The sequence below is a fragment of the Telluria sp. B2 genome (assembly GCF_051789535.1).
Classification (GTDB): domain Bacteria; phylum Pseudomonadota; class Gammaproteobacteria; order Burkholderiales; family Burkholderiaceae_D; genus Telluria.
Window position 1 is genome coordinate 4821247 of record NZ_CP196525.1, and the last position, 55676, is coordinate 4876922.

Here is a 55676-nt window from a genome sequence, read left to right on the forward strand (position 1 = left end):
CCTGTTCAGACAAGACCGCCGCCAGCACGGCGGCGGTCCAGCCCCGATGCGCCCAGGGATTCACTCAGGCCTTCCGGCTGCCCCGTCCCGGCGTTTTCTTCAGGGTGCGCTTCGCCCCTTCCTCGTCCCCGATCGCGTTCTGGACATAGGCGAGACAGGACAGCACCTCCCCTTGCGACACCGGATCGAGCACCTGGGCGTCGGTCGCCCGCGAGAGCAGCGATATGCTCTCTTCGGTCTTCGGCGGACGCACGGTAACGAGCTTGCCCGCGCCGGCATTCACGGTCTTGAAGGTCCTGCCGGCATTCACGCCTTTCACCATGCGGGCATAGGTCGCCAGCGGATGGGCATCGAAGCGGTCGAGCACCTCGTCGAAGGCCTCGTTGCCCGAGCGCAGGGTCTCATTGTCCGAACCCTGCAGGTAAAGCAGCGCGCCCTGGTCCTCGCCCAGGAACAGTTCGGCCAGTTTATCGTCGTCTTCGCTGACCGGATAGCGCACGCGGATCGTCAGGATGTCCGACAGCACCTGCGACCCGTCGAGCGCGGCATAGGCGGCCCTGACCCGGTATTGCCCCGGCTGGTCGAAGTAGAAGCCGCCCTTGCCGTAGCCGATGTAGGCGCTGTCCTTGATCTCGTCGCCCACGCCGACGACCGTCTGGCGGTCGCCGACCAGGTGGTCGATCAGGGGTTCGTAGGCGCACACCTGCCCGCCCGGCCTGCTGATGACGACCCTGACGAGACCGTAGTTCGGGTGCAGCCAGGTGTGGGCGCGGCGTCCGCGCGTGTCGGTGGTCCTCAGCTTCAGTTCGAGCACGACCGGCTCGCCCAGCGCGAAGCTCTTCTGGTGGGTCGAGATCGACAGCACCAGGCCCGACTCGTCGGAGATCGGGTCGGCCATCACCTCGCGTCCCAGCGAAGCTCCCACGGTGAAATCGTTCCCGCCCATGATGACGTCGTTGCGGAAACCATGGCGCAGGTGGATCAGTTCCTCGTCGTCGAAACGGAAATCGAAACTGCTCCAGTATCCCGCCGCGCCGCCCTTCGGGTAGTACCACGGGTAGTTCATCCAGGACAGCGACTCCGGACGGTTCGGCTTCGACGGCGAGGCATATTCCTTCTGCCAGGAGTGCATCAGGTTGAAGCAGTGCCCGAGTTCATGCACATAGGTGTAGAGCTGGAGCCGCAGCTGTTCGGCCGTGGTCCCGCCTATCCCTGCATGGAACACCGCGCAGCCCTGGCGCTGCTTGCCCTCCTGGTCGAACATGATGCCGTACAGGGTCGGGCCGAGGTCGTGCTGTTGCGCGACCAGTTGCCAGACGCACCATTGCTGCAGGTCGCTCCACAGCGAGAAATGCTTCTGCATCGACGCATGCAGCTCGGCATTGCTCCAGGTGGCATTCGCGCCCGCGGCACTGATGTCGATCACGTTGTTCCCGGCGGTCGGCGCCATGCCGATGCCGGCTTCGGCATACGCGCCCACCACGCTCAGTATGCGCGCGGCGCCGCCGGACGGCAGCGAGCCCGTGTTGTAGCTGGCGAACTGCGGCGTGGTCAGGTCCGACACGCAGTCGGTTTCGATACGCACGTTGCGGAAGTGGTGGGACGCGAACGTGCAATGGTAGGACGCGCCCGGCACATTGGTGATACTGAAGAACTGCAGGGTCGCCGCGGCCTGGGGCTGGAACAGGCTGACCCGCGGTATCGTGACCTGCACCACGGGCGAGCCTGCGGCAAAGGTGAAGCGGCCCAGGCCCTTCACGACGATCTTGTTCGGGCTCACCGTGATGGCCGGGCTGTCCACCACGAAGGAACCGTAGTACGACACGGTCTTGCCGACCGTCTGGAAGAAGTCGCCGCTCACGCGCTTCATGGGCCGGGTGCGGTCGACGTCAACCCGCAGTTCGACCTGGAAGGCGCCCAGCGCGCCCGCGTAGCAGCCGCTCACGGCTTTCTTGATGACGGGGAGCGGCGGAAGCGGAGTCCGCGGGACCGGCGTCGGGATCGGCAGCGGCGGCTGCGGGATGGGCAAGGCTTCCGGCGCGGCCCCGGTCGGCGCCGTGTCGTGCGGCTCACCCATGCCCAGTTCGCCGTTGGTCAGGCTGGATGCCTCTTCGTAGCTCATCTGCCCGTTGTTTTCCACCAAAGTGTCTTCGCTGGCGTTCTCGACGCCAGTCGGATCAAGTTGTGACATGTTCTCCTCCTCGACGCAGCCATCGTTGCGTGCGCGGGGACGCCAGCCAGGCCAGTCCGCCGGTGCGCACGCCTGTGTTTCCTGTTACGCAACAGACTTGCCTCCTTCTCTCGAGACGCATGTCTTGCTTGGACCACCCGGGAGGACTGCCCGATTCGTCGAGGCTGTTGCTTTTAGGCCTGTTCGGAGACGCGCTTGGAGCTAAATCAAAGAAATGGACGGGAAGATGGGGATTGTTGAGGCTGGCCGCCGTGTGGCGAGGCCGCGCCGGGGCGGGTTTCAGCGATGCTGCCGGGATATGCGGGCGATTCAAGGTGCCCTATAATGATTTCTTTCGCAAATCAAAACGCCATCAAATCATGGAATTAGCCAAGTCTTTCGAGCCAGCCGACATTGAACAGTACTGGCGCGCCGAGTGGGAAGGGCGCGGGTATTTCGCCGCCACTCTCGACGCCGACAAACCATCGTTCAGCATCCAGCTGCCGCCGCCGAACGTGACGGGCACGCTGCACATGGGCCACGCGTTCAACCAGACCGTGATGGATGGCCTGACGCGCTACTACCGCATGCGCGGCTACAACACTGCCTGGGTGCCGGGCACCGACCACGCCGGCATCGCTACCCAGATCGTCGTCGAGCGCCAGCTCGACGCCCAGAAGATCTCGCGCCACGACCTCGGCCGCGACGAATTCATCAAGAAGGTCTGGGAGTGGAAGGAAAAGTCGGGCAACACCATCACCGGCCAGATGCGCCGCCTGGGCGCCTCGGCCGACTGGAAGCGCGAATACTTCACCATGGACGAGGCCCGTTCGCAGGTCGTCGCCGAAGTCTTCGTGCGCCTGTACGAACAGGGCCTGATCTACCGCGGCAAGCGCCTGGTCAACTGGGACCCGAAACTGGGCACCGCCGTGTCCGACCTCGAAGTGGTGTCGGAAGAGGAAGACGGCTCGATGTGGTACATCAAGTACCCGCTGGCCGACGGCTCGGGCGAGCTGACCGTCGCCACCACCCGTCCCGAGACCATGCTGGGCGACGTCGCCGTGGCGGTGGACCCGACCGACGAGCGCTACCAGCACCTGCACGGCAAGCTCCTGAAACTGCCGCTGACCGGCCGCGAAGTGCCGATCATCGCCGACAGCTACGTCGACAAGGAATTCGGCACCGGCTGCGTGAAGATCACGCCGGCGCACGACTTCAACGACTACGCCGTCGGCCAGCGCGCAGGCCTGGAGCCGATCAACATCTTCACGCTCGACGCCAGGATCAACGAGAACGCGCCCGAACAGTACCAGGGCCTGGACCGCTTCGCCGCGCGCAAGCAGATCGTCGCCGACCTGGAAGCGCAAGGCTTCCTCGAACAGGTCAAGCCGCACAAGCTGATGGTGCCGCGCGGCGATCGCACCGGCGTCGTCATCGAGCCGATGCTGACCGACCAGTGGTTCGTCGCCATGACCAAGCCGGCGCCGGAAGGCACCTTCAATCCGGGCAAGTCGATCACCGAAGTGGCGCTGGAAAAGGTCGCGAACGGCGAGATCAAGTTCGTGCCCGAGAACTGGACCACCACCTACAACCAGTGGCTGGGCAATATCCAGGACTGGTGCATCTCGCGCCAGCTCTGGTGGGGCCACCGCATCCCGGCCTGGTACGGCGAGAACGGCGAGATCGTCGTCGCCCGCACCGAGGAAGAAGCGCAGGCCAAGGCCGCCGCGCAGGGCGTGACGGGCGCGCTGCGCCGCGACGACGACGTGCTCGACACCTGGTTCTCGTCGGCCCTGGTGCCCTTCTCGACCATGGGCTGGCCGGAAGAAACGCCGGACATGAAGATGTTCCTGCCGTCGTCCGTGCTGGTGACCGGCTTCGACATCATCTTCTTCTGGGTCGCGCGCATGGTCATGATGACCGCGCACTTCACCGGCAAGGTGCCGTTCGAGACCGTCTACGTGCACGGCCTGGTGCGCGATTCGCAGGGCCAGAAGATGTCCAAGTCCAAGGGCAACACCCTGGACCCGATCGACCTGATCGACGGCATCGACGTCGAGACCCTGGTTGCCAAGCGCACCACCGGCCTGATGAACCCGCGCGACGCCGAGAAGATCGCCAAGGCCACCCGCAAGGAATTCCCGAACGGGATCCCGGCCTTCGGCACCGACGCCGTGCGCTTCACGATGGCGAGCTACGCCTCCTTGGGCCGCAACATCAACTTCGACCTCGGCCGCGCCGAAGGCTACCGCAACTTCTGCAACAAGCTGTGGAATGCGACGCGCTTCGTGATGATGAACACCGAAGGCAAGGATTGCGCCGCGCCAAACGAGGCCGACCTGTCGCAGGCCGACCGCTGGATCATCTCGCTGATGAACCGCGCCGAGCTCGAAGTGGCGAAGGGCTTTGCCGACTACCGCTTCGACAACATCGCGTCCGCCATCTACAAGTTCGTCTGGGACGAGTACTGCGACTGGTACCTGGAAGTGGCCAAGGTCACGGTCCAGCAGGGCACGGAAGCGCAGCAGCGCGCCACCCGCCACACCTTGCTGCGCGTGCTGGAAGTGATCCTGCGCCTGGCGCATCCGGTCATCCCGTTCGTGACCGAAGCGCTGTGGCAGGCGATCGCGCCGCTGGCCGGCAAGACGGGTGACAGCATCATGCTGCAGCCTTACCCGGTCGCCAACGAAGCCCTGATCGACGAGGGCGCCGAGGCCTGGATGGCCCAGCTGAAGGACCTGACCAACGCCACCCGCAACCTGCGCGGCGAAATGAAGCTGTCGCCGTCGGTGCGCGTGCCGCTGATCGTCGAGCCGGGTAATGACCAGGACCGTGCCAGCATGGCCGGCTTTGCGCCCTTCATCGCTTCGCTGGGCAAGCTGGCCGAGGTGCAGATCGTCGACGTCCTGCCGGAATCGCCGGCCGCCGTGTCGATCGTCGGCACCACCAAGCTGATGCTGAAGGTCGAGATCGACGTCAAGGCCGAGCGCGAGCGCCTCTCGAAGGAGATTGCACGCGTCGAGGGCGAGATCGCCAAGGCCAGCGGCAAGCTGTCGAGCGAGAGCTTCGTCGCCCGCGCCCCGGCCGCCGTGGTGGCGCAGGAGAAGGAACGCCTGGCGAACTTCACCGCGACGCTCGACAAGATGCGCGAACAGCTGGCGAAGCTGCCAGCGGCCTGAGCGGCAGTCAAGCCTTGAGGACAGCCGGCCGCCGGGCGCAAGCCCGCCGGCCGGCTTTTTTACACGACCGGGCAGCAGCATGTGGCATGCGCAACAAGGAGTTTCCAATTCTCAGGAGTGGTTTGCTACACTCTGCCCTACTGATAACAAACCGGAGACTAACCATGCCCAACCTGACCAAAGCCAGCCTGATTGCCGCGATGCTGTTCACTTCCGCCGCCGCATGGGCGCAGAACGCCTCGCCGGTCGGGCTGTGGAAGACCGTCGACGACGAAACCGGCAAGCCGAAGGCCCTGGTGCGCATCACCGAGGAAAACGGCGCGCTGCAGGGCAAGATCGAGAAGCTGTTCCGCGAGCCGAACGAAGAGCAGAACCCGAAATGCGTGGCCTGCAGCGACTCGCGCAAGAACCAGCCGATCATCGGCATGACCATCGTGTCGGGCCTGAAGAAGGACGGCAACGAATACACCGGCGGCGAGATCCTCGATCCGGCCAAGGGCAAGGTCTACAAGAGCAAGGCCACGCTGCGCGATGGCGGCCAGAAGCTCGAGGTGCGCGGCTACATCGGCGCGCCGATGTTCGGCCGCTCGCAGATCTGGCACCGCGAGCAGTAAGCACCTAGCCTTCCATCCGGAGCGGCCCGCGGGCCGCTTTTTTATTCCCTGGATTTTCCATGACCCTGACCCAGAGCTACCTCTTCCTCGCCCTTGCCATCGTCGTCGAGGTGATCGGCACCACGGCGCTGAAAGCCACCGACAACTTCACCCGCTTGTGGCCGAGCCTGCTCACCATCGCCTGCTACGCCGCCTCCTTCTACCTGCTGACCTTCAGCCTGAAGGTGCTGCCGACGGGGATCGCGTATGCGATCTGGTCGGGGGTGGGGATCGTCCTGATCTCGATCGTCAGCTGGGTCGTCTACAAGCAGAGCCTGGACCTGCCGGCCCTGCTCGGCCTGGGGCTGATCATCGCGGGGGTGCTGGTGATTAACCTGTTCTCGAAGAGCGTCAGCCACTGAATGCCGCCTGCTGGCGGCGCAAGGCAGCCGCATCCCTCAAGGCCTTGATACCGCTGGCGAAGAGCACCAGCGCCAGGCCGTTAAAAAAATAATCGCTGAAGTCCAGGTCTTCCAGGTAAACGAGGGAACGCCCGGGATCGGCCGGATCGTAGCGGACCCTGAGTGCCGCCCCAGGCTGCAAGCGTTCGCGCCGCGCATCGATCACGCTTTTGTCCTGATCGCAACCGGCGTTGCTCATGAAGGACGAGGCCAGCTTGCGCGACGAAAATGCCTCGCCATCGATGACGTAACGGTAACGCAACCGGATGCACCAGTCGCCGGACCGGCTCCGCTTGTACATATCGGCATCCAGAACCTGGGCCTGCGTGACTGGCTACGACCTCGACACGCACTTGTCGACCGACCTCTTGAAGGCGAAGAACCCGAGCGGGATGGCAAGCAGCAGGAAGAACCACCCGATCAGCTTTGTCATGTGAGGATCCGGCGGCGGGGAACGGACTGGCATCTCTTCTCTTTCGGCGTGTTGACCTTGCACGGTTTGCCAGGAGGCCCGGTTCCGGCCATGGCAGACCTGTGTCGACGTCCAATATACAGAAAGTTAACGTTCTAACAACCATCGAATCTGTCAGGTATCCAGGAAGGCCGTCTCCTTGTGCATGGCGCCAAGCCGTGGCAGGATCGAAATCGACAAGCCGAAACTCAACAAAGGTCGAATAAACCATGTCGCAAAGCGCCAGATTCCTGATGGCTGCCTCGCTGCTGCCGCTTGCGTGTGCGCCGCAAGCGCAGGCGCAGGCGGCGCCGGTCGTGATCGCCGTCGAATACCGTGTGGCGAGCCAGTCGCCGGAACATATCGAGGAGAGCCTGGTGACGCCGCTGGAACGCCGGCTGCTGCGCCTTCCGGGCATGGCTTCCCTGGAGTCGGGCGTCACGCACGGCCGCGCGCGGCTGGAGGTCGCTTTTGATGGCAACGACGGCGAACAGGCGCTCGCCGCGGTCAAGGCCGAGGTCGACCGCTTCGATGCGGCCAGCGGACTGGAACCGGCGGCCGTGGTCGAAGTCGGCCGTGCGCAGCTCGCGTCCGGCTTCCTGATGCCCGGCACTCCCGGCTCGCCTCCTCCAGCCAGGGTTGGCGAGGGCTGACGGATACCTAGCGCGAGGTACGGCGCCGGTCCGTCTTGCGATGCTGTCCGGGAGAGCGCAGCAGGCGCATCGCCACCGTCTTCGGGACACCGACGAGTTGCATGAATTCGAAGGCCGGGTAGACCCCGTCCGTACGCCAGAGCCGTAATGCCTCGTCGACATGGGCCGCCATGGTCGAGTTGGCTCGTGGATCTGCGTTTTTGCTTCCTGACATCGATTCGCCTCTACACCGCGTTTTGCAAGGCGAACCATCCTACCAAACGAGGCCATTGGCAGCGCCCGTTTGCCTGAGAACATCAACGCCGGGCTTGCCCGAGGACCTCAGCCCTTCTGGGCGCGCAGGATCGACAGGACCACCAGACCGAACAGTGCACTGAGCACGGCGGTGGCTTCCCGCCCCATGCCGGCCGCGATGCCGACGGCCGAGGTCAGCCAGACGCTGGCGGCCGTGGTCAGGCCCTTGATGTCGTTCTTGTCGGTCTGCTTTAGGATGGCGCCGGCGCCGAGGAAGCCGATGCCGGCGGTAACGCCCTGCAGGACGCGCGACAGGTCTTCGATCTTCATGCCCGCCTGCAGCGGAATCAGCACGAACAATGCCGAGCCGAGCGAGACCAGCATGTGGGTGCGCAGCCCGGCGGAGGCGCCGACCGACTCGCGCTCGTACCCGAGCACGGCGCCGAGGGCCAGGGCCACCAGCAGGCGCACGACAATGCGCGTGATGTCGTCCGGATTGCCCAGATCGGAAAATTCCTGTTGTATCGTCAGCCAGCTCTGTTCCCACCACGCCATCTCGTCCTCCAGAATCACTCCTCCGAATAATGCCATCTAAGCAAGATGCACGGCGCATCGCTCAGCGGTTCGCAGGAAAGGAGGGACGCGTCCTGGAGCGCCTGACAAAGCCCCTGGGGCAAGGGATGCGGCCACCCGGCGCATTGTCGAAGACAGTACAAGCGTACGGCGAGACAATGCAACGCCGCCATGGGGGCTTTGTCAGGCGCTCCTACAGCCAGCCGGCGTCGCGGGCCAGGCGATAGGCCTCGACCCGGTTGCCGGCGCCCAGCTTGCTGATCGCTTCGGACAGGTAGTTGCGCACCGTGCCTTCCGACAGGTGGATGCGGCGCGCGATGTCGGCGCTGCTGGCGCCCTCGCCCGCCAGGCGCAGCACCTGCCGCTCGCGCTCGGTCAGCGGGTCCTCCAAGCCGCCCCAGCTTGCCAGGGCCAGCTCCGGCGCGATCGCGCGCCCGCCGCCGTGCACCGTGCGGATCGCCGCCGCCAGCGCCTCGGCCGGCGCATCCTTCAATAGGAAGCCGCGCACCCCGGCGGCCAGGGCGCGCCGCAGGTAACCGCTGCGTCCGAAGGTGGTGACGATCATCACCCTGCCTGGTGCGCCGCGCGCGGCCAGTTGCGCCGCCAGTTCCAGCCCGGTCATGCGCGGCATCTCGATATCGGTGAGCACGATGTCGGGCGCATGCTGTTCGCACAGGGCCAGCGCCTCGACGCCGTCGGCGGCGGTAGCGACCACCTCGATGTCCGGCTCCAGCCCCAGCAGCGCCGCCAGTGCGCCGCGCACCAGGCCCTGGTCTTCGGCCAGCAGGATGCGGATCATGCCCCCGCTCCCGCCGGCACGCGCAGTTCCAGCGCCAGCCCGGCGCCGACCTGCAGGGCCAGCCTGCCGCCCAGCGCCGCGGCCCTTTCACGCATGCCGGCGAGGCCGTTCCCCTGGCGCAGGTCGCTGTCGCCGCGCAGGCGCGTGCCGTCGTCCGCCACGCGCAGCACCGCGTTGTTCCCTTCCAGCGCCAGCGACAGCGTGCAGCGGCGCGCACCCGCGTGCCGCACCACATTCGTGACGGCCTCGCGCAGGGCCAGGGCCACCACGTGTTCGGCGGCCGGCGCCAGGGCGATCCGTTCGACCTGCTCGCACAGTTCGACCTCGGCTGCGGCCAGGCTGGCGCGGGCGCTGGCCAGGGCATGCGCCAGGCCGCTTTCGCGGTAGCCGCTGACGGCGGTGCGCACTTCGGCCAGCGCCTGGCGCGCCGCCGCTTCGATGTCGGCGATCTCGCGCCGGCAGGCGGCCCTGCAGCTGTCCGTATCGCGATCGGCGAGCTTGCCGGCCAGTTCGGCCTTCAGCGCAATCAGCGACAGGGAGTGGCCGAGCAGGTCGTGCAGGTCGCGCGAGATGCGTTCGCGTTCGGCGATGGTGGCCATGTGCTCGACTTCTTCCTGCTTGCGCATCAGTTCCTGGCGCGAGCGGCGCAGGCGCGCATCCATGATCGCGCCCAGGCCCACCGGCAGGCAGATGGTGAGAATCGGCATCAGGAACAGGAAGCGCATCCGGGTCCCTTCGACCAGCAGGGAGGCCAGTACGCCGAGCAGGATCACAATGATCATCGCCGGCATGGCACGCCGCAGGTTCGTGAAGCGGGCGGCCATGGCGCAGGCGAAGACGAAGAAGGTGGCGGCGCCGATGTTCCAGCGCGCCCACGCGGCGCCGAGCAGGCAACCCGCCAGCATGCAGGCGCCTACCCACCAGCCGCGCGCCCAGAAGCTGGCGCAGTACAGCGGGATGAAGGCCACGATGGTCAGCGCCAGCAGCGCCGCCTCGACGGCGCTCGGGGGCACGTAGGCGTACTTCCAGAACAGGTAGCCCAGGCTGAGCAGCCAGAAATAAGGCATCCTGCCCTGCTCCGGCGGGAGCCACGGTCCCGCCCACAGTCTCGTCATCCCTTGCCTGATCATGTTCATCGCTCTTGGGTCGATAGTGGTTATTGTGTCAGCAGGCGCACGTCGACGATCTCGAAGCGATAGTCGCCCGGCTGCGGACCGGCGTTGAATCCTAACATGGTCACCGCCGCCGGATCGATGCCCTTCAGCTCGCTGAAGGGGACCGTCACCTCGCGCCATTCCGGCCCCGCAGTGAACGGTTTCGCTCCCGGTATCTGCACGCCCTGCGACATCGCGATCATCTGATAAGTCCGGCCATCGCCGCGCACCTTGAAGCGCACGGCTTTGACGGCGCTCAAATCCACCGACTGCATGGGCTGGGCGCCCGGCATGAAGGCCACGCCGGCCCAGGCGAAGGGCAAGCCTGGCGCCACTCTGGCGTCGACCGCGAGCGGTATTTGACCGTCCGCCAGCGCCGCGCCCGTCGCCAGGCTGACGGTTGATTTGCCGCCGACGAAACTGTCGGTCGACGGCCCCCATCCCATGCCGAAGGGACTGGCCAGGTGCTTGTCGCTGAACCGGCTGATGCGGCCATCCGGCGGCAGCGCCAGCGCCAGCGCCAGCGCCTTCCCGCCTTCCTGCGCCGCTTTCGCTACCCGCTGGCGCTGGCCCTCGCGCAGGCCATTCGCGCTCTCGCCATCCTTCCAGACCTCGACGATGCGGCGTGTAGCCAGGATGTCCGCCGCCGGATTGCCTTCCACCAGCAGCAGGTCGGCCTTGTAGCCCTGCTCGATGCGGCCGCGCCGGCCCAGCCTGAAGGCGCGTGCCGGCTCGCTGGTGGCTGCCGCCAGCGCCTGCACCGGGGTCAGGCCCGCTTCGACCAGGGCCTTCAGCTCGCGGTGCATGCTCGCGCCATGTTGCGTGCCGGGGTTGCCGGCGTCGGTTCCCGCCAGCACCGGCACCCCGGCCTTGACCATCGCCGCGGTCACAAGCTTCGGCGCCGCCAGCATCGCCGCGCGCTCCTTGTTGCCGTAGCGCGCCTTGAGCGGGGCCTGGGCATCCTTGTCGAGCAGGCCGGCCAGGCCCGGATCGGCGAGCAGGTCGTCGCCGCGCCAGCCCGCCATGCTCTCCAGTACCGTGAAGGTCGGGATCACGAAGGCGCCCTTGGCACGGGCCAGGCGCGCCAGCCCCACGGCGTCGGCCGACTCTCCCGGGAACAGGTGCACCAGGCCGTCGGCGCCCGCTTCCAGCACGGCGCGCGCATCCTTCTCGTTGCCGATGTGGACCACGGCCAGCTTGCCACGCCGGTGCGCCGCCTCGATCACGGCCCTGGCGGTGGCCAGGTCGAGCGAGGGAAAGCCGTAGCCGCTTTCCATGACGATCTTGATGAAGTCCGAGCCTTCGGCGATGCGCGCGTCAACAAAAGCCTGGGCCTGTTCCGGCCCCGTGATGGTGGGAATGGCGAGGCCGAACTGGGTGCCGTGGCCATGCGGCGCGGTGACCAGGGTGCCGGCAGAAAACAGGTCGGCATGCTGGTGATTCTGCCCCTTGGCCATCTCCTGCTTGGCCTTCTTCATCAGGCCAATATCGGTGAACATGTCCACCTGGGTCGTCACGCCGAACAGCACCGGCAGTTCGGCATGGCGGAAGGCGTGGGTGTGGGCATCGATCAGGCCGGGCAGCAGGGTACGTCCGCTGCCGCTCACCACGCGCGTCCCCGCAGGCGGCGCACCGCGGAAATCGGCGTCGGCGATGACGCCCTTGTCGAACAGCACCGAACGGCGCTCGTGCACGGCCTTGCCGTCGAAGACGCGCACGTCCTGCACCAGGGTGGCGGCGGCCAGCGCAGCGGGGCTGGCGCCGATGGCTGCGCACAGCAGGAGGAGTTTCAGGGTGGTTGGTTTCATCGGTCTCTCCCAGTGGTTGGATGAGCCGAGTATGCGATTGCAGCGCCAGCCGAGGTAGAAGCGGCTGCCACCACTTTGGGGTGACAAATGTCAGGTACGCTCAGTTGCGCGAACGCTGGCGTGCCAGATGCCTGTCCAACGCGTTGGCGAAGTTCTGGCGGTCGGCCTGGCTGAAGGCGGACGGGCCGCCGGTGTCGACGCCGCTGCTGCGCAGCTCTTCCATGAAGGCGCGCATGGTGAGTTGCTGGGCAATGGTGTCCCTGGTGTAGAAATCGCCGCGGGGGTTCAGCGCATAGCCGCCCTTTTCCAGCACCTGGGCCGCGAGCGGAATGTCGGCGGTGACGACCAGGTCGCCGGGCTGCACGCGTTCGACGATCTCGGCGTCGGCCACGTCGAAGCCGCCCGGCACCTGCAGGGCGCGGATGAATTTCGAACCCGGAACGCGCAGCAGCTGGTTGGCCACCAGCGTCACCTGGATCTGGGTGCGCTCGGCAACCCGGTACAGGATCTCCTTGACGACGCCGGGACAGGCGTCGGCATCGACCCAGATCTGCATCGCGGCAGGCTTGCTTGCGTCCGTCACCGCAGGTTGTCCCACAAATCGCCGGTCGGGCTGATGCGCGGGGCGGCAACGCCGAAGTGCTGGTAGGCGGCGGGCGTGGCGATGCGTCCGCGCGGGGTGCGCTGCAAATACCCCTGCTGGATCAGGTAGGGTTCGAGCACGTCCTCGATGGTATCGGCCGCCTCGCCGATCGCTGCGGCAAGGTTGCCGATGCCGACCGGGCCGCCATTGAACTTGAACAGCACCGCTTCCAGCAGCTTGCGGTCCATGACGTCGAAGCCGACCGAGTCGACGTCGAGCATCTTCAGGGCGCGGTCGGCCATGTCCTTAGTGATCTCGCCTGTTCCCTTCACTTCCGCGTAGTCGCGCACGCGGCGCAGCAGGCGGTTGGCGATACGCGGCGTGCCGCGCGCACGCATGGCCACCTCGCGCGCGCCTTCGTCATTGATCGGCGCTTCCAGCAGGTGGGCGCTGCGGGTGACGATCTTGGTCAGTTCGTCGACGTTGTAGAACTCCAGGCGCGCGACGATGCCGAAGCGGTCGCGCAGGGGATTGGTCAGCATGCCGGCGCGCGTGGTCGCGCCGACCAGGGTGAAGGGCTGCAAATCGAGCTTCACGGAACGCGCGGCCGGGCCCTCGCCGATCACGATGTCGATCTGGTAGTCCTCCAGCGCCGGGTACAGGATCTCCTCGACCACCGGCGACAGGCGGTGGATCTCGTCGATGAACAGGACGTCGTTCGGCTCGAGGTTGGTGAGGATGGCCGCCAGGTCACCGGGACGCTCCAGTACCGGGCCCGAGGTCTGGCGCAGGTTCACGCCCATCTCGCGCGCGATGATGTGGGCCAGCGTGGTTTTACCCAGGCCCGGCGGGCCGAACAGCAGCGTGTGGTCGAGCGCCTCGCGGCGCTTGCGCGCGGCGGAAATGAAGATTTCGAGCTGGTCGCGGATCTTGGCCTGGCCGACGTATTCGTCCAGCTGTTTCGGGCGCAAGGCGCGTTCGATCGCCTCCTCGTTGGGCGAGGCCGGCGCCGCGTCGATGACCCGCTGCTCGGTGAAGTTGTCGGTCTGGATGCTCATGACTTATCTCGAAAAACTAGGCTTTGGACAGCGCCTTCAGGGCGAACTTGATGCCGTCCGATACGCTGGCGCCTTCCGGCAGATTCTTGGTAGCGAGCAGCGCTTCCTTGTCAGAATACCCCAAGGCGAGCAGCGCGTTCATCACGTCCGCTTGCGTGTCGTCGCGCGGCGCGCCGCCGCCGACCACGCCAATGTCGGCGCCGAGCTTGCCCTTCAGTTCCAGCAGCAGGCGTTCGGCGGTCTTCTTGCCGATGCCGGGAATCTTGACCAGGCGGCCGGCTTCCTGCAGGGTCACGGCCTGGGCCAGGTCGTTCACCGACATGCCCGACAGGATGCCCAGCGCGGTGCGCGCGCCGACGCCCGTGATCTTGATCAGTTGGCGGAACAGCGCGCGCTCGCTCGCCGTGCCGAAGCCGAACAGCAAATGGGCGTCCTCGCGGATCGCCTGGTGGGTGAACAGCACGACGCGTTCACCCGTGTGCGGCAGGTTGTAATACGTGCTCATCGGCACGTCGACTTCGTAGCCGACGCCGTTGCAGTCCACCAGCAGTTGCGGCGGAGTCTTTTCCAGCAGGATTCCGGAGATGCGACCAATCATGGTTGACCTTTTTGTTCTTGGTTAGATGAGGCGGCCGCGCTTCATGCGCAGCCCGGCCAGTTGCGGGCCGAGCGAGCCGATCAGCGCCAGCGTATCGTGGCTGTTTGCGTGGCAGATGGCAACCCCGAGCGCGTCGGCGGCGTCGCTGCCGGGCAGGCCGGGGAGCGTGAGCAGGCGCGAGACCATGTCCTGCACCTGGGGCTTGGCGGCCTTGCCGGTGCCGACCACGGCCTGCTTGATCTGGGTCGGTGAGTATTCCGCCACCTCGAGGTCGGCTCCGACCAGGGCGCTGATCGCCGCGCCCCGGGCCTGGCCCAGCAGCAGCGTCGATTGCGGGTTGACGTTGACGAAGACTTTTTCGATCGCCGCGCAGCTCGGCTGGTACGTGGCGACGATCTCGCGCACGCCGTCGAGGATGATCTTCAGGCGCGGCGGCAATGCCCCTTCAAGACCGGTCTTGATGGTGCCCGAGGCGATGTAGCGCAATTTGCTGCCCTGCTTTTCGATGACGCCGAAGCCGGTCGTGCGCAAGCCTGGGTCGATGCCGAGAATAATCATTATCGAATGTTATACCGGCCAGCAAGGTTCGTGGGAAAAATACTGTGTAAAAACACAGGTAGGGTGGGCGCCCCGTGCCCACCTAGAGCTTGCGTGGTGGTAACGCGACAACAATATCCGAAGGTTCGATGCGAAGCATGCCACAGACATGCTTCGCGCAGCGCTTGCCACTGATCGAATTTTTAGGTGGGCACAGGGCGCCCACCCTACGATTGTGAAGCGGAGGAATGTAGGGTGGACGGGTTTCCCGTCCACGCGTTCAATCATCGTGTGAATTTTCGTGCATCGGTTGGGAACCGTCCGTTGAACGCGTGGACGGCGGAGCCGTCCACCCTACGGGTCAAGCACCGACCGCGCGGTCGGTTTGACGATCAGTGACGGAAGTGACGCGTCCCCGTGTACAGCATCACCACGCCACGCTCGTCCGCCGCGTCGATCACTTCCTGGTCGCGCATCGAACCGCCCGGGTGAATGACGCAGGTCGCGCCGGCGTCGACCACGACGTCCAGGCCGTCACGGAACGGGAAGAAGGCGTCCGAGGCCACGGCCGAACCGCTAAGGGACAGGCCGGCGTTCTGCGCCTTGATCGAGGCGATGCGCGCCGAGTCGATGCGGCTCATCTGGCCGGCGCCCACGCCCAGGGTCATGCCGTTGCCGCAGAAGACAATCGCGTTCGACTTGACGAACTTGGCGACGCGCCAGGCGAACATCAGGTCCTGCAGTTGCTGCTGGGTCGGCTGCTTCTTGGTCACCACACGCAGCTCGCCGAGGCCCACGTTCTTCGCGTCCGGCGACTGCACCAGCAGGCCGCCGCCGACGCGCTTGACGTCGTAGGCGTTCTGGCCCGCGCCCAGCGGGATTTCCAGCAGGCGCACGTTCTGCTTGGCCGACATGATCTGGCGCGCCTCGGCGGTGAACGAGGGCGCGATCAGGACTTCGACGAAGAGCTTGGACAGCGCTTCGGCCGCGCGGCCGTCGACTTCGACGTTGAAGGCGATGATGCCGCCGAAAGCCGAGGTCGGGTCGGTCTGCAGTGCGCGGGTGTAGGCGTCCAGCGCATCGACGCCAATCGCCACGCCGCAGGGGTTGGCGTGCTTGACGATCACGCAGCCGGCAGGTTGCTCGAAGCCGCCCAGCGACTTAACGCATTCCCAGGCCGCATCGGCGTCGGCGATGTTGTTGTACGACAGTTCCTTGCCCTGCAGCTGGCGGTAGTTGGCCAGCGCGCCGTCGACCGTGACGATGTCGCGGTAGAAGGCGGCGCCCTGGTGCGGATTCTCGCCGTAGCGCATGTCCTGGACCTTCTCGAAGGACATGTTGATGGTCTGCGGGTAGCTTGAGCGGGTCGCGTGGGCCTTGTCTTCGCCCAGGCTGGTCAGGTAGTTGGTGATGGCGCCGTCGTATTGCGCGGTGTGCGCGAACACTTTCTTTGCCAGGCGGAACTTGGTGTCGTAGCTGACCGGCCCGGCAGTGGTACCGGTGCCCTTCATTTCGGCCAGCACCACGCCGTAGTCGGCCGGATGGCAGATGACGACCACGTCCTTGTGGTTCTTCGCGGCCGAGCGCAGCATGGTCGGGCCGCCGATGTCGATGTTCTCGATCGCGTCTTCCAGCGAGCAGTCATCCTTGGCGACGGTCTGCTGGAAGGGGTAGAGGTTGACCACGACCATGTCGATCTGGGGAATGCCGTGTTCCTGGAGCTTGGACACGTGCTCCGGGAAGTCGCGGCGTGCAAGGATGCCGCCGTGGACCTTCGGGTGCAGCGTCTTGACGCGGCCGTCGAGCATTTCCGGGAAGCCGGTGTAGTCGGCAACTTCCGTCACCGGCACACCATTGTCTTGCAGCAGCTTGGCGGTGCCGCCGGTGGACAGGATGTTCACGCCGAGCGCGGAAAGCGCACGGGCGAAATCGAGCACGCCGGTCTTGTCGGAGACGGAAATGAGGGCTTGTTTGATCATGGGAGTGGCCGTTGTTGATGAAAATTCTGTGCGGAATTCGGGCACGCCGTAGTGGCCGCGCCCGCGCACGGCCACGCGTGCCGCAAGCGTCAGAGCAGTCCGTGCTCTTGCAGTTTCTTGCGCAAGGTATTGCGGTTAATGCCCAGCATCTGGGCCGCGTGCGACTGGTTGCCGTCGGCGCGCGTCATGACCACTTCGAGGATCGGCTTCTCGACGGTCATCACCATCATGTCGTAGATGTTCGTCGGCTTCTGCTCGCCCAGGTCATTGAAATAGTCCTCGAGGCTCTTCTGGACAACTTCCTGGATACTCTCTTTGCTCATGTCTGCTGCTTCATCCTGGTTAGTGTTTGCTACGCCGCTCGTGACGGCGCTGTCCCCAAATCGTTTTTGTTGTTGTGCTTGTTTATGCCGCGATCGCTTCAATGACAGCTTGCGCGGGCCGGTATTGTAACCGTTCGCCATACTGCAGTTGCGATCGGAAAAAATTATCCACGGCGGCCAGTTGTTCGCTGGTGGATTCCATCCGATTCATGTGCTGGCGGAACTCCTCGCCTCCCGGCAAGTCCTCCACATACCAGCCGATGTGCTTGCGCGCGGTGCGCACGCCGACGTACTCGCCGTAGAAAGCGTAGTGCGCCGGCAGGTGTTCGTTCATGAGGGCCCGCACCTCTTCCACCAGCGGCGCCGGCAACAGTTCGCCGGTGCGCAGGTAGTGGTCGATCTCGCGGCAGATCCAGGGCCGGCCCTGGGCCGCGCGGCCGATCATGACTGCATCCGCGCCCGTGTAGTCGAGCACGAACTTCGCCTTTTCCGGGCTGGTGATGTCGCCGTTGGCGACCACCGGAATCTTCACCGCCGCCTTCACGGCGCGGATGGTGTCGTATTCGGCTTCGCCCTTGTAGCCGTCGGCGCGGGTGCGGCCGTGCAGGGTCAGCATCTGGATGCCGGCCTCCTCGGCCAGGCGCGCGATGCGCAGGGCGTTCTTGTTCTGGCGGTCCCAGCCGGTGCGGAACTTCAGCGTCACCGGCACGTCCACCGCGCCCACCACGGCGTGCAGGATGCGCTCGACCAGGTCCTCGTGCTGCAGCAGGGCCGAACCGCACCAGCTGTTGCACACCTTTTTCACGGGGCAACCCATGTTGATGTCGATGATCTGGGCGCCGCGCTCGACGTTGTGGCGGGCGCAATCGGCCAGGTCCTGGGGATCGGCGCCGGCGATCTGCACCGCCTTCGGTTCCATCTCGCCTTCGTGGCTTGTCCGGCGGCTGGTCTTCTCGCTGGCCCAGAGACGCGGATTCGAGGCGGCCATTTCCGACACCGCATAGCCGGCCCCGAGCTGCTTGCACAGCTGGCGGAACGGACGATCGGTCACGCCCGCCATGGGTGCGACAAAGACGTTATTGCGAAGTTGGTAAGGACCGATTTGCACAGCGGGAATAGAAGGAGAATTCTCGGGAACCTGCTATTTTACCCCAAGCGCTGCTCAAATTATCGGCAAAATTTTTCCGGATTGTAGCGAACGGGTCAATCAGGTGTGGACAGGAGGAAAAAAATTTGCTTAGTCGCCGGCTAGCCGACATCGTCCAGCACCGCCGGCTGCAAATGCGCCACCTCACCCCAGCTCTCCAGCTGCAGTCTGCCATCCTGCACGGTAAAGCGGTTGATGCTGGCGTTGTGCACCTTGAAGTCGCGCGGGGTGTCGAGCGGGAGCTCGAGGGCGGCGCGGTAGGCGCATTCGAGTACGCCGCCGTGGGCGACCAGGGCCAGGGACTTGCCGGGATTGTCGGCGGCCCAGCCAAGGATGGCCGGGATCACGCGGTCGTAGAACTGGCGGAAGGTTTCGCCGCAGTTCTCGCCCGGCGGCAGGGCTCCGTCGATGTCGCGTCCCTGCCAGGCGGCGAACTCCACGGGGAAGCGTTCGGCGATCTCCGCATACAGCAGGCCCTCGAAGCCGCCGTAGCAGCGCTCGCGCAGGCGCCCATCTATATAGAGAGGCAGGTCGAGCACCTCGGCCACGGCTTTTGCGGTCTGGGCGGCGCGCGCGAGGTCGCTCGAAACGAGCACGTCGAAACGTTCGCGTGCCAGGGCCGCGGCCAGGGCGCGCGCCTGGCGCTGCCCTTCGGCGTTCAGGTCGATGTCGAGATGGCCCTGCAGGCGGCGTTCGGCGTTCCAGGCGGTTTCGCCGTGGCGGATCAGTACGATCCGGGTCGTGATGTCGTTTTGCATGAAGAAGTGAAAAGCGCCCATGCCAGGCACGGGCGCGGGCGCGGGGATTACTTGGACAGCGTCGGTGCGATCGCCGGATTGAGCGAATACACGCCGAAGATCTGCGCTTCGTCGAGGATGTGGCCGCGAATCGCGATGCGCACGTCCTGGCCGGTGAACGTGCCTTCCAGCGGCAGCCGGGGGATGTCGAGCGCGTAGAGGGTGAACACATAGGTGTGGACGCGCTCGTCGTTCCACGGCGGGCAGGGGCCATCATAGCCGAAATAGTCGCCGGCCATGTCGGGGTCCTGCGCGAACCAGCCGGTGTAGTCGTTCAGGCCCTGGCGCAACTGGTGCTCGGTGCCGTTCTTGACGAGGAAAGGCAGCTCGGGACCGGTCTTGCCGCCCGGCGTGACCATGTCGGAGAAGCGGCCTTCGGCCAGCTCGCGCAGGCTGGCCGGAATGTCGACCAGGGTCCAGTGGTAGAAATCGGCACGCTTGAGGCTCTCGGGAACGGTCCTCCCCTCCTTGTTGACGTCGGTGCCGTCGGTCGGCGCGTCGCCGTCGTGGCACAGCAGCACCAGCGACTGGGTGCCGGCCGGCACCTCGTCCCAGGCCAGGTGGGGATTGCGGTTGCTCGACAGGCGCACATGGGTGGCCGGGTCGATGACCGCGAACGCGCATTCGGGCGGGATCAGCCCGCCCTCGGTAAACGAATCGCTCCAGATTTTCATTTTGCTCACTCCCAGGGCCTCCTTGATATTGACCGCCTTGATGCGGCGCGGGTTTCAGCGCTTGACGTCGACCGGATCAATGCGCAGCCAGATCGTCACTGGCCCATCGTTGATCAGCGCGACTTTCATGTCTGCGCCAAATTGTCCGGTTTCAACTTTGCCATGCCGTGCGCATGCCTGGCGCACGAAATAATCGAACAGCCGGCGCCCCTCCTCGGGGCCGGCGGCCGGCGAGAACGAGGGCCGGGTGCCGGAACGGGTGTCGGCGGCCAGCGTGAACTGGGGCACCAGCAGCAAGGCGCCGCCGGTATCGGTGACGCTGCGGTTCATCTTGCCGGCCTCGTCGGAAAAGACGCGGTAGCCGAGCAGCTTGGTCAGCAGGGCGTCGGCTTCGCGCTCGGTATCGCCCTTCTCGGCGCAGACCAGCACCATCAAACCGGCTTCAATGGCGCCGATGGTGGCGCCGTCTACGTTCACGCTGGCCTGGCTGACGCGTTGCAGCAGCCCGATCATGCGGCGGTGAAGGTCACGCGCGCGAATTTGCGCTTGCCCACCTGCATGACGAAGGTGCCGGCCTCGACCTGCAGGCCCTTGTCGCTGACCACGCCGCCGTCGATGCGCACGCCGCCCTGGTCGATCATGCGCATGGCTTCCGAGGTCGAGGCGCACAGGCCGGCGGCTTTCAGCAGCTGGGCCACGCCCAGCGGCGCACCGCTGACCGCCACTTCCGGCACGTCGTCGGGGATGCCGCCCTTGGAGCGGTTGACGAAGTCGGCCAGCGCATCGTCGGCCGCCTGGGCCGAGTGGAAGCGGGTTACGATTTCCTTGGCCAGGGCGACCTTGGCGTCGCGCGGGTTGGCGCCGCCTTCGGTGGCGGCCTTCACGGCGGCGATGTCCTCGATCGAGCGGAAGGACAACAGGTCGTAGTAACGCCACATCATCGAGTCGGAAATACTCATCAGCTTGCCGAACATGGTGTTCGGCGCTTCGGTGATGCCGATGTAGTTGTTTTTCGACTTCGACATCTTGTCGACGCCGTCGAGACCTTCGAGCAGCGGCATGGTCAGGATGCACTGCGGTTCCTGACCGTAGTCTTTCTGCAACTCACGGCCAACCAGCAGATTAAATTTCTGGTCCGTTCCACCTAGCTCAAGGTCTGCTTTCAAAGCGACTGAATCATAGCCTTGCATCAACGGATAAAGGAACTCATGGACAGCGATCGGAGTCCCACTCTTGTAGCGCTTGGTGAAGTCGTCACGTTCCATCATGCGCGCCACGGTGTAGCGCGAGGCCAGCTGGATCATGCCGCGCGCGCCCAGCGGGTCGCACCACTCTGAGTTGTAACGCATCTCGGTGCGCTCGGCATCGAGGATCAGGGCCACCTGGCGGAAATACGTCTGGGCGTTTTCCTCGATCTGTTCGCGGGAAAGCGGCGGACGGGTGGCGTTGCGGCCCGACGGGTCGCCAATCATCGAGGTGAAGTCGCCGATCAGGAAGATCACCTTGTGACCGAGGTCCTGCAACTGGCGCAGCTTGTTGAGCACCACGGTATGGCCGAGGTGCAGGTCCGGAGCGGTCGGGTCGGCGCCGAGCTTGATGCGCAGCGGTACGCCGCTCTGTTCGGAACGGGCCAGCTTCTGTGCAAATTCGCTTTCGATCAGCAGTTCGTCGACACCGCGCTTCGTGATCGCAAGCGCCTCCTGCACCTTGTCCGACAGCGGCAAAGCGGTGGCGGTTGCTAAATTACTATTACCTGAAGACGCGGGGGAAGTCATAAAGTTCTTGTAGGAAAAGTGCTAAAACGGTTGTAGGAGCATGGATTTTGGTATAATGCTCGATCCCATCAATCTTGCCGTAAGAAAACTTTTCAAAACAACAAGAAAAATGGCGTGGAAGTTCAAGCGGCAAATTTTAACTGATTGCATGAACCCTATACATAAATTCACCGGCAAACGCTGGTTAGGCCTGGCCGATGCAAGTCGCAAGACCCGCATCGTCGGCGCCGGCGCGGTGGCCCTGGCACTGTGCGCATTCGGCGCAGTCGCGGTGGCCCCGATTGCCCCTGACGCGGCCGACGTGCCGGTCAAGTCGGTGGCCGAGAACCTCGCCCTGCCGAACCTGGCCGACCAGATCGCTGCCCTGCAAGAGGACGAACAGCAATTCATCCACGAAGAGCGCATCCGCTCGGGCGACTCGATCGGTTCCACATTGAGCCGCATGGGTGTGGACGATGCTGAAGCGCAAAAGTTCATCCGTTCCGACAAACTGGCCCGCCGCCTCCTCTCGCTGAAAAACGGCAAGCGCCTGCAGGCCGAGACCGACGAGAACGGTCTGCTGCTCTCGCTGCGCGCCACCATCACCGACAAAGGCAGCGACCCGAAGGTCCTGACCGTCGCACGCAAGGGCGAAGGTTTTGTCGCCAGCGAAGCGCCCGCCAAGCTCGAGCGCCGCGTCGAAATGCGTTCGCGTGAAATCACCACCTCGCTCTACTCGGCCACCGACGCCAACGTCGACGGCGGCTCGATTCCGGATTCCGTGGTCGGCGAAATCATCCAGATGTTCTCGACCAACATCGACTTCCGCTCCGACCTGAAGCGCGGCGACCGTTTCAACGTCGTCTACGAAACCTTCTGGCTCGACGGCGAAATGGTCAAGACCGGCCGCATCCTGGCCGGCGAGTTCATCAACCGCGGCACCAGCTACCAGGCCGTCTGGTTCGAAGACCCGGTCACCAGGCAGGGCGGCTACTACAGCCTGGACGGCAAGTCGCTGAAAAAAGCCTTCCTCAAGTCGCCGCTGGCCTTCTCGCGCGTCTCCTCTGGCTTCTCGAACCGCATCCACCCGATCTCGGGCAAGTGGAAAGCGCACAAGGGCATCGACTACGCCGCGCCGACCGGCACCCCGATCCGCGCCGCCGGTGACGGCACCGTCGACTTCGTTGGCGTGCATGGCGGCTACGGCAACATGGTCGTGCTCAAGCACTGGAACAACTACAGCACCGCCTACGCCCACATGAGCCGCTTCGGCAGCGGCCTGCGCAAGGGCGCCAAGGTCAGCCAGGGCGACGTCATCGGCTACGTCGGCTCGACCGGCTGGTCGACCGGCGCCCACCTGCACTACGAGTTCCGCGTGGCCAATGTCGCCCGCGATCCGGCAGCCCTGAAGGGCCTGACCCAGGCACCGCTGACAGCCGGCGAAATGGCCCGCTTCAAGATGGCCGCCGCCGAGATGAACCACCGCTTCTCGCTGCTGACCCCGGGCGGCAACGCCATGGCTGCGCGCTAAGCTTCGTACTACGCTGTCCAGAACGCCTTCCCTGCATGCAGATGCACGGAAGGCGTTTTTACGTGGCCTTTCCTTTATGATGGGAAAAATGAATACTTCGACTCTCTATATCGGCCTGATGTCCGGCACCAGCATGGACGGCGTCGACGGCGTACTGGCGGATTTCTCCGGCGGCGCCATCCGCACCCTGGACGCAGCTTTCACCCCCTTCCCTCCCGCCTTGCGCGCCGAACTGATGGCCCTGCAGGCCCAGGTCGAGAACGAGATCGAGCGCGAAGCGCTGGCCGCCAACGGCCTGGCCCGGTGCTACGCGACTTGCGTGCAGGAACTGTTGCCGAAAGCGGCCGGACCGGTGGCGGCCGTCGCAGTGCACGGACAGACGATCCGTCATCGCCCCGAACTGGGCTTCACGCGCCAGACCAACAATCCCGCCCTGCTGGCCGAGCTCACCGGCGTCGACGTCATCGCCGACTTCCGCAGCCGCGACATCGCCGCCGGCGGTCAGGGGGCCCCGCTGGTGCCGGCTTTCCACGCCGCCGCCTTCGGCAAGCCGGGCACGACGCGGGTGGTAGTGAACATCGGCGGCATCGGCAACATCAGCGTGCTGCATGCCGATGGGCGCGTGACCGGCTTCGACACCGGACCGGGCAATGTACTGCTCGACGGCTGGATCGGGCGCCACCAGGGCAAGGACTACGATGCCGACGGCGCCTGGGGCGCGAGCGGCAGCGTCGACGCGGCTTTGCTGGCCGCACTGCTGGATGAGCCCTACTTCCGCCAGCCGGCGCCGAAAAGCACGGGGCGCGACCTGTTCCACATGGACTGGCTGGACGCGCACCTGGCCCGTTTCACCCACCTGGCGCCGGCCGACGTGCAGGCAACGCTGGTTGCCCTGACCGCGCGCACGATCGCCGACGCGATCCGTCTCGAAAGTCGCCATGTGGACGCGGTGTACGTCTGCGGCGGCGGCGCCTTCAACGGCACGCTGCTGCGCATGCTGGCCGCCGCGCTTGGCGGGGGTGTGGCAGTGGAATCGACCGCGACGCTGGGCGTGGCCCCGAACCGGGTCGAGGCGCTGGCCTTTGCCTGGCTGGGCTACCGGTTCATGCAGCGCGAGCCGGGCAACATGCCGGCGGTGACGGGGGCGCAGGGGCCGCGTATCCTGGGGGCGCTGTATCCGGCTTGAGCGAGGCCAGTTTTTTGGTTTTGTAGGGTGGACACCTGTGTCCACGCGGGATCATCGCATGCATTAACGCGGCTTCACTGGCGCGGCCCAACGTCGTCACCGTGAAAATGCTGCCGCAGGAAATTCAGGCCGCGAGACAGCGTGGACACAGGTGTCCCCCCTACCAAACCGTAACCTCAAAAAACAAATCCGGGCATTGCCCGGATCTGGAAGCGACGCCCGGCGAGCCGGGCTGTGCGATGCTTTACGCCGAGAATGACGAACCGCAGCCGCAGGTGCTGGTCGCGTTCGGGTTCTTGATGACGAACTGGGCGCCTTCGAGGTCGTCCTTGTAGTCGATCTCTGCGCCGACCAGGTACTGGTAGCTCATCGAGTCGATCAGCAACTGAACGCCGTTCTTTTCCATCGTGGTGTCGTCTTCGTTGACGATTTCGTCGAAGGTAAAGCCGTACTGGAAGCCCGAGCAGCCGCCGCCCTGCACGAACACGCGCAGTTTCAGGTCGGGATTGCCCTCTTCTTCGATCAGCTGGGCCACTTTTTCAGCGGCGCTGTCGGTGAAGACGATCGGGGTCGGGATGGTGTCAAAGTCTTGCACTTCGGCCACTGCAGTCATGGGATAAACTCCTGATTGGATTCGGATTTATGCCATTATAGACGGTTCGCGCCGGTCATGCTTTGGCCCTCTCCGCTTCCGCCAGATGGAACACCGGCTCGCCCGCCGGCTGGTGCGTGAGCTTGCCGGTTACCAGGGCGCCGCCGTGCATCTCGAGCAGCTTGTAATGGACATCCCCATGTATGCGGCCTTTCGGCTGCAATTCAAGCAGCTCCGTCGAGTAAACCGAGCCGGCGATGTAGCCGTTCACCACCAGGTTGGCGCAGCGTACCTCGCCCTCGATGCGGGCGTGCTCGGAAACGATCAGGACGCTGTCCGGTCCCTCGCTGGCAATCACGTTGCCGTGTACTTCGCCGTCGATGCGCAGGCCGCCGCTGAAACACAGGTCGCCTTCGATGCGGGCGGCTATGCCGATCAGGCTGTCAATTTCGCTTTTCGCGTTGCGACCGAACATGGTGGCACCCCTGTAGATAAATGGAATTTGCGACGGGAAAAAGGATCGTTGCACCGATCAGTGCAACGATCAATTTACCGTCCTCAACAGTTACCACCTTGATCTAGCTCTGGTCAGGTAGTGCCTGTAGGAATTACCTGACGGGGTGCGGCTTTATTACGGCAGCAGTGCGATGTGCTGCAGACCGGTCGTTTCTTCCAGGCCAAACATCAGGTTCATGCACTGCACGGCCTGGCCGGACGCGCCCTTCACCAGGTTGTCCTGCACCACCAGGATGACGACGGTGTTGCCGCCGTCCGGACGGTGCACGGCCAGGCGCAGCATGTTCGAGCCGCGGGTCGAACGGGTTTCCGGGTGCGAGCCAAAAGGCATCACGTCGACGAAAGGCGAATCCTTGTACTCGGCCTCGAACAGGGCCTGCAGGGCCGCGTCGTCGATGTCTTTCGTCAGGCGCGCATACAGGGTCGAGTGCATGCCGCGGATCATCGGCACCAAGTGGGGCGTGAAGATCAGGCCGACTTTCTGGTCGGTAAAGCGCTGCAGCTGGGCCGAGGTTTCCGGCGTGTGGCGGTGACCGGCCACGCCATAGGCTTTGAAGTTGTCGCTTGCTTCCGAGAACAGCGTGCCGATCTCGGCCTTGCGGCCGGCGCCCGAGACGCCCGACTTGCTGTCGGCGATCAGATTACTGGCATCGATGATGCCGGCCTTCAGCAGCGGCACGAAGCCCAGCTGCATCGTGGTCGGGTAGCAGCCCGGGTTGGCGATCAGGCGCGCGCCCTTGATGTCTTCGCGGTTCAGTTCCGGCAGGCCATACACCGCTTCCTCGATCAGCTCGGGCGCGCTGTGCTCCATCTTGTACCATTTTTCGAAAGCGGACCGGTCCTTCAGGCGGAAGTCCGCCGCCAGGTCGATGACCTTGACGCCGGCCGCCAGCAGCGCCGGGGCTTGCGCCATGGCCACGCCGTGCGGGGTGGCGAAGAAGACCACGTCGCACTTCGTCAGGTCGGCCTTGTCCGGGGCCGAGAAGGCCAGGTTCACGCGGCCGCGCAGCGAGGGGAACATGTCGGCCACCGGCAGGCCATCTTCCTTGCGCGAGGTGATCGCGGTCAGCTCCACGTCGGGATGCGCGGCCAGCAGCCGCAGCAATTCCACGCCCGTGTATCCGGTTCCGCCAACGATGCCAACTTTGATCATGTTCTTTCCTTCTTGATTAAAAATGAGACTTGCGAGTCGAGGCTGCAATTTTAACAGCGCACCGCATAGGGTGCCGGAAACGCTGCTGCGGCAGCCGGCAAGGCCTTGCAAATATTATTTGCATTCCCGGCCTGGGATGCAAATATTGCATGGCCGCAAGCCGGTCCGGCAAAGAGCTTCAACCCGTCGTACCGGTCAGGCGTTCCGGCTCGTAGACCGGCACCGGGTCGAGCGTCGACATCACGCCAATGTGGCCGAAGTGCTCGTCCAGCCAGCGCTGCGCCGTCGCGCTGCCCAGGTCGCGCAGGTGCAGCAGGAAGGGCCATTCGGTATTGTATTTGGTCGACAGATCGAGGCGCTGCAGCTCGTCGTTTCCGCTGATCATGTGCAGGCGCACCCCGGCCGTGTGCACCATTTCGCTCTGCTCGGCGTCGACCAGGGCGCCCAGGTGCTGGATGGCGCTGACTTCGCGCACGAAGCTGATGTTGAAGGCGATCTCGCTGGCGCGGCTGTGGATGTCGCTCAGGCTCATCGGCAGGCCGCTGCGCGCGACCGGATTGTTCTGGACGATCACGATGTCGCGCGCGTCGGCGTCAACCAGGGGCGACAGCGAAGGATTGCCGACAAAGCTGCCGTCCCAATACGCTTCGCCATCGATCTCGACCGGTGCGAACACGTGCGGCAGGCAGGCCGAGGCGGCGATGACCGACGCGTCAAGCTGCTCGCGGGTAAAGATGCGGCCACGACCGGTGCGTACATTGGTGGCGGGCACGAACATGGCGATCTCGCGGCACTGGCGCACCCGCTCGAAATTGATCAAGCCTGCCAGCAGCGGCAGCATCGGGTTCATGCTCAGCGGCGAGCTGGGCGGCGCCAGCACGCCGCCGACCAGCTGCATCAGCTGGTAACCAGGCGAATTGCGCAAGGTCCAGTCGCCGCTGGCGTAGTCGAGCGGCGTACGCTTGACCGGACTGAACAGCGAAGCCGTGCTCAGCCCGAGCCAGAAGCGCCGCAAGGCCGCGCGCGCCCCTTCGCGTCCGCCGCCCAGGGCGTAACCGTCGGCCAGGACCGCAGCGTTGACCGCGCCGGCGCTGGTGCCGCTGATCGCCGCGATCTCGATGCGTTCGTCGGCCAGCAGGCGGTCGAGTACGCCCCAGCCGAAAGCGCCGAGCGCGCCGCCGCCCTGCAAGCCGAGACTGATCCTTTTGATAGACACGTGCTTCTCCTGCGATATGTGCGCCCCCACAGGCTAGCAGCCTGAAAAGCATGCGGCGGTGCGCTAGCGAACGCTCGCGGCCGCCCAGGGCCTGTCGCAGGCGATGCCGTCTGCGTATAATTTTCGTATGGACAATAAAACAAAGTGCGCGGACACGGCTGCGCAGGAAGCCCATCCATGCTGAGCATCGGTGAACTGTCGCAGCAGACCGGCGCCAGCGTGCGCTCGTTGCGCCACTACGAACAATGCGGCCTGCTGGCGGCCAAGCGCCGCGAGAACGGCTACCGCTATTTCGAGCCCGCCGCCGTCGAATTCGTGCAGCGCATCCGCATCCTGCTGCGCAACGGCTTCACGGTCGAGGAAATCCGGCCGCTGGTGTCGATGCTGGCGCCGCAACCGAGCCTGCGCGAAGTATGCGCGGATGTGATCGCGCTCTACGGCAGCAAGCTCGGCGAACTCGACGAGCGCATCGCCGCCCTGCAGGCGATTCGCAGCAGCGCCGCCGAGCGCCTCGCCTTCCTCGAGGAACAGCGGCGCCTCGGCGGCCCGGCCGAGCCGCCGCGCCCCTGAACCATTTACTTGCGCGCCGGCGCGGCGTCGAAGGCGGGCGGGATCGGGTGCGCGGCCGTTTCGGCGTCCCAGGTCAGCGACAGGATGCACCAGCGCTTGCCGTCGTTCAACAACTGGAAGGCGTTGACACCGCGCACGCGCACCGGGCCGTCGAGACGGTCGCGCGTTTCATAGGTGCTCCAGGCATGCGCGATGTGGCCGAAGGACTGGATCTGCTGCGTCACTTCGCGCTCATAGAAGTTGCGGTGCCCCAGCAGACGGTCGTTCAGTGCGGCGAACTGGGCCGGCGTTTGCGGATCGGCCAGGAAGGCGCCGTCGCGGTGCGTGGTGGTGGTGACGATGGCGCCCGGCGCGAACAGGTTCGCCATGCGCCCCCAGTCCTTCTTCGCGCCCGCCGGTCCCGTCACGATATCGTAGAGGGCGCGCACCAGGGTGTCCGGCGCATAACTCGCGCTGTCGGGCTCGCCGGTGCCGCAGGCGTCGTTCGCGCCGAGCGGATTGTTCTGGACTGCGACGGCATACGACACCGGGACGGATGCGGCCGGTTCGGCGCTTGAGGCGGTATTGGCGAGGTTCAGCGCCAGCAGGCTGGCGGCGGCGAAGGCGGTAAGCGGATTCTTCAGCGTCATGTCGATCTCCCTGTGTGAGCGCCTCAAAAGGGCGCGATGTCGACATGCTGAAGGCTGACACTAATGGCAGAGTCAAGCACCGGCGTAAAACGCCGCCGGAGCGATGAACGCTTCGAGACCCCCTGCAAGTCTGCGACAGGGAGTTTTCCTCGGTTCTTATTTGATGAGCCTGGTTTTGAGACGGCGCAGCCGCCATTCGATGAACAGGCCGGCGAAACCGCATGCGAAGACAATGGCGCCGATATATTGCAGGATGCGATTGCCCGGCGCCTGAATATGCCGGGTATCGACCAGTTCGAAGCGGCGCCGGCCGTTTTCCGCCGCCTCGTAATACACGGTGCCGCGGCTGTTCGGCCATTCCACGGTAACCGGCCGATTCCGCTTCGCCAGGAACTCGGCCGACTGTTTCGCCATGGCCTCGATTGTGATGATCTTGGCGACCATTTGCTGCGCCAGGATTTCCCTCCAGGTGGTGAAGATGTTCTCCGCTTCGCCAGCCCGGATCACTCCCGGCGAGGTGTACTTGTAGAGCTGGTTCGAGAAGAAAATGCCGTCGTGCGCCGCCAGCATCATGGCAAAGCCGAGCATCCACGCGCCAGCCGCACCGAACAGCCAGCGCTTCGTTTGGCTGAGCTGGGCCGTCGCCGCGCCGGCAGTGAACTGGTTCACTGCCGGGATATGGCGCAGGGTCGTGGCGAGCACATCCTGATCCACGTCCTGCAAAAAGGTCGCCGCATCCATCTCCAGGGCGGAGAGGATGGTGGAAAACATCTCGGCCGACGGCACCGACTTGTCGTTTTCCAGCTTGGACAGATAGGACTGCTCGATGCCGGCCAGTTGCGCGAACTGCGGCTGGGTCAGGCCCTTGTCCGTCCTGATCTGTTTGAGTCTTTCGCCAAAATTCATATGGACCTTTCCTGAACGTCAATGGAATGGTCGTATTCTTGGCGATTCATGCATGACTTGGAAGGTGAATATCCGCGAATATCGATGAATACAAAAAAGATTTACTCTTTTTAAGCATCATGCATGCAGCGGCTCGCAAAAACAAAAAGCCGCCCACCTTGCGGAGGACGGCTTTTGTGCAACAGCGCCCGAAGGCGCTGCCAGCAGCAGGAAACGATTAACGCTTCGAGAACTGCTTTGCGCGGCGTGCTTTACGCAGGCCGACTTTCTTACGCTCGACTTCACGGGCGTCACGGGTGACGAAACCGGCACGTGCCAGGTCGCCCTTCAGGCCTGCGTCGTAGTCGATCAGTGCGCGGGTGATGCCGTGACGAACCGCGCCTGCCTGGCCCGATTCACCACCGCCGTGCACGTTGACCTTGATGTCGAAACGCTCGACGTTGCCGGTCAGTTCCAGCGGCTGACGGATGACCATCAGGCCGGTTTCGCGCGAGAAGTATTCGGCGGCCGGCTTGCCGTTCACGATGATCTGGCCGGTGCCAGCTTTGATGAACACGCGAGCGACTGCACTCTTGCGACGGCCAGTGCCGTAGTTGTAGTTACCGATCATGTCAGTTCCTTAGAGGGTCAGTGCTTGTGGTTGCTGTGCTGCGTGCGGGTGGGTGCCTTCCGCGTACACTTTCAGCTTCTTGATCATGGCGTAGCCCAGCGGGCCCTTCGGCAGCATGCCTTTGACAGCCTTTTCCAGGGCACGGCCCGGGAAGCGCTGTTGCATTTTCAGGAAGTTGGTTTCGTAGATACCGCCCGGGTAGCCCGAGTGACGGTAGTAGGTCTTGGCGGTGGCCTTGGTGCCGGTCACGCGCAGCTTGCCTGCGTTGATGACGACGATGTAGTCACCGGTATCGACGTGCGGAGTGAATTCCGGCTTGTGTTTGCCGCGCAGTCGGAGTGCCACTTCGCTGGCAACACGTCCGAGGACCAAGTCCGTCGCGTCAATCACAAACCAGTCGCGCTGGACTTCATGGCCCTTAGCGGAAAAAGTTTTCATGTTGACTTCCTAATAGGTAAATTGCTCAAATGGTGGTTCCGCAATTGTTGCTGCGGACTCTGCCTTATTGTCTTTTCCTGAGCAAATGGAAAGCCAACGATGATACCTTGTTGCGGCCTGTCGCGTCAAGGCGGCGTCAGGCGGCTGTCGCATTCCCGCCCGCATCGTCCGATGCAGTGAGTTTGCTCAATGTCATTGTCCTGCCGGCCACTCTAGACTCGGACGATTCCAGCGTTCTTAAGCGAAACATAAGTTGACCCAGGAAACGATGACAAATTACTATGGATCAATTGTCTGAGGAGTTTTTGTGAAAATCCGATCCATCCTGCTTCCCCTGTGCGCGCTGCTGCTCTCGAGCGCCGCACACGCCGCGCCTGCCGCCAGGGCGCCCGGCCTCGCAGAGCGCAGCTGCCACCTGCCCGGCTCCGAGGAAACCCTGCGTTGCCTGACCCTCCCGGTCCCGCTCGACTACGCCAGACCCGACGGCGGCAAGCTCAAGCTGCACGTCACGGTGGCGCCGGCCTTCCGCGAAGCCTCGCGCTCCGATCCCCTGTTCGTGCTGGCGGGCGGCCCCGGCCAGGCCGGCAGCGAAGTGCTGCCGCTGCTGAACGCCGCCTTCCGGCGCGTGCGCGCCACACGCGACATCGTCTTCATCGACCAGCGCGGCACCGGGCTGTCGGGCAAGCTCGACTGCGAAAGCCGTCCCGAGCACGAGACCATGAGCGACGCCGAGCTCGAAGCCGAGCTGCGCGCCTGCATCGCGAAAAGCGGCGCGCCGTTCTCCGCCTACACCACGCTTGCTGCCGCGCGCGACCTCGAGCAGGTGCGGCGCGCGCTCGGCTACGGCAAGGTCAATCTCTGGGGCGGCTCCTACGGCACCCGCCTCGGCCAGGCCTATGCCCGCGCCTATCCCGACAGCGTGCGCGCGCTGGTGCTGGACGGCGTTGCCGCGCCCGACCAGGTCATCCCGGCGGGCGGGCGCGACGGCTCGGCCGCGCTCGACAAGCTGTTCGCGCAGTGCGCCGCGAATGCCGGCTGCAACAAGGCCTATCCGAACCTGCGCGCCGAGTTCGACGCGCTGGCAAAGCGCACCGAAGCGGGCGTCAGGCTGGCTATCGCCGATCCGCGCACAGCGGCGCCGGTGAGCTTCACCATGACCGGCCAGCGCTTCCTCGGCACCGTCCACAACATCCTGTATTCGCCGGCCGACGCACGCCGCCTGCCCTTCCTGATCCACAGCGCCTACCAGGGCCGCTGGGAACCTTTCGTTGCGCGCCACAACATCGCCGGCGACTTTGGCGGCGATGGCTCGGCCGCCATGCTGCTGCACTTCGCCGTGGTCTGCGCCGAGGACGTGCCGCGCATGACGCCGGAACTGCTCAAGGACGACGCGGCGCTGCTGACCCGTCCGCTGGCCGAGCGCATTCCCGCCCTGTGCAAGGCCATGAACGTGCCGGCCGTGCCCTACGCCGAGCCGACGAAGATCGCCGCGCCGGCGCTGCTGCTGTCGGGTGCGCTCGACCCCGTGACGCCGCCCCGGCGCGCGGAAGCGGCCGCCCGCCACATGAGCAATGCGCGCCACCTGGTGGTGGCCAATGCCGGCCACGGCGTCTCGCAACTGGGCTGCGCGCCGCGCCTGCTGCGCGAATTCCTCGACAAGCCGACCGGCCAGCTCGACGCCAAGTGCCTGTCCGAGATCCCGGCTCCGACCTTCCAGCTCGGCAGCGCCGGGCCGCAACCCTGAATCGAGTTCACCATGATCGAAGTACAAGATGTACGTAAACAGTTCGGCGAGGTGCAGGCGCTCGGCGGCGTGAGCTTCCAGGCGCGCGACGGCCAGATCACCGCCCTCCTCGGCCCCAACGGCGCCGGCAAGACCACCCTGCTGCGCACCCTGATCGGCCTGCTCAGGCGCGACCACGGCAGCATCTCGATCGACGGCGTCGACCCGGAACAGGACCCGCTGGCGGTACGCCGCAACATCGGCTTCCTGACCGACCAGTTCGGCCTGTACGAGCGCCTCACCACACGCGAATACCTCGCTTATTTCGGTGAACTGAACGGCATGGGCGGCCCCGCCCTGCGCCAGCGCATCGACGAAGTGTCGGAGCTGCTGGCGATGGACGACATCCTCGAGCGCCGCGCCAAGGGCTTCTCCCAGGGCCAGCGCATCAAGGTGGCGCTGGCGCGCACCCTGCTGCACCGCCCGCGCCACCTGCTGCTCGACGAACCGAGCCGCGGCCTGGACGTGATGAGCACGCGCGCGCTGCGCCACGCGCTGGCCGCCCTGCGCCAGGAGGGCTGCTGCGTGATCATGGCCACCCACGTGATGCAGGAAGTGACCCACCTGTGCGACGACGTGATCGTCATTGCCAAGGGCCATACCGTGGCCCAGGGCTCGCCCGAAGAATTGTGCCGGCGTACCGGCATCGCCAGCCTGGAAGACGCGTTTGTCAGCCTGGTCGGCACCGAGGAAGGAATCGCCGCATGAAACCGAAGTTTTTGGTTGTACTTCTCAAGGAGCTGCGCGAAACCCTGCGCGACAAGCGCACGCTGGGTTTGCTCGCCCTGTTCACCTTCATGTACCCGCTCATGCTGGGCTACCTCCTGAACCAGTCGATCGACCGCGCCACCAAGCCGGAACGCGACGGCATCGAGGTGGCCGTGATCGGCGCCGCCAAGGCGCCGACCCTGATGGCCCAGCTCAAGCAGAGGAACGTCACGGTTGCGGAAACCGGCCCGCTCGACGAGGAAGCCATCGCCGAGCTGCTGCGGTCGCGCAAGTACCCGGTGGTGCTGCGCCTGTCCGACAAGTTCACCGAGAACTACGCGGCGATGCGTCCGGCGCGCGTCGAGCTGTGGTACGACTCGGCCGACGAGAACTACACGCAGCGGCGCGAGGTCGAGGACGTGCTCCAGGCCTATGGCGCCAACGTGGCCAGCGCGCGCCTGCTGGCGCACGGCGTGTCGCCGGCGGCGCTAGCGCCGATCCAGGTGCAGCGCTTCGATACCGGCACCAATGCCTCGCGCTCGGCCGGCTTCATCGGCAGCATCCTCGGCATCCTGTTCCTGCCGGCCTTCATCTGCGGCATGTCGACCGCGGTCGACATGACCGCCGGCGAGCGCGAACGCCGCTCGATGGAAGTGCTGATGGCCCAGCCGGCCCGCGCCTGGGAGCTCGTGACCGGCAAGTGGCTCACCGCCGGCGTGCTGGCCGTGGCCGGGGTCACGCTGGAACTGGCGCTGGCCCACGGCATCCTGTCCTGGCTGCCGCTGGAGGAAATCGGCATGTCCTGGGCCCTGACCTGGGCCGACCTGGCGCTGGTGTGCCTTGCCTCGATCCCGCTGTGCCTGTTCGCGGCCGGCCTGCAGATTGCGCTGGCGATGAACGCGAAATCGTTCAAGGAAGCCCAGAGCGTGCTCAGTATCGCGATGCTGGTGCCGCTGGCGCCGGGCATCATCATCTCGATGATGGAACTCAAGACGGCCGAGTGGATGTACATGGTGCCGATGCTGTCTAACCAGACCCTGCTGCGCGAAATGGCCAAGGGCGGCGAGATCGGCCTGTGGCCGGTGGCGATGACCTTCCTGTCGTCGGCGCTGGCGGCGGCCATCGCGGTGGGCTTCGCCAGCTGGCGCATGAAGAGCGAGCGCTACGTGCTGTCGGTATAGGCGCCGGACCGCCGACTGCAAGACCACAGCCCACCCCGGCAGGCCGCGGTGGGCTGTTCTACAATAGGGGCAGCACAAACAGCGGAGAAACGCACATGGAAGTCAAAGTCAGCTGGAATGGCCCGTCGGGCATGAGTTTTCGCGCCGAGACCGGTTCGGGTCACACCGTGGCGATGGATGGCGCGCCGGAAGCCGGCGGCCACAACACGGCCGCGCGGCCGATGGAGCTGGTCCTGGCCGGCACCGGCGGCTGCACCGCGTTCGACGTGGTCCTGATCCTGAAGCGCAGCCGCGAGGATGTCCAGGGCTGCGACGTGACCCTGCAAGCCGAGCGCGCCGACACCGATCCGAAGGTCTTTACCAAGATTAATTTCCACTTCGTCGTCAGCGGCCGCAACCTGAAGCCTGCCGCGGTCGAGCGCGCCGTGAAGCTGTCGCACGAGAAGTACTGCTCGGCCTCGATCATGCTGGCCAAGACGGCCGAGATCACGCATTCGTTCGAGATCGTCGAAGCGGCTTGACCGGTTTTCGTAGGGTGGGCTCTCGAGCCCACGCGGTACGGCACAAGCCAATGTTGCGGCATCGGTAAGATTCACGTCATGTGCAATCCAGCGATCGCACCCGGCAAGATCACACCATCGGGTCTTCAAGGGCACGACCGCGTGGGCACAGGTGCCCACCCTACAACGGCAACACCTCTTAAACGTAATACGCCGTCGTCGTCATCACCTTCGCGAACGCCTTCATCGCCAGCTTGACCGGCACCGGCATCTCGGCCGCGCCGAGGTTCTGGGCGGCGGCGCCGTGGGCGATCTCGTCGATGCGCATCTGGTCGACGATCGCGCGCGACTTGGCGTCCTGCGGCGGCAGCATGTCGAGGTGGCTGTTCAGGTGGGCCTCGACCTGGCGCTCGGTCTCGACCACGAAGCCGAGGCTGTTGGCGTCGCCCAGCTTGGCGGCCACCGTGCCCATCGCGTAGGCGCCGGCATACCACAGCGGATTGAGCATGCTCGGCTGCGAGCCCAGCTCCGACAGGCGCTGCGCGGTCCAGGCCAGGTGGTCTTCCTCCTCGCGTCCGGCCTGCTCGAACTGCATGCGCATCGCCGCCGACTGCGCGTGGCGCGCCTGCGAGTCGTAGAGCGCCTGGGCGCAGACTTCGCCGACGTGGTTCACGCGCATCAGGCCGGCGCTGTGGCGCTGCTGGCGCTCGTCGAGCTCGCAGTCGACGGCATGCGTTGCCGGGTTCGGGCGCGAGGCCGAGGCCACGCCGCCGACCACGCGCAGCGCCTTGTCGAAGCCGACGATCAGCTGGTCGAGGGGACTGATAAAACGGTTCGCTAACATAATATTCGTATAAGTCGCGGAAAATGCCATTATAAGCGCGCCCTCATTCGAGCCGCGCCCGCCCCCCTCGCCGCGCGCTCGGCCCCGCTGTCCGCCGCTTCTCTTCACCCATGCCGCATGCGCCCTGCCCCCGCCTTTCTGCACTCTGGGCCACCCATCGCGCCGTGCGTCGCATCGGCCCGCCTGACTCGGCCGTTATTGACTACAATGCAGGCGTCAAAAAGGCTTGGCGGAAATGAAAATGAACGCCATGCAAAGCCCACCCTGGAGTCCGCATGGAATTACGCATCCGCAATCTGTCCAAGACCTACGCCAACGGCGTCGTGGCCCTGGACAAGGTCACGCTGAACATCCCGCAGGGGATGTTCGGCCTGCTGGGGCCGAACGGCGCCGGCAAGTCGACCCTGATGCGTATCCTGGCAACGCTGCAGGAATGCGACAGCGGCTCGGTCTTCCTCGACGACATCGACGTGCTCGATGAAAAGGACGAGGTACGCCGCATGCTCGGCTACCTGCCCCAGGACTTCGGGGTCTACCCGAAGGTCACGGCCTATGAGCTGCTCGACCACTTCGCCCAGCTGAAGGGCATCGCGCAGAAACACCGCCGGCGCGAGGTCGTCGACGGCCTGCTGCAGCAGACCAACCTGTTCGAGGTGCGCCACCAGAAGCTGGGCACCTTCTCGGGCGGCATGCGCCAGCGCTTCGGCGTGGCCCAGGCCCTGATCGGCGACCCGCAACTGATCATCGTCGACGAACCCACCGCCGGCCTGGACCCGCAGGAAAGGGTGCGCTTCCATAACCTGCTGTCGGATATCGGCGCCGACAAGACCGTGCTGCTGTCGACCCATATCGTGTCCGACGTGGCCGACCTGTGCTCGAACATGGCGATCATCCACAAGGGCCGGGTGCTGCTGTGCGGCGAACCGGCGCGCCTGATCGACGACATCGAGGAGCGCATCTGGGCGCGCTTCGTCGACAAGGCCGACCTGCCGCTGTTCCAGAAGCAGCACGCCGTGATCTCGACGCGCCTGCGCGCCGGCCGCACCCTGATCCACGTGTATGCCGAGCGCGATCCCGGCATGGGCTTCGAGCCGGCCCACGCCAGCCTGGAAGACGTCTATTTCGCCACCATCGCCGGCCGCCACGACGGCGCCACGGGGAACTGCTGATCCATGGCCGCGCTGCTTGCGATCGCCCGCTTCGAGATCCGCCAGCGCCTGCGCCAACTGGCGACCTGGGTCTATTTCGGGGCCTTTGTCGCGCTGGCCCTGCTGTGGACCGCCGCGGCCGGCGGCGTGTTCAAGGAAGCCGTGGTCGCCTTCGGCTCGCGGGTGCTGATCGACGCGCCGCGCCAGGTAGCCCTCTCCACCGCCTTCCTCGGCTGCCTGGGCGTGATCGTGACGGCCGCCGTGATGGGGCGCGCGGTGCAGCAGGACTTCGAGCACGAAATGCACCATTTCTTCTTCAGCGCGCCGATCGGCAAATCTGCCTATGTGTTCGGGCGCTTCCTCGGCGCCTGGACCGTGCTGGCCCTCATTTTCGCGGGCATCGTGCTCGGTGTCTGGTTGGGAACCCTGGTGCCGGGCATCGATCCGGACCGCCTGGGCGGAGGCAGCATCAAGGCCTACCTGTTGCCCTGGCTGTTCACCCTGCTCCCCAACCTGTTCATCTTCGGTGCGATCTTCTTCGTGCTGGCGGCGCTCACGCGGCGCATGCTGCCGGTGTATGTGGCCAGCATCGTGCTGCTGGTCGGCTACACGGTGGCGCCCTCGCTGGCGCGCGACTTCGACTACAAGACCGCGGCCGCCCTGATCGACCCCTTCGCCACCACCGCGCTGATCACGCTGACCGAGTACTGGCCGGTCGCCGAGCGCAATACGCGCCACGTGACGCTGGAAGGCATCTACCTGGCCAACCGCCTGATCTGGTGCGGTTTCGGGCTGGTGGTGCTCATGCTCGGCTACTGGCGCCTGCACCTGACCGGCCTGGCCGAAGTGCGCGCCGGCGAGCCGCGCCTCCCGCCCGACCCCGCGCCGCAGCTGTCGCAGGCGGCCGTCAACACGCGCGAGCGCCCGGATTTCGCCCGCCGCAGCCTCGGCCTGCTGCTGGCGAAACTGACCTGGCTGCAGCTGCGCCAGTCGGTCGCGACGCTGCCCTTTGCCCTGATCGCCGTCGCCGGCATGGGCATGCTGGTGCTGGGCAGCTTCGATTCCGGCATGCTGCACGGTTCCAGCACCTATCCCCTCACCTGGCAGATGCTGGAACTGATCCGCGACACCAATTCGCTGTTCATCCTTGTCGTCACCACCTTCTACGCGGCGCAGCTGGTCTGGCGCGAGCGCGAGGCCCGCACCGCCCAGCTGTTCGACGCCCTGCCGCTGCCCGGCTGGCTGGCGCCGATTTCGAAAGTCCTGGCGCTGGTCGGCATCCAGGCCCTGCTGCTGTTCCTGTCCATGCTCACCGCCATGCTGTGCCAGGTGTTCCGGGGCTGGTTCGCGCTCGAGACCGGGCTTTACCTGCGCACCCTGTTCACCATCCTGTTGCCGCAGTACGCGCTGCTGGCCGTGGTGGCGCTCGCGGTACAGGCGCTGTGCGGGCGCAAGGTGCTTGGCTACGCGCTGCTGGTCACCCTGTACGTGGCGATGGTGGCCTGCCAGGGCCTGGGCCTGGACCACCCGCTGCTGCTCACGGCGCCGTCGGGCTTGCCCTGGTCGGCCATGAACGGCTACGGCCATCACCTGCAGCTCGAACGTGCGCTGGAAGCGTACAGCGCCGGCGCCGCGCTGATGCTGCTGGCCACCACGGTAGTGATGTGGCCGCGCGGCGTGAACGGGGAGTGGGCCAGCCGCCTGCGCCTGGCGCGCCAGAACCTCACGCCGCGCGTGCTGGCGGCGTTCGGCGCCGGCCTGCTGCTGTTCGCCGGCAGCGGCGCGCTGCTGTGGTATGAACTCGACGTGGCCGGCAACTACCGGATGACGCGCACGGCCGAGGCGCTGCGCGCCGACTACGAGCTGCGCTACCGTGGCTTCCAGGCCCTGCCCCAGCCACGCCTGGCCGCGGTCAGCCTGCGCGTCGACCTGCACCCGCGCGCGCGCATGCTGGCTGTCGCGGGCAACTACCAGCTCGAGAACCGGAGCGCCGCGCCGATCGCCGACCTGATCGTCTACCAGCAGCCCGGCTCCGACCTGGCCGCGCGCCTGTCGCAGCCGGCACGCCTGGTGACGAGCGACCGCGCGCGCGGCTTCTACCGCTATCGCCTGGCGACGCCGCTGGCCCCTGGCGCACGCATCGCCTTCGATTTCCAGTTGAGCGCGGCGCCGGGCGGCCTGCTGGGCTTCGGCACCGACACGCCGGTTGCGGCCAACGGCAGCTGGCTCACCAACGAGGCCCTGCCGCGCATCGGCTACCAGCCGGCGGTCGAGCTGCGCGACGAGCGCGACCGCCGCCGCCACGGGCTGGCGCCGCGCAGCCAGGGCCCGCGCAGGGATGGCGGCGCAGGCGCGGACCGCATCGCGTTCGAGGCCCTGGTCAGCACGGGCGTGGACCAGATCGCGGTGGCCCCGGGCGCGCTCGAACGCGAGTGGATCGAGGGCGAACGCCGCCACTTCCGCTACCGCGCCGAGCAGCCCATCCTCGACAGCTACGCGATCGCCTCGGCGCGCTACGCGGTGCGCCACGAGCGCTGGCAGGACGTGGCCATCGACGCCTTCTACCGGCCGGGCCACGAGGCGAACGTCGACCGCCTGGTGCGCGGCGCCAGCGCCGCTCTCGACTACGGCACGCGCGCCTTCGGCCCCTACCGCCTGCACGACCTGCGCCTGGTCGAGACACCGCGCGATGCGGGCGAAGCACAGTCCTTCCCCGGCATGGTCAAGCTGCCCGAGACCGGCGCATTCATCGCGCACGTCGACCCCGGCTCGCGCACCGAGATCGATTACCCCTTCTACATCGGCGCCTACACGACCGCGCGCCAGTGGTGGGGCCAGCAACTGGCCGAATCGCGCGCCCCCGGCGGCGGCCTGCTGGCCGAGGGCCTGGCCGAGTACACCGCGCTGATGACGCTGCGCCGCAGCCTCGGCTCGACCGCCATGCGGCGCTATCTGCGCCAGGACCTGCGTGCCTACCTGATGGGTCGCGCGACCGCCACCGGCCGCGAACTGCCGCTGGCGCAGGCGGGCGGCGAATCCTGGCTGGCCCAGCGCAAGGGAGGCCTTGCGCTCTACCTGCTGCAGGACCAGCTCGGCGAGGAGCGCGTCAACGCGGTGCTGCGCGATCTGCTGCGCAGGGCTGGCGAGCCGGGCACGCAAGCCGCCGATGCCGCTTCCCTGCTCGCTGCCCTGCGCGCCGTGGCGCCGCCGGATAAAGCCTACCTGGTGCACGACCTGTTCGAGGCGATCGTGTTCTACGACAACCGGGCCGACAGCGCCAGCGCGCGCCGCCGCCCGGACGGCAAGTATGTCGTGACGCTGCGCGCCAGCGCGGCCAAGCTGCGCGCAGGGGGCCCGATCGAGCAGGACATGGCGCTGGCCGACACCATCGAATTCGGCGTCGACGACCGCGACGGCAATCCGCTGGCGCGCGAACGGCGCCTGGTGCGCGAGCGCGCCCAGACAGTCACGTTCGTGGTCGACGTGCAGCCGGGAAGAGCAGGAATCGACCCGGATTACAAGCTGATCGACAAGAAACCCACAGATAACATGCTGCCAGTCGACAACCAGTAAAACTCGCTATATCATCAAGGCACTACTTTCAGTGAGGTTAACATGTCGAGCATGCTTGCCGAAATCCGCGAAAAAATTCAACTGCTGAGCGCCGACGAAAAGCACGAGCTGCTGCGCACGTTGCTGAAAGACGTCGATGGCGCCGACGAGGATGCCGATGAAGCCTGGCGCATGGAGGTGGTGCGCCGCGTGAAGGCCATCCGCAGCGGCGAAGCGGCGATCCGCGCGCTGCAGGACTGGCAGGAGTAATTCGCCGCTACGCATATCTGAAGTACAAGGCATGAAAAAAACCGCGATCTGTCGATCGCGGTTTTTTTATGCGCAGTGCTTGTCGGCGTCTTGCGGCATTGATGCGAGGGACGTAGGGTGGGGTCGCGTTAGCGCATCAATCCGGTGGGCACGGAGTGCCCACCCTAGGCGTCACATGTGAACGCCTATTTCTTCGCGGCGCTGGCCCGCTTGGCCGCCGGCTTCTTCGCGGCCACGGTCTTGGCTGCGGCCTTGGCGGCCGGCTTCTTCGTGACCTTGGTCTCGACGGCTTCGCCATCGGCGCCTGCCGAGTCGTCGTTCGCCGCAGCCTTGCCCTTGGCGGCCGGCTTGGCCTTGCGCTCCTCGAACTCGAAGCTGATCTTGCCGTCCTTGCCGCGCACCAGGAAAGCCTTGAACGGACGGCGCGTGCGCTGCGAGATGAAGCCCGGCAGCAGGTCGGTCTTGCCGTCGTTCAGCAACTTGGCCATCTGCTCGGGCAGGATTTCCTGCTGCAGGATGATGCGGCCGCTGCGGAAGTCGCAGGTCTTCGGCTTGGCGACCTGGTGCTCGCAGACATAGGCCAGGCCCATCTCGTAGACGCCGCCATTGCACTTCGGGCAGGGTCCGAGCGGGGTCTGGCCGGTGAAGTCGACGCCCTCGCCCTCTTCGCCCTCGGCCTGGTCCTGGCCGAAGTCGAACTCCAGCTTGAAGTTGTTGATGTCCTCGTCGCGCACGATGCGCAGGATCGCCGCGAACGGACGGCCCATCTTCGAGCGGAAGCCCTGCAGCGGACCGATGGTGCGGTTCTTCAGCAGTTCCTCGACCTCGTTGATCTCGAACTGGCGGCTGCCCGGCGTCTTGCTCATCGAGAAGTCGCACTTGGTGCAGGCGAAGCGGCGGTAGTTTTCCTTGACCGTGCCGCCGCAGTTCGGACATGGGGTCTGCAGGGTCGCGTACTCGCCCGGAATGGTGTCGTTGTCGTATTCCTTGGCGCGCTTGACGATGATCTGGGTCATCTGCGCGATCTCGCGCATGAACTCGTCGCGCGAAATCTTGCCCTTCTCCATCTGCGACAGCTTGTATTCCCATTCGCCGGTCAGTTCCGGCGCCGTCAGTTCGTTCACGCCCAGGCCGCGCAGCAAGGTCATCAGCTGCGACGCTTTCGCCGTCGGGATCAGTTCGCGCCCTTCGCGCACCAGGTATTTCTCGGTGAGCAGGCCCTCGATGATGGCGGCGCGCGTGGCCGGAGTTCCAAGACCCTTGCCAGCCATGGCGTCGCGCAGCTCGTCCGAGTCGACCAGCTTGCCGGCGCCTTCCATCGCCGACAGCAGCGTCGCTTCGGTATAGCGTGCAGGCGGTTTCGTCACCAGGCCGTTCGGGGTCACCTTGTCGGCCAGGACGTTCTCGCCCTTCTGCACCGGCACCAGGGTGGCGCCGTCCTTGTCGTCGCCGGTCGTGTCCTTGCCGTAGATGGCGAGCCAGCCCGGGTTGGTCATCACCTTGCCCTCGGTCTTGAACTGGTGGCCCGACACTTCGGTGAAGCGGGTCGTGACCAGGAACTCGGCCGGCGGGAAGAACACCGCCATGAAACGACGCGTGACCAGGTCGTAGAGTTTCTGTTCCGGCTCGGACAGGTTCTTCGGCGCGACACCGGTCGGGATGATCGCGAAGTGGTCCGAGATCTTGGTGTTGTCGAAGATGCGCTTGTTCGGCTTGACCCAGCCGTTCTTGCTGATCTGCTTGGCGAACTGGTGGTAATTGTTGTTCTCGGCCAGCGACTCCATTGTCGACTTGACGGTGGCGATGTAGTCTTCCGGCAGGTGGCGCGAATCGGTACGCGGGTAGGTCAGGACCTTGTGCTTCTCGTACAGGGCCTGGGCCAGGCCCAGGGTGTTCTTGGCCGAGAAGCCGAAGCGGCCGTTGGCCTCGCGCTGCAGCGAAGTCAGGTCGAACAGGGCCGGCGCCATCGAGGTGGTCGGCTTCGATTCCTCGGTGACGACGCCCTGCTTGCCGCGGCAGGCGGCGACAATGGATTCGGCGGCGGCGCGGCTCCACAGGCGCTCGGCGCGCTTTTCCGGATCGTTCTCGTCCTTCTTGAACTTCTGGTCGAGCCAGCGCCCTTCGTAGACGCCGGCGGCGCACACGAACTCGGCACGCACTTCCCAGTAGTCGCGCGGGACGAACTTCTTGATCTTCTCTTCGCGCTCGACCACGATCGACAGGGTCGGGGTCTGCACCCGGCCGACAGTCGTCAGGTAGAAGCCGCCCTCCTTCGAGTTGAAGGCGGTCATGGCGCGGGTGCCGTTGATGCCGATCAACCAGTCCGCTTCCGAGCGGCAGCGCGCGGCGTCGGCCAGCGGACGCATCTCTTCGTCGCTGCGCAACTGGCGGAAGCCTTCGCGGATCGCGGTCGGCGTCATCGATTGCAGCCACAGGCGCTTGATCGGCTGTTTCGCCTTCGCGTTCTGCGCGATCAGGCGGAAGATCAGTTCCCCTTCGCGGCCCGCGTCGCATGCGTTGATCAGGGTCGAGACATCCTTGCGCTTGATCAGCTTGTTCAGCACCTTGAGGCGCGACTCGGTCTTGGCGATCGGGTTCAGCGCGAAGTAAGGCGGGATCACCGGCAAATGCTGGAAGCTCCACTTGCCGCGCTTGACATCGTATTCTTCCGGCACCGCGATTTCGAGCAGGTGGCCGACGGCGGACGAGAGGATGTACTCGTCGGATTCGAAATACTCATCGTGCTTGGTGAAGCCGCCCAGCGTCTTGGCGATGTCATTCGCGACGGAGGGCTTCTCGGCGATGATGAGGGTTTTGGTCATAAAGTTTCTCGTCTTACTTATATTAGGTGTTTGGCTCGCGCATCATACAGGTTTGGCGGCGGGACCGCTGCGCAGCTAGTGTCTTAGTAGTAACAGTCTGGAATGAGCGGCCAATGATAAGCGCGTTATCGCGCTGTTCGCAAGTAGACTCTGCACCGCTGTTGTGCAACGCAATACAGCACCGTACCGAAAACGCGCGGTTGTTTCCGATCGTTGACGATGCAGCCAGTCATGCCTTCTTCCGTGAAAGTGGGCGCTTTCCTACATTGGACCGGACACGATTCTGATACAAGCGGCGCGGCCGTGCGCGCATGATCGCCTTGTTGGCGGACCGTAGCGCCGCCGTTTGATGGGAGGAAATGACCATGAGCGATAAACACAAAGGCATGGTGAACGAACACGGACGCAGTGTGGCACGCGAAAAAATGGTGCCGGTGGCCGAGGGCAGCCAGCAAGGCAAGCCGCCGGGTGCGGTCGCGCCGTCGGCGAAGAATTCGCAGTCCTGGACGCCAAACTCCGAGCAGCGCCCGTCAGGCAATATGCAGTCGGGAAATCTGAGCGCCGGCCAGGGCACGGTGGGCGGCAATCCCAACCGTGGACGCGGTGGCGTGGCCGCCCAGCAAGGTGGCTGGAGCGCGCGCCAGAAAGGCCAGCGCATGCAGGCGCGTGCCGAAGAGGAACGCCTCGGCATGTCGCAGCAGTCCGGTTACGGCGGCCTCGAACAGGACCAGCGCGCCGGCTCGCAGGAGTCGCCCATCGGGCCGCCGGGATCGCAGCAGTCGAGCGTGACCGGCTCGCAACAGGGCGGGCAGCCGAACCAGTCGCCTTCGGACTACGGCAAGGGCAAGCCGGGCGGCGGGCAGGATAAGCGCTAATGGCGTGCGGTGGACCTTGCCGCAACGCGGTGCGTGCGGCGCAAGCGGCAAGGCCCGTGCCGAAGTGATACCGGCTGTCTCGCTTCCAGCCCTGCCGCACGCACGCCGCACAAAAGAAAACGGCCTGCGCAAGGCAGGCCGTTCAGCGGATTCAGTACGGGTTCAGTGCAGCAGGCGCGGCGTCTGTTCGTCATCGGAACCGAACAGGTCGTCGAACATCAGCGCGTCCGGCTCCTTGCCCTGGCTCCACATGAGCATGAGGACGATGATCTTCAGCTTGCTCAGCGTGACCGGCGACTCGTCGACCGCGAGCGCGCGTTCGATGATGATTTCGCGCTGCACGGGGCTGATCAGCTTGGCGCTCTCGAGGAACTGGATGAAACCGATCGCGGCGCTGCCGAGCTCGTTGTACTCCTCGTCCACGTAGTAGCGGGTGCCTTTCGAGGCGACCACGTCGGCCAGCTCTTCGGCGGCCATTTCGTTAAGACCCGTGAGCCAATCGATGGCTTCGCAGATCTCGAAGTCGTCGAAACCGACGGCGGAGAGCTTGCGCGCCAGTGCAGCCGGCTCGGGGCAGGCTTCGGGACGATAGTACGTCTCGTAGAGGTAGACCAGGATGTCGAACATAGTGACGCTACTGTAGCAGCTAAGCTCGTACGGGCACAAGCTTGCTGCGTGCATGAGCATCCTCAATGCGTAAATCGTCGTTTTTCGGCCTTATCGGTTCATATAGGCTTGTAAGTAATTATCGATGCGGCCTGTCGATCGAACAGCTGTCGACGCGGCATCACCGGTGCACACGTTGCACCTTCCCTCCCGGCAGGCGTTCGAGCATGCCGGCCATCTCCAGCGCCAGCAAACCCAGGCTCAGTTCGCCGACATTGCCGCCGCTGCGCGCCAGCAGGGTGTCGATGTCGACCGGTTCGTGGCCGAGGTACTCCAGCAGACCGAGACAGTCTGTCTCGGTCGGCGCCGCGCTTGCCACTTCGGGCGCGAGCGGCGACATGCGCATTGCATCGAGGATTTCGCCGACTGTTTCGACCAGGCGCGCCCCTTCGCGGATCAGGACATGACAGCCCTTGGCCAGCGGCGCGTGGATCGAGCCCGGCAAGGCAAACACTTCGCGGCCCTGCTCTCCCGCCACCCGCGCCGTGATCAGGGAACCGGACTGCGCCGCCGCCTCGACCACCAGCACGCCCGCGGACAAGCCGCTGATGATGCGGTTGCGCTTCGGGAAGTTGCCCGGTGTCGGCGGCGTGCCCAGCGGATACTCGCTGACGATGCAGCCGTCGCGCGCGATGCGTTCGGCCAGGGCGCGGTTGCGGCTCGGGTAGAACAAATCGGCGCCGGTGCCGACCACGGCGATCGTCGCGCCGCTGCCTTCCAGGGCGCCCTCGTGGGCCGCGGCATCGATGCCCAGCGCCAGCCCGGACACGACGCAGACACCGGCCTGCGACAGGGCGGAAGCGAAATGCCGGGCATTGGCCTTGCCCTGGCTGGTGGCATTGCGGCTGCCGACGATGGCCAGTCCCGGGCGCGCGAGCAGTTCGATGCGCCCTTTTATATAAAGCAGCAGCGGTGGATCGGGGATGTTGGCCAGTGCTTGCGGATAATGCGGATCGTCGAGCGCCAGCAGCGCATGCGCGGGATCCTCGAGCCAGGCGAGCACGGCGTCGCGCTGTTGCAGGGTGGAGGAGGAAGGCGGCGCGCACAGGGCGCGTGCGGTGGCGGCCGGCACCTGGGCGGCAAGCGCCGCATGGCCGGCTTCGAAGATCCTGCGCGGCGAACCATAGACGCGCAGCAGGTGGTGCGCAGTGCGGCACCCGACCCCGCTCGCCCCTTCCAGGCGCAGCCAGTCGGTCAAGGTAGCGATGCGGCTGGCGGGGTTGGGGTCCGTGTCCTGCACGGCGGGTTTACTCCGGTGATTTCGCCACGTCGCCGACTTCCACCGGCGCCGTCACTTGCATGATCAGGCCGTAGGAAACGCGCCCGAACACTCGGAAGATGAACAGGCTGCCATACTGCTCATCGGGAAGCTTGATGGTCGACCGGCCGAAACCGAGGAAACCCTTGCGGCCATCCGGGTCCGGCACCGTCTTCCCGAAATGATAAAGCTGCAAGACGGAGCCGACATCGAGCCCGTCAAGCGCGCCCCGATTGACAGTGACGACCTGGCTCTGCCCGGCATAGGTCACGCCCGCATAAATCGACATCACGCGGGCATCGATCCGCTGTTGCGGCGCATGCGGCACGTAGTTGCGCACGGCCGGCGGCGGGGCCGGGACCAGGCGGTCGCCCACGCCCATCTCGCGCACCGAGCTCGACACCGTAAAGGTGTGCACGTCGACGCCGGGCGCGGCCGGCTTCGCCAGCGTGACGGTGCCGACATAGCTGGCCTCGTGCGCCAGCACGGCGCGGGTCTGCGGGTCGCGCAAGGGTCCGCCTGGGCGGAACACCTGGAAACTGGTCGCGCCCTGCAGATCGCCGCGTACGTAGACGCGGTCGCCCACGCCGAGGTAGACGTGGTTTTCCTCGGAGGCCGCGATGCGCGGCGCGCTGGCCAGCTGGTCCTTCTCGATCACCAGCGGCTGGGTCAGGTAGGGTTCGATGACGCCGGCGGGAATCGACTGCACCGCCTCGTTCTCCAGGCCTTCGCTCCGGACCTGGGGCGACAAACGCACCAGGGGCGGCTCGCCGCGGCCGTCGCCGCTGCCCGGCCTGGTGAGCGAGAGGCGACCGCGCACACGGTCGAAATACACGATCTGGCCGGGATAGATCCAGTGCGGGTTGCGGATCTCCTCGCGGTTCATGCCCCAGACCTGGGGCCAGCACCAGGGGTGCTCGAGGAAGGCGCCAGAGATATCCCACAGGGTATCGCCCTTGACGACGCGGTGCTGGTCCGGGGCATTCGGCTTGAAGGCGCATTCCGCGGCCTGGACGGGGCCGGCTACGACACACGCGACGAGGGCCGCCGCAGCAGCGCGGGTCACGACTGTGCTAAAATTTTTCATTGAAGACGTCCGTAAAGTGCGGCATTGACACGGAATTGCAGGCTGCCCCGTCACCCTGGCCAGCCGCGGCGCAAGAAGACAGCACGAATCGACGTTCCTTGAATCGCCTTGGCGGATCATGAAGGTTGCCGAAAGGTTGCCGAAGTGAATCAAATTCTGCACACAAATCCTTGAACTAGCAAGACAAACCGCGTCCTGCTGGCGGGGCCACGTGTTGCATTCCTGCTCCTGCGTCCCCATCTTCTTGTCGTATTTCCACCAACCCTTATTGAACTGTTACTGAATTCCCTGATATGGCCCTCCTGAAGATCCTGCGCTATCCCGACCCTCGCCTGCACAAGGTTGCCAAGCCCGTGACCGAATTCGGCGAGCGTCTTGCCAAGCTGGTCGCCGACATGGCCGATACCATGTACGACGCGCCGGGCGTCGGGCTGGCTGCGACCCAGGTCGACGTGCACGAGCGCGTGGTCGTGATCGACGTGACCGAGACGCACGACAACCTGCTGGTCTTCGTCAATCCGGAAATCACCTGGGCCAGCGAGGAAAAGCAGGTCTATGACGAAGGCTGCCTGTCGGTGCCGGGCATCTACGACGGCGTCGAGCGTCCGGCGCGCGTGAAGGTGCGCGCCCAGGATGCCAAGGGCGAGTACTTCGAGCTCGAGTGCGAAGGCCTGCTGGCCGTGTGCATCCAGCACGAGATGGACCACCTGATGGGCAAGGTATTCGTGGAATACCTGTCGCCCCTGAAGCGCAACCGCATCAAGGCCAAGCTGCAGAAGGAAGAGCGCGGCATGGAGCGCGAAGCGGCCCTGAAGGCCGCTGGCCGCCGTTACTGAGGCGCCGCGCATGAAGGTCGTTTTCGCCGGTACGCCGGAGTTTGCCGCTGTCGCCCTGCGTAGCCTGGTCGAGGCCGGCTTCGAGATTCCCCTGGTGCTGACCCAGCCCGACCGCCCGGCCGGGCGTGGCCTGCAATTGCAGGCCTCGCCGGTCAAGCAACTGGCGCTGGAGCATGGCATCGAGGTGCTGCAGCCGCTGTCGCTGCGCATGGATAGCAAGGACGCACAGCGCGCGCTCGAGGCAACCGCAGCGCATGAACGCCTGCAGGCGCTCGACTACGATGTGATGGTGGTGGCGGCCTACGGCCTGATCCTGCCGCGCAGCACCCTCGACATCGCGCCCTGCATCAACATCCACGGTTCGCTGCTGCCGCGCTGGCGCGGCGCCGCGCCGATCCACCGCGCGATCGAAAGCGGCGACCATGAAACCGGCGTCACCATCATGGGCATGGAAGAAGGTCTGGACACCGGGCCGATGATGCTGATCGAACGCGTGGCCATCGAAGACGGCGACACCACCGGCAGCCTGCACGACAAGCTGGCGGCGCTGGGCGGCACCATGATCGTCGAGGCGCTGCGCCGCATGGCGCGCGGGGAATTGACTTCCACGCCGCAGCCGGAAGCGGGCGTGACCTATGCCGCCAAGATCAGCAAGGACGAGGCCAAGCTCGACTTCGCGCTGCCGGCCCTGGCGCTGTGGCGCAAGGTGCGCGCCTTCAACCCCTTCCCTGCCGCGCAAGGCATGGTGAACGGGACTGCGATCAAGATCTGGAAGGCGCAACTGGCCGACTACCGAGGCAATGCGGCGCCGGGCACGGTGGTATCGAGCGATGAGCAAGGCATCGTCGTCGCCTGCGGCGAAGGCGCGCTGCGTTTGCTGGAGCTGCAGAAGCCGGGCGGCAAGCGCCTGGCGGCGGCGGAGTTCTTGAAAGGATTCCCGCTCGAAGGGCAGACATTCGTGTGAACCGTAGGGTGGGCACTCCGTGCCCACGCAAAAGGTGGCGTAGTGGGAGCGCCGTCAAAACCCGTCAGGCCGCATGATGTTGGCAGGGTTCCGTGCATACCGCGAACGCGTGTTCAGGAACGCAGGTCGTTCGCCGCGTTCAGATGCAAACATGACGCATGCGTTCGCGTGGGCACGGGGTGCCCACCCTACGATCGCCATCCCGCGTCCACCGATTCCCAAAACGAAAAACGCGCCCTGCGGCGCGTTCGATGACAATTTAATTGCCGGCTGCTTCCGCAGCGCGTTGCGCGTCCATATGTTCGCGCAAGACCTGGTTGATACGGGTCTGGTAGCCCGGACCAGCCGCCTTGAACCATTCCAGCATGTCAACGTCGAGGCGGATCGTCACGATCTGCTTCACGCCCGCCGGTTGCTGCTTCGGTGCCGGTGCCACGTGGTTTTGCACCATTGCTTGGTCCCAATCGGGTTCGTACTCTTTGTTCATGCAATCTTCCCGTCTCTTTAACAACGTGCCACATTCCGCGTGGCATTTATTTATTGTCGTCGCTGTATGTATCCGTAAAATTGCTAAACAGGCGGGTTTTGTAACGTCATGTAACAATCGTTCGCATAAACACATAACGATACAATCTGCCGTCCTGCCTCACCGGCGCCCGAGTCCCTTGCAGGGATGACGTATAATTTCAGATCGCCCAAACCGTGCCCGTCCCTGGCGCACGCCTATTGAAAGCACACCATGACTGCCCCGAACACCACGCCCTCCCCGATCGAAACCCAGCTGCGCGAGATCCTGTCGCGCCGCATCATGATCCTGGATGGCGCGATGGGCACCATCATCCAGCAGTACAAACTCGACGAGGCCGCCTACCGCGGCGCGCGCTTCGCTGGTTTCGCCGCGCCCGAAGGCGCCGGCAACCGCGAGCTGTTCGTGAAGGGCAACAATGAACTGCTCACGCTCACCCAGCCGCAGGTGATCCAGGAAATCCACGAGCGCTACCTCGCGGCCGGTGCTGACCTGATCGAAACGAATACCTTCGGCGCCACCAGCGTGGCCCAGGACGACTACCACATGGCCCACCTGGCCTACGAGATGAACGTCGAGGCCGCCAAACTCGCGCGCGCAGCCTGCGACAAGTACTCGACGCCGGACAAGCCGCGTTTCGTGGCCGGCGCCCTCGGCCCGACCCCGAAGACCGCCTCGATCTCGCCCGACGTGAACGACCCGGCGGCGCGCAACATCACCTTCGACCAGCTGGTCGAGAGCTACCACGAGCAGGTGCGCGGCCTGGTCGAGGGCGGCGTCGACGTGCTGCTGGTCGAGACCATCTTCGACACCCTGAACTGCAAGGCCGCGCTGTTCGCCATCGACCAGTACTTCGACGAACACCCGCAAACGCCGCGCAAGCCGATCATGATTTCGGGCACCGTCACCGACGCCTCGGGCCGCATCCTGTCGGGCCAGACCGTCGAGGCCTTCTGGAATTCGGTGCGCCATGCCAAGCCGCTGACCATCGGCCTGAACTGCGCCCTTGGCGCGGCCCTGATGCGTCCGTATGCCGAAGAGCTGTCGCGGATCGCCGATACGTTTGTGTGCATCTACCCGAACGCCGGCCTGCCCAACCCGATGAGCGACACCGGCTTCGACGAGCTGCCGTCGGACACCTCGGCCCTGCTGCGCGAGTTCGCCGACGCCGGCTTCGTGAACATCGCCGGCGGCTGCTGCGGCACTACACCGGAACACATCAAGGCGATCGCCGAGCTGCTGGCCGAGGCCACGCCGCGCGCGGTGCCGGAAGTGCCGGTCGCGATGCGCCTGTCGGGCCTGGAGCCGTTCACGGTCGACGAATCCTCGCTGTTCGTGAACGTCGGCGAGCGCACCAACGTCACCGGCTCGAAGGCCTTTGCGCGCATGATCCTGAACGAGCAGTTCGACGAGGCGCTGTCGGTGGCGCGCCAGCAGGTCGAGAACGGCGCCCAGGTCATCGACATCAACATGGACGAGGCGATGCTCGACTCGCAGGCGGCCATGACGCGCTTCCTGAACCTGATCGCTTCCGAGCCGGACATCTCGCGCGTGCCGATCATGATCGACTCCTCCAAATGGAGCGTGATCGAGGCCGGCCTGAAGTGCGTGCAGGGCAAGGCCATCGTCAACTCGATCTCGCTGAAGGAAGGCGAGGAGGAATTCCTGCGCCAGGCGAAACTGTGCCGCCGCTACGGCGCGGCCGTGATCGTGATGGCCTTCGACGAGCTGGGCCAGGCCGACACCTTCGAGCGCAAGACCGAGATCTGCAAGCGCGCATATGACGTGCTGACGCAGAAGGTCGGCTTCCCGCCGGAAGACATCATCTTCGACCCGAACATCTTCGCGATCGCCACCGGCATCGAAGAGCACAACAACTACGCGAACGACTTCATCAACGCCACGCGCTGGATCCGCGCGCACCTGCCGCATGCGAAGGTGTCGGGCGGCGTGTCGAACGTGTCCTTCTCCTTCCGCGGCAACGACCCGGCGCGCGAAGCCATCCACACCGTCTTCCTCTACCACGCGATCCAGGCCGGCATGACCATGGGTATCGTGAATGCGGGCATGGTCGGCGTCTACGATGACCTGCCGGCGGAACTGCGCGAGCGCGTCGAGGACGTGGTGCTGAACCGCCGCGACGACGCCACCGAGCGCATGATCGAATTCGCCGGCACGCTCAAGGCCGGCGGCGGCAAGCAGGAACAGAACCTCGAGTGGCGCAGCGCCCCGGTCGAGAAGCGCCTGGCGCACGCGCTGGTGCACGGCATCACCCAGTGGATCGTCGAGGACACCGAGGAAGCGCGCCAGGCCGTGCTGGCCGCCGGCGGCCGCCCGATCAATGTCATCGAAGGCCCGCTGATGGCCGGCATGGACATCGTCGGCGACCTCTTCGGCCAAGGCAAGATGTTCCTGCCCCAGGTCGTGAAATCGGCGCGCGTGATGAAGCAGGCCGTGGCCCACCTGGTGCCTTTCATCGAAGAAGAAAAGGCCCAGGAAGAAGCGCGCACCGGCGTGGTCGCGAAACCAAAAGGCAAGATCGTGATCGCCACCGTGAAGGGCGACGTCCACGACATCGGCAAGAACATCGTCTCGGTGGTCCTGCAATGTAACAACTTCGAGATCGTGAACATGGGCGTGATGGTGCCCTGCTCCGACATCCTGGCCAAGGCCAAGGAAGAGAACGCCGACATCGTCGGCCTGTCGGGCCTGATCACGCCTTCGCTGGAAGAAATGGCCCACGTCGCGCGCGAGATGCAGCGCGACCCGTGGTTCCGCGAGCGCAGGATTCCGCTGCTGATCGGCGGCGCCACCACCAGCCGCGCCCACACGGCCGTCAAGATCGCGCCGCACTACGACGGCCCGGTGGTCTACGTGCCGGACGCCTCGCGTTCGGTGTCGGTCGGCCAGTCGCTGCTGACCGAGGAAACGCGCGAGCAGTACATGGCCGAGATCAAGGCCGACTACGAGCGCATCCGCGTGCAGCACGCCGGCAAGAAGGCGCTGCCGACCGTGACGCTGGAGCAGGCGCGCGCCAACAAGGCCAAGCTGGACTTTGCCCCGGTCAAGCCGAAGTTCATCGGGCGCCGCGTCTTCAAGAATGTCGACCTCGGCACGCTGGCGCGCTACATCGACTGGGGCCCCTTCTTCCAGACCTGGGACCTGGCCGGCCCCTTCCCTGCCATCCTGACCGACGAGGTGGTCGGCGAAGCGGCGAGCAAGGTCTATGAAGAAGGCCAGGCCATGCTGAAGAAGATCATCGAAGGCCGCTGGCTGACGGCGAACGGGGCCATTGCCCTGCTGCCGGCGAACAGCGTGCGCGACGACGACATCGAGATCTATACCGACGAATCGCGTTCCCAGGTCGCCTTCACCTGGCACGGCCTGCGCCAGCAGGGCGTGAAGCCCGTGGTCGACGGCGTGCAGCGCCCCAACCAGTGCCTGGCCGACTTCATCGCGCCGAAAGAGTCGGGCGTGGCGGACTACATCGGCATGTTCGCGGTGACGGCGGGCCTGGGCATCGAGAAGCACGAACAGCGCTTCGAGGAAGCCCACGACGACTACTCGTCGATCATGCTCAAGGCCCTGGCCGACCGCCTGGCCGAAGCCTTCGCCGAATACCTGCACGAGCGCGTGCGCACCGACCTGTGGGGCTATGCGGCGTGCGAGGACCTGAACAACGCCGACCTGATCGCCGAGAAATACGTCGGCATCCGCCCGGCGCCGGGCTACCCGGCCTGCCCGGAGCACACGGTCAAGAAGGAGCTGTTCGAGACCCTGCAGGCCGAGGAGATCGGCATGCAGCTGACCGAGTCCTACGCGATGTATCCGGGCGCGGCGGTGTCGGGCTTCTATTTCGCCCATCCGGAATCGAAGTACTTCGTGGTCGGCAAGATCAACGACGACCAGGTCGAGGACATGGCCCAGCGCCGCGGCATGGACAAGGCCGAAGTGGAACGTCACCTGGCGCCGAACCTGTCGTAAGGGCTTGTGGTGAACTTCCCTTGATGCCGATTGCCTAATTCCTCGGGGACCTTGGTCCCGCACCGCAGAGGAGGACACCATGGCAATGCATCTTTCCACCCGGCGCTGGCAGGATCAGGCGATCCTGCTGCTGGGCATCTGGCTGTTCGTCTCGCCCTGGGTAATGGGTTACCCGAGCGATTCGACGCCCGCCATCAACGCCTACATGGCGGGCGCGCTCATGGTGGCGCTGGCTGCTTTCGACCTGTATAAAACCTACGTCTGGGCCGTGGTCGTGAACATCGTGGTCGGCGCCTGGGTGGCGATCTCGCCCTGGCTGGTGGATGTCGTCACCGACCGGTCGATGAGCGCCAGCATGCTGTTCACTGGGCTGGCGACCGTCGTGCTTGGGCTATGGGAAATGCGGACCGATCCGGACCTGCACCAGCAGTGGGCGGGGACGTAATAAGCAATCTTTGCAGATCGATTTGATTGGTAGGCACGGGGCGTCCACCCTACCGCCCCCCATCCCCCTACCCTGCGGGCATGCCGAGGACGTAGGGTGGGCGCCCGTGCCCACGCGTGAACGATGAGCATTGTCGGCCTGCTTTTCGCGCCAACACGACGCAAAGGTCACGCGTGGGCACGGGAGCGCCCACCCTACAGCGCGTAACGCACCAGCTTCTCGCTCCACTCGAAAGCCGCCATCTCCAGCTCGACGAGTTCGTCGCCGTTGTCGGCCAGCTCGCCCAGCACGGGCAGCATCGCGTCGCCCTCTTCCATCTGTTCGAGCGACTCGGCCAGGCGCAGCAGTTCGCCAAAGAAGCCGGCGCGCTTTACCAGCGCGCCCGCCACCTCCTCGCTCACCGGAATCTGCTCGACCAGGTCGGCCATCGGCACCGAGAACAGCGCATCCATCAGCGACATGATGCCGACCGTGAAGGCGACATCGGCCACCTGGCGCTGGCCCGGGCGCAGGCGCTGGGCCAGCAGTTCCATCAGGCGTGCGCGCGTACTGGCGAGCATCAGGAGCGGGGTCATGGTGTGGCCGCGCGTGCCCGGCTCGGCGTACAGCATGATCTGCAGCCAGCGCTGCAGCTGGCGGCGGCCGAGCACCAGCAGGGCCTGGCCGAGCGAATCGATGCGCTGGCGCAGCCCGGCCGCCGGCGTGTTCACGATGCGCAGCAGGTTCACCGAAAGCGATACGTCGCGCTTGATGGCGCGCTCGATCTCGATGTTCTCGGCATCGGAGTTCACCAGGTTCATCAGATCGACCACCGCCAGCTGCGAGGGCGAGAGTTTGCGGGCGGCCAGCACCGAGGGCCTGGCGAAATAATAGCCCTGGAAGTAGTCGAACCCGAGATCGAGGCAGGTGCGGTATTCGGTCTGGGACTCGACCTTCTCGGCCACCAGGCGCTTGCCGGTGCCGCGCAGGCGCGGCACGATGGACAGCATCGACACCACGGGCGTGGCGCGCAGGTCGACCTTCACGTAGTCGAGCAGCGGCAACAGGCGCCCCAGGCGCGGGCCGTGGCTCGATGCTTCGGCGGCGAAGCGGAAACCATGTCCGGCCAGCTCGGCCAGGCGCCACAGCACCGCGTCGCTCGCTTCCACCGACGCGCCCAGTTCGAGCACGGTGCGCTCGCGCGGAAGGAAGGCGAAGATGTCGCTCATCAACACCTCGGTGTCGACGTTCAGGAAGGCGACCGCGTCGCCGATCGCGCGCGGCAGTCCGAGCTGGGCCGCATGGGCCAGCACGCCGGCGGTGGCGGCAAGGCTCGATTCGATCTCGGCGCCGCCATCCATGCGCTTACGGAACAG

The 55676-nt window shown here is 65.5% G+C and carries 52 protein-coding genes (1 of these 52 running past the window's edge); 19 read left to right on the top strand and 33 right to left on the bottom strand.

What is annotated here, in order from left to right; all coding sequences use genetic code 11:
- Positions 1-64: 64 nt before the first annotated feature.
- A complete protein-coding gene (locus ACSUZJ_RS21310) occupies positions 65-2191 on the bottom strand; it encodes a hypothetical protein (protein ID WP_499411524.1) in 2127 nt (708 codons plus the stop codon).
- Positions 2192-2550: 359 nt separating this feature from the next.
- Here ACSUZJ_RS21310 and ACSUZJ_RS21315 point away from each other — a divergent pair, with 359 nt between their 5' ends.
- The 3 genes from ACSUZJ_RS21315 (at position 2551) to ACSUZJ_RS21325 (ending at position 6364) form a co-directional block, all read left to right on the top strand.
- Positions 2551-5349: a valine--tRNA ligase gene (locus ACSUZJ_RS21315; RefSeq protein ID WP_499411526.1), complete on the top strand. Its 2799-nt coding sequence runs from the start codon at positions 2551-2553 to the stop codon at positions 5347-5349.
- A gap of 164 nt (positions 5350-5513) precedes the next feature.
- On the top strand, positions 5514-5963 hold the full coding sequence (locus tag ACSUZJ_RS21320; protein ID WP_499411528.1) for a DUF2147 domain-containing protein: 450 nt from the start codon (positions 5514-5516) through the stop codon (positions 5961-5963).
- 59 nt (positions 5964-6022) lie between these two features.
- Complete coding sequence (locus tag ACSUZJ_RS21325; RefSeq protein WP_499411530.1) at positions 6023-6364, top strand: SMR family transporter; 342 nt, start codon at positions 6023-6025, stop codon at positions 6362-6364.
- Here the strand turns inward: ACSUZJ_RS21325 and ACSUZJ_RS21330 are convergent.
- Positions 6354-6704, bottom strand: coding sequence for a DUF3592 domain-containing protein (locus ACSUZJ_RS21330; RefSeq protein WP_499411532.1), 351 nt, complete (start codon positions 6702-6704; stop codon positions 6354-6356). The genes ACSUZJ_RS21325 and ACSUZJ_RS21330 overlap by 11 nt on opposite strands.
- A 380-nt stretch (positions 6705-7084) precedes the next feature.
- On the opposite strand from ACSUZJ_RS21330, the gene ACSUZJ_RS21335 reads away from it, so the two are divergent.
- Positions 7085-7507, top strand: coding sequence for an efflux RND transporter permease subunit (locus ACSUZJ_RS21335; RefSeq protein ID WP_499411533.1), 423 nt, complete (start codon positions 7085-7087; stop codon positions 7505-7507).
- A gap of 7 nt (positions 7508-7514) precedes the next feature.
- On the opposite strand, the gene ACSUZJ_RS21340 is transcribed toward ACSUZJ_RS21335, so the two are convergent.
- From ACSUZJ_RS21340 to tyrS, 16 genes are all read right to left on the bottom strand, one after another.
- Positions 7515-7721, bottom strand: coding sequence for a hypothetical protein (locus ACSUZJ_RS21340; protein WP_499411534.1), 207 nt, complete (start codon positions 7719-7721; stop codon positions 7515-7517).
- A 107-nt stretch (positions 7722-7828) separates the two neighbouring features.
- Entirely contained in the window at positions 7829-8296 is a 468-nt protein-coding gene (locus ACSUZJ_RS21345; RefSeq protein ID WP_499411536.1) for an MgtC/SapB family protein, read from the bottom strand.
- Between the two features lie 211 nt (positions 8297-8507).
- Positions 8508-9113 carry a response regulator transcription factor gene (locus ACSUZJ_RS21350; protein WP_499411538.1) on the bottom strand — a complete coding sequence of 202 codons (606 nt, stop codon included), beginning with the start codon at positions 9111-9113 and terminating at the stop codon, positions 8508-8510.
- Entirely contained in the window at positions 9110-10228 is a 1119-nt protein-coding gene (locus tag ACSUZJ_RS21355) for a sensor histidine kinase (RefSeq protein WP_499411540.1), read from the bottom strand. Before ACSUZJ_RS21355 ends, ACSUZJ_RS21350 begins: the two co-directional genes overlap by 4 nt.
- Positions 10229-10269: 41 nt before the next feature.
- Positions 10270-12075 (bottom strand): CIA30 family protein, encoded by a 1806-nt coding sequence (locus ACSUZJ_RS21360; protein WP_499411541.1) that lies wholly within the window; start codon positions 12073-12075, stop codon positions 10270-10272.
- 100 nt (positions 12076-12175) lie between these two features.
- A complete protein-coding gene (locus tag ACSUZJ_RS21365; protein ID WP_499416634.1) occupies positions 12176-12631 on the bottom strand; it encodes a YaiI/YqxD family protein in 456 nt (151 codons plus the stop codon).
- 23 nt (positions 12632-12654) lie between these two features.
- Positions 12655-13716 (bottom strand): Holliday junction branch migration DNA helicase RuvB, encoded by a 1062-nt coding sequence (gene ruvB, locus ACSUZJ_RS21370; RefSeq protein WP_499411543.1) that lies wholly within the window; start codon positions 13714-13716, stop codon positions 12655-12657.
- Between the two features lie 16 nt (positions 13717-13732).
- The gene (gene ruvA / locus ACSUZJ_RS21375) at positions 13733-14314 is read right to left on the bottom strand and encodes a Holliday junction branch migration protein RuvA (RefSeq protein WP_499411545.1); all 582 of its coding nucleotides are present in this window, start codon (positions 14312-14314) and stop codon (positions 13733-13735) included.
- A gap of 21 nt (positions 14315-14335) precedes the next feature.
- Entirely contained in the window at positions 14336-14872 is a 537-nt protein-coding gene (gene ruvC / locus ACSUZJ_RS21380; RefSeq protein WP_499411547.1) for a crossover junction endodeoxyribonuclease RuvC, read from the bottom strand.
- A gap of 371 nt (positions 14873-15243) precedes the next feature.
- Positions 15244-16830, bottom strand: a complete 1587-nt coding sequence (gene purH, locus ACSUZJ_RS21385; RefSeq protein WP_499411549.1) for a bifunctional phosphoribosylaminoimidazolecarboxamide formyltransferase/IMP cyclohydrolase — start codon at positions 16828-16830, stop codon at positions 15244-15246.
- A gap of 89 nt (positions 16831-16919) precedes the next feature.
- Positions 16920-17153, bottom strand: a complete 234-nt coding sequence (locus tag ACSUZJ_RS21390; protein ID WP_056338842.1) for a helix-turn-helix domain-containing protein — start codon at positions 17151-17153, stop codon at positions 16920-16922.
- Between the two features lie 82 nt (positions 17154-17235).
- Complete coding sequence (gene dusB, locus ACSUZJ_RS21395; RefSeq protein ID WP_499411551.1) at positions 17236-18261, bottom strand: tRNA dihydrouridine synthase DusB; 1026 nt, start codon at positions 18259-18261, stop codon at positions 17236-17238.
- 140 nt (positions 18262-18401) lie between these two features.
- Positions 18402-19058 (bottom strand): histidine phosphatase family protein, encoded by a 657-nt coding sequence (locus tag ACSUZJ_RS21400; RefSeq protein WP_499411553.1) that lies wholly within the window; start codon positions 19056-19058, stop codon positions 18402-18404.
- Between the two features lie 47 nt (positions 19059-19105).
- Positions 19106-19771 carry a YbhB/YbcL family Raf kinase inhibitor-like protein gene (locus ACSUZJ_RS21405; RefSeq protein WP_499416636.1) on the bottom strand — a complete coding sequence of 222 codons (666 nt, stop codon included), beginning with the start codon at positions 19769-19771 and terminating at the stop codon, positions 19106-19108.
- Between the two features lie 54 nt (positions 19772-19825).
- Complete coding sequence (dtd, locus tag ACSUZJ_RS21410) at positions 19826-20284, bottom strand: D-aminoacyl-tRNA deacylase (protein WP_499411555.1); 459 nt, start codon at positions 20282-20284, stop codon at positions 19826-19828.
- Positions 20281-21546 carry a tyrosine--tRNA ligase gene (gene tyrS / locus ACSUZJ_RS21415; protein WP_499411557.1) on the bottom strand — a complete coding sequence of 422 codons (1266 nt, stop codon included), beginning with the start codon at positions 21544-21546 and terminating at the stop codon, positions 20281-20283. The genes dtd and tyrS overlap by 4 nt, the downstream gene beginning before the upstream one ends.
- 148 nt (positions 21547-21694) lie before the next feature.
- On the opposite strand from tyrS, the gene ACSUZJ_RS21420 reads away from it, so the two are divergent.
- Positions 21695-23056 carry a M23 family metallopeptidase gene (locus tag ACSUZJ_RS21420; RefSeq protein WP_499411559.1) on the top strand — a complete coding sequence of 454 codons (1362 nt, stop codon included), beginning with the start codon at positions 21695-21697 and terminating at the stop codon, positions 23054-23056.
- Between the two features lie 88 nt (positions 23057-23144).
- Positions 23145-24242 carry an anhydro-N-acetylmuramic acid kinase gene (locus ACSUZJ_RS21425; protein ID WP_499411561.1) on the top strand — a complete coding sequence of 366 codons (1098 nt, stop codon included), beginning with the start codon at positions 23145-23147 and terminating at the stop codon, positions 24240-24242.
- A 244-nt stretch (positions 24243-24486) separates the two neighbouring features.
- Here ACSUZJ_RS21425 and erpA read toward each other — a convergent pair whose 3' ends face one another.
- From erpA to ACSUZJ_RS21445, 4 genes are all read right to left on the bottom strand, one after another.
- Positions 24487-24855 carry an iron-sulfur cluster insertion protein ErpA gene (gene erpA / locus ACSUZJ_RS21430; protein ID WP_499411563.1) on the bottom strand — a complete coding sequence of 123 codons (369 nt, stop codon included), beginning with the start codon at positions 24853-24855 and terminating at the stop codon, positions 24487-24489.
- Between the two features lie 55 nt (positions 24856-24910).
- Positions 24911-25309, bottom strand: coding sequence for a bactofilin family protein (locus ACSUZJ_RS21435; RefSeq protein ID WP_499411565.1), 399 nt, complete (start codon positions 25307-25309; stop codon positions 24911-24913).
- Between the two features lie 156 nt (positions 25310-25465).
- Positions 25466-26503 carry an N-acetyl-gamma-glutamyl-phosphate reductase gene (gene argC, locus ACSUZJ_RS21440; protein ID WP_499411567.1) on the bottom strand — a complete coding sequence of 346 codons (1038 nt, stop codon included), beginning with the start codon at positions 26501-26503 and terminating at the stop codon, positions 25466-25468.
- 178 nt (positions 26504-26681) lie between these two features.
- A complete protein-coding gene (locus ACSUZJ_RS21445) occupies positions 26682-27719 on the bottom strand; it encodes a patatin-like phospholipase family protein (RefSeq protein WP_499411568.1) in 1038 nt (345 codons plus the stop codon).
- A gap of 177 nt (positions 27720-27896) precedes the next feature.
- Here ACSUZJ_RS21445 and ACSUZJ_RS21450 point away from each other — a divergent pair, with 177 nt between their 5' ends.
- Complete coding sequence (locus ACSUZJ_RS21450; protein ID WP_499411570.1) at positions 27897-28289, top strand: MerR family transcriptional regulator; 393 nt, start codon at positions 27897-27899, stop codon at positions 28287-28289.
- Positions 28290-28294: 5 nt separating this feature from the next.
- On the opposite strand, the gene ACSUZJ_RS21455 is transcribed toward ACSUZJ_RS21450, so the two are convergent.
- From ACSUZJ_RS21455 to rplM, 4 genes are all read right to left on the bottom strand, one after another.
- On the bottom strand, positions 28295-28918 hold the full coding sequence (locus tag ACSUZJ_RS21455) for a hypothetical protein (RefSeq protein ID WP_499411572.1): 624 nt from the start codon (positions 28916-28918) through the stop codon (positions 28295-28297).
- 156 nt (positions 28919-29074) lie between these two features.
- A complete protein-coding gene (locus tag ACSUZJ_RS21460; protein ID WP_499411574.1) occupies positions 29075-29824 on the bottom strand; it encodes a helix-turn-helix domain-containing protein in 750 nt (249 codons plus the stop codon).
- 217 nt (positions 29825-30041) lie between these two features.
- Positions 30042-30434, bottom strand: coding sequence for a 30S ribosomal protein S9 (gene rpsI, locus ACSUZJ_RS21465; RefSeq protein ID WP_028102305.1), 393 nt, complete (start codon positions 30432-30434; stop codon positions 30042-30044).
- Between the two features lie 9 nt (positions 30435-30443).
- A complete protein-coding gene (rplM, locus tag ACSUZJ_RS21470; RefSeq protein WP_290424888.1) occupies positions 30444-30872 on the bottom strand; it encodes a 50S ribosomal protein L13 in 429 nt (142 codons plus the stop codon).
- 307 nt (positions 30873-31179) lie between these two features.
- Between rplM and ACSUZJ_RS21475 the strand changes: the two genes are divergently transcribed.
- The 4 genes from ACSUZJ_RS21475 to ACSUZJ_RS21490 all read left to right on the top strand — a co-directional run bounded on the left by ACSUZJ_RS21475 (position 31180) and on the right by ACSUZJ_RS21490 (position 35065).
- Positions 31180-32616, top strand: a complete 1437-nt coding sequence (locus tag ACSUZJ_RS21475) for an alpha/beta fold hydrolase (RefSeq protein ID WP_499411576.1) — start codon at positions 31180-31182, stop codon at positions 32614-32616.
- Positions 32617-32628: 12 nt separating this feature from the next.
- A complete protein-coding gene (locus ACSUZJ_RS21480) occupies positions 32629-33363 on the top strand; it encodes an ABC transporter ATP-binding protein (RefSeq protein ID WP_499411578.1) in 735 nt (244 codons plus the stop codon).
- A complete protein-coding gene (locus ACSUZJ_RS21485) occupies positions 33360-34544 on the top strand; it encodes an ABC transporter permease (protein WP_499411579.1) in 1185 nt (394 codons plus the stop codon). The genes ACSUZJ_RS21480 and ACSUZJ_RS21485 overlap by 4 nt, the downstream gene beginning before the upstream one ends.
- A 95-nt stretch (positions 34545-34639) precedes the next feature.
- Positions 34640-35065 carry an OsmC family protein gene (locus tag ACSUZJ_RS21490; protein ID WP_313704379.1) on the top strand — a complete coding sequence of 142 codons (426 nt, stop codon included), beginning with the start codon at positions 34640-34642 and terminating at the stop codon, positions 35063-35065.
- Between the two features lie 178 nt (positions 35066-35243).
- Here the strand turns inward: ACSUZJ_RS21490 and coq7 are convergent, their stop codons facing one another.
- A complete protein-coding gene (coq7, locus tag ACSUZJ_RS21495; protein WP_499411581.1) occupies positions 35244-35888 on the bottom strand; it encodes a 2-polyprenyl-3-methyl-6-methoxy-1,4-benzoquinone monooxygenase in 645 nt (214 codons plus the stop codon).
- A gap of 275 nt (positions 35889-36163) precedes the next feature.
- Between coq7 and ACSUZJ_RS21500 the strand changes: the two genes are divergently transcribed.
- From ACSUZJ_RS21500 to ACSUZJ_RS21510, 3 genes are read left to right on the top strand one after another with little or no spacing between them, the layout of a single operon-like run.
- Entirely contained in the window at positions 36164-37057 is an 894-nt protein-coding gene (locus ACSUZJ_RS21500; protein ID WP_499411582.1) for an ABC transporter ATP-binding protein, read from the top strand.
- A 3-nt stretch (positions 37058-37060) separates the two neighbouring features.
- Positions 37061-40609: a hypothetical protein gene (locus ACSUZJ_RS21505; protein ID WP_499411583.1), complete on the top strand. Its 3549-nt coding sequence runs from the start codon at positions 37061-37063 to the stop codon at positions 40607-40609.
- Between the two features lie 42 nt (positions 40610-40651).
- Positions 40652-40858, top strand: coding sequence for an addiction module protein (locus ACSUZJ_RS21510; RefSeq protein WP_499411585.1), 207 nt, complete (start codon positions 40652-40654; stop codon positions 40856-40858).
- A 185-nt stretch (positions 40859-41043) separates the two neighbouring features.
- On the opposite strand, the gene ACSUZJ_RS21515 is transcribed toward ACSUZJ_RS21510, so the two are convergent.
- A complete protein-coding gene (locus tag ACSUZJ_RS21515; protein WP_499411587.1) occupies positions 41044-43680 on the bottom strand; it encodes a DNA topoisomerase III in 2637 nt (878 codons plus the stop codon).
- A 365-nt stretch (positions 43681-44045) separates the two neighbouring features.
- Between ACSUZJ_RS21515 and ACSUZJ_RS21520 the strand changes: the two genes are divergently transcribed.
- Positions 44046-44555 carry a hypothetical protein gene (locus ACSUZJ_RS21520; RefSeq protein ID WP_499411589.1) on the top strand — a complete coding sequence of 170 codons (510 nt, stop codon included), beginning with the start codon at positions 44046-44048 and terminating at the stop codon, positions 44553-44555.
- Positions 44556-44717: 162 nt separating this feature from the next.
- On the opposite strand, the gene ACSUZJ_RS21525 is transcribed toward ACSUZJ_RS21520, so the two are convergent.
- The 3 genes from ACSUZJ_RS21525 to ACSUZJ_RS21535 form a co-directional block, all read right to left on the bottom strand.
- Positions 44718-45182, bottom strand: coding sequence for a Smg family protein (locus ACSUZJ_RS21525; protein WP_499411591.1), 465 nt, complete (start codon positions 45180-45182; stop codon positions 44718-44720).
- Between the two features lie 160 nt (positions 45183-45342).
- Positions 45343-46461 carry a DNA-processing protein DprA gene (dprA, locus tag ACSUZJ_RS21530; RefSeq protein ID WP_499411592.1) on the bottom strand — a complete coding sequence of 373 codons (1119 nt, stop codon included), beginning with the start codon at positions 46459-46461 and terminating at the stop codon, positions 45343-45345.
- Positions 46462-46468: 7 nt separating this feature from the next.
- Positions 46469-47566, bottom strand: a complete 1098-nt coding sequence (locus ACSUZJ_RS21535) for a LysM peptidoglycan-binding domain-containing protein (protein WP_499411594.1) — start codon at positions 47564-47566, stop codon at positions 46469-46471.
- Between the two features lie 293 nt (positions 47567-47859).
- On the opposite strand from ACSUZJ_RS21535, the gene def reads away from it, so the two are divergent.
- Together def and fmt are read left to right on the top strand one after the other, a co-directional pair.
- Positions 47860-48402 carry a peptide deformylase gene (def, locus tag ACSUZJ_RS21540; protein WP_499411595.1) on the top strand — a complete coding sequence of 181 codons (543 nt, stop codon included), beginning with the start codon at positions 47860-47862 and terminating at the stop codon, positions 48400-48402.
- Between the two features lie 10 nt (positions 48403-48412).
- Positions 48413-49366, top strand: a complete 954-nt coding sequence (gene fmt / locus ACSUZJ_RS21545) for a methionyl-tRNA formyltransferase (protein WP_499411597.1) — start codon at positions 48413-48415, stop codon at positions 49364-49366.
- A gap of 259 nt (positions 49367-49625) precedes the next feature.
- On the opposite strand, the gene ACSUZJ_RS21550 is transcribed toward fmt, so the two are convergent.
- Positions 49626-49853: a BrnA antitoxin family protein gene (locus ACSUZJ_RS21550; protein ID WP_499411599.1), complete on the bottom strand. Its 228-nt coding sequence runs from the start codon at positions 49851-49853 to the stop codon at positions 49626-49628.
- Between the two features lie 252 nt (positions 49854-50105).
- Here ACSUZJ_RS21550 and metH point away from each other — a divergent pair, with 252 nt between their 5' ends.
- Together metH and ACSUZJ_RS21560 are read left to right on the top strand one after the other, a co-directional pair.
- Positions 50106-53876, top strand: coding sequence for a methionine synthase (gene metH, locus ACSUZJ_RS21555; RefSeq protein WP_499411601.1), 3771 nt, complete (start codon positions 50106-50108; stop codon positions 53874-53876).
- Positions 53877-53955: 79 nt separating this feature from the next.
- On the top strand, positions 53956-54321 hold the full coding sequence (locus ACSUZJ_RS21560) for an SPW repeat protein (RefSeq protein WP_499411603.1): 366 nt from the start codon (positions 53956-53958) through the stop codon (positions 54319-54321).
- A 194-nt stretch (positions 54322-54515) separates the two neighbouring features.
- Here the strand turns inward: ACSUZJ_RS21560 and ACSUZJ_RS21565 are convergent, their stop codons facing one another.
- On the bottom strand, positions 54516-55676 hold the 3' portion of the coding sequence (locus ACSUZJ_RS21565) for an EAL and HDOD domain-containing protein (RefSeq protein ID WP_499411605.1). 114 nt of this gene lie beyond the right edge of the window; only the last 1161 of its 1275 coding nucleotides appear in the window; its start codon lies off the right edge, out of view; its stop codon occupies positions 54516-54518.

Excerpts from the sequence above, each read along its gene's own strand:
- ACSUZJ_RS21310 (WP_499411524.1), bottom strand. The coding sequence starts at position 2,191 with ATGTCACAACTTGATCCGACTGGCGTCGAGAACGCCAGCGAAGACACT.
- ACSUZJ_RS21315 (WP_499411526.1), top strand. The coding sequence starts at position 2,551 with ATGGAATTAGCCAAGTCTTTCGAGCCAGCCGACATTGAACAGTACTGG.
- ACSUZJ_RS21320 (WP_499411528.1), top strand. The coding sequence starts at position 5,514 with ATGCCCAACCTGACCAAAGCCAGCCTGATTGCCGCGATGCTGTTCACT.
- ACSUZJ_RS21325 (WP_499411530.1), top strand. The coding sequence starts at position 6,023 with ATGACCCTGACCCAGAGCTACCTCTTCCTCGCCCTTGCCATCGTCGTC.
- ACSUZJ_RS21330 (WP_499411532.1), bottom strand. The coding sequence starts at position 6,704 with ATGTACAAGCGGAGCCGGTCCGGCGACTGGTGCATCCGGTTGCGTTAC.
- ACSUZJ_RS21335 (WP_499411533.1), top strand. The coding sequence starts at position 7,085 with ATGTCGCAAAGCGCCAGATTCCTGATGGCTGCCTCGCTGCTGCCGCTT.
- ACSUZJ_RS21340 (WP_499411534.1), bottom strand. The coding sequence starts at position 7,721 with ATGTCAGGAAGCAAAAACGCAGATCCACGAGCCAACTCGACCATGGCG.
- ACSUZJ_RS21345 (WP_499411536.1), bottom strand. The coding sequence starts at position 8,296 with ATGGCGTGGTGGGAACAGAGCTGGCTGACGATACAACAGGAATTTTCC.
- ACSUZJ_RS21350 (WP_499411538.1), bottom strand. The coding sequence starts at position 9,113 with ATGATCCGCATCCTGCTGGCCGAAGACCAGGGCCTGGTGCGCGGCGCA.
- ACSUZJ_RS21355 (WP_499411540.1), bottom strand. The coding sequence starts at position 10,228 with ATGACGAGACTGTGGGCGGGACCGTGGCTCCCGCCGGAGCAGGGCAGG.
- ACSUZJ_RS21360 (WP_499411541.1), bottom strand. The coding sequence starts at position 12,075 with ATGAAACCAACCACCCTGAAACTCCTCCTGCTGTGCGCAGCCATCGGC.
- ACSUZJ_RS21365 (WP_499416634.1), bottom strand. The coding sequence starts at position 12,631 with ATGCAGATCTGGGTCGATGCCGACGCCTGTCCCGGCGTCGTCAAGGAG.
- ruvB (WP_499411543.1), bottom strand. The coding sequence starts at position 13,716 with ATGAGCATCCAGACCGACAACTTCACCGAGCAGCGGGTCATCGACGCG.
- ruvA (WP_499411545.1), bottom strand. The coding sequence starts at position 14,314 with ATGATTGGTCGCATCTCCGGAATCCTGCTGGAAAAGACTCCGCCGCAA.
- ruvC (WP_499411547.1), bottom strand. The coding sequence starts at position 14,872 with ATGATTATTCTCGGCATCGACCCAGGCTTGCGCACGACCGGCTTCGGC.
- purH (WP_499411549.1), bottom strand. The coding sequence starts at position 16,830 with ATGATCAAACAAGCCCTCATTTCCGTCTCCGACAAGACCGGCGTGCTC.
- ACSUZJ_RS21390 (WP_056338842.1), bottom strand. The coding sequence starts at position 17,153 with ATGAGCAAAGAGAGTATCCAGGAAGTTGTCCAGAAGAGCCTCGAGGAC.
- ACSUZJ_RS21400 (WP_499411553.1), bottom strand. The coding sequence starts at position 19,058 with ATGCAAAACGACATCACGACCCGGATCGTACTGATCCGCCACGGCGAA.
- ACSUZJ_RS21405 (WP_499416636.1), bottom strand. The coding sequence starts at position 19,771 with ATGAAAATCTGGAGCGATTCGTTTACCGAGGGCGGGCTGATCCCGCCC.
- dtd (WP_499411555.1), bottom strand. The coding sequence starts at position 20,284 with ATGATCGGGCTGCTGCAACGCGTCAGCCAGGCCAGCGTGAACGTAGAC.
- tyrS (WP_499411557.1), bottom strand. The coding sequence starts at position 21,546 with ATGACTTCCCCCGCGTCTTCAGGTAATAGTAATTTAGCAACCGCCACC.
- ACSUZJ_RS21420 (WP_499411559.1), top strand. The coding sequence starts at position 21,695 with ATGAACCCTATACATAAATTCACCGGCAAACGCTGGTTAGGCCTGGCC.
- ACSUZJ_RS21425 (WP_499411561.1), top strand. The coding sequence starts at position 23,145 with ATGAATACTTCGACTCTCTATATCGGCCTGATGTCCGGCACCAGCATG.
- erpA (WP_499411563.1), bottom strand. The coding sequence starts at position 24,855 with ATGACTGCAGTGGCCGAAGTGCAAGACTTTGACACCATCCCGACCCCG.
- ACSUZJ_RS21435 (WP_499411565.1), bottom strand. The coding sequence starts at position 25,309 with ATGTTCGGTCGCAACGCGAAAAGCGAAATTGACAGCCTGATCGGCATA.
- argC (WP_499411567.1), bottom strand. The coding sequence starts at position 26,503 with ATGATCAAAGTTGGCATCGTTGGCGGAACCGGATACACGGGCGTGGAA.
- ACSUZJ_RS21450 (WP_499411570.1), top strand. The coding sequence starts at position 27,897 with ATGCTGAGCATCGGTGAACTGTCGCAGCAGACCGGCGCCAGCGTGCGC.
- ACSUZJ_RS21455 (WP_499411572.1), bottom strand. The coding sequence starts at position 28,918 with ATGACGCTGAAGAATCCGCTTACCGCCTTCGCCGCCGCCAGCCTGCTG.
- ACSUZJ_RS21460 (WP_499411574.1), bottom strand. The coding sequence starts at position 29,824 with ATGAATTTTGGCGAAAGACTCAAACAGATCAGGACGGACAAGGGCCTG.
- rpsI (WP_028102305.1), bottom strand. The coding sequence starts at position 30,434 with ATGATCGGTAACTACAACTACGGCACTGGCCGTCGCAAGAGTGCAGTC.
- rplM (WP_290424888.1), bottom strand. The coding sequence starts at position 30,872 with ATGAAAACTTTTTCCGCTAAGGGCCATGAAGTCCAGCGCGACTGGTTT.
- ACSUZJ_RS21480 (WP_499411578.1), top strand. The coding sequence starts at position 32,629 with ATGATCGAAGTACAAGATGTACGTAAACAGTTCGGCGAGGTGCAGGCG.
- ACSUZJ_RS21485 (WP_499411579.1), top strand. The coding sequence starts at position 33,360 with ATGAAACCGAAGTTTTTGGTTGTACTTCTCAAGGAGCTGCGCGAAACC.
- ACSUZJ_RS21490 (WP_313704379.1), top strand. The coding sequence starts at position 34,640 with ATGGAAGTCAAAGTCAGCTGGAATGGCCCGTCGGGCATGAGTTTTCGC.
- coq7 (WP_499411581.1), bottom strand. The coding sequence starts at position 35,888 with ATGTTAGCGAACCGTTTTATCAGTCCCCTCGACCAGCTGATCGTCGGC.
- ACSUZJ_RS21500 (WP_499411582.1), top strand. The coding sequence starts at position 36,164 with ATGGAATTACGCATCCGCAATCTGTCCAAGACCTACGCCAACGGCGTC.
- ACSUZJ_RS21505 (WP_499411583.1), top strand. The coding sequence starts at position 37,061 with ATGGCCGCGCTGCTTGCGATCGCCCGCTTCGAGATCCGCCAGCGCCTG.
- ACSUZJ_RS21510 (WP_499411585.1), top strand. The coding sequence starts at position 40,652 with ATGTCGAGCATGCTTGCCGAAATCCGCGAAAAAATTCAACTGCTGAGC.
- ACSUZJ_RS21515 (WP_499411587.1), bottom strand. The coding sequence starts at position 43,680 with ATGACCAAAACCCTCATCATCGCCGAGAAGCCCTCCGTCGCGAATGAC.
- ACSUZJ_RS21520 (WP_499411589.1), top strand. The coding sequence starts at position 44,046 with ATGAGCGATAAACACAAAGGCATGGTGAACGAACACGGACGCAGTGTG.
- ACSUZJ_RS21525 (WP_499411591.1), bottom strand. The coding sequence starts at position 45,182 with ATGTTCGACATCCTGGTCTACCTCTACGAGACGTACTATCGTCCCGAA.
- ACSUZJ_RS21535 (WP_499411594.1), bottom strand. The coding sequence starts at position 47,566 with ATGAAAAATTTTAGCACAGTCGTGACCCGCGCTGCTGCGGCGGCCCTC.
- def (WP_499411595.1), top strand. The coding sequence starts at position 47,860 with ATGGCCCTCCTGAAGATCCTGCGCTATCCCGACCCTCGCCTGCACAAG.
- fmt (WP_499411597.1), top strand. The coding sequence starts at position 48,413 with ATGAAGGTCGTTTTCGCCGGTACGCCGGAGTTTGCCGCTGTCGCCCTG.
- ACSUZJ_RS21550 (WP_499411599.1), bottom strand. The coding sequence starts at position 49,853 with ATGAACAAAGAGTACGAACCCGATTGGGACCAAGCAATGGTGCAAAAC.
- metH (WP_499411601.1), top strand. The coding sequence starts at position 50,106 with ATGACTGCCCCGAACACCACGCCCTCCCCGATCGAAACCCAGCTGCGC.
- ACSUZJ_RS21560 (WP_499411603.1), top strand. The coding sequence starts at position 53,956 with ATGGCAATGCATCTTTCCACCCGGCGCTGGCAGGATCAGGCGATCCTG.